A 55,869-nucleotide genomic window follows, 5' to 3' on the forward strand; every position below is an offset into this window, starting at 1 on the left:
GGGCAGGATAGGGCGGGTGATGAGGGGCGGGGATAAGTTTCGAATACAGCCGCGCCGATTGTTTCCCGTAAAGATTGACGAAAGCGCATGGCGCAAGTGAAGGGTACGCAGTTCGGGCTCTACTTCCTGCGCTACCCTGCTCTCATCTGGTGACACAATCGGTGTGGACTGCCAGCGAAGCGATTGCAAAGGCTATGGAAACGAGCCTGGGCTTGGCTATAGATAGGATATGAGCAATCAACGCCGGATCGTAAAAGTCTTTTTGGCTTCGCCTGGAGATCTTCAGGTTGAAAGAAAATTGGCAAAAGATGTAGTTGATGAATTCAACAACCTTTGGGCCGATAATCTCGGTTATCAAGTTGATCTGATTGGTTGGGAGGAGACGGTTGCGAGTTATGGTCGTCCGCAATCCACGATAAATCTCGATTTGGCTCAGTGCGAGCTTGTAATTGGGATGATGTGGAAGAAGTGGGGGACACAGCCAGATATGGGCGGCGTCTACACATCGGGATTTGAAGAAGAATTTCGGACCTCTGTGGAGAGTCGAGAAAGATCCGGGAAGCCGGAAATTAGCTTGTATTTTAAAGTCGTAGGCACAGAATTCTTAGCGGATCCTGGAGAAGACTTAAAAAAGGTTATATCTTTCAAAGAGGAAATTATACGCGGTAAAACAATTTATTTTGAGAATTTTGAAGGAGAGTCCGAATTTCAGAGTAAGATCCTGCGGTGCATCACTAGGTATGTGCAGAAGCTGCGCGAGAGTGAGGCGTCTGCATTTAGGGCGCTCTCTGAGGTAGTGGTCGAGCCTAAGGCGGATTTGCCTGCACTCACAGCGCTTGGGGATTCTAGCCGTTTTCTTCCTGAGGAGACCGAATTCCTTCAGGCAATTTCCGATCCGGCGTTATCTGCGGTTACATTATCAACGCTGGAGGTCGCTCGCTTCCGCCTGATCGCGATTTCCCAGCATCGACAAGGCAATGATGAGCTAAATCTAGGTGTTCACGATGCGAATATAATATTCGCAAATAAAGATCTACTGAAATTAGGTCGAAATGAAATTTTCGCTCTAATGCAGTGCGGGTTGTCAAACTTAAAATTAGAGAATGTGCCGTTATGGCATTGGGTAAGTAAAAGTTTTCGTATTGAGACACTTCCGCTATGGTCTCGTTCGGGGCCAAAGTCGGAGCGCGCGAACGCAATTTATGCTATGTGCGCTGTTTCCTTTTCGATTCCAGATGACGAGCGAGAGAAGACTGTTTCTAGCTGGCTTTCTGATAAATCATCGGACGATGTTAAGGTGGAGGCGCTTAGATATCTGGCGCGATGCGGCGTAAAAAGCGACTTAGTTCGGGTTGAAGCCGAGGTGTCTAGATCTAGCTATAAAACACGATCTGAGGCGATCCGATGTTATATTTCTATTAGTGTGAGATATGGCTTTGATTACGCACTAAAAGCGATTTTGCGTATAAAAAATGAAGATATCAGCTATACTTTCCTTGGAGAGTTCTTAGAAAAATCTGATATCCTATCAGATGCGGGCTTGCTGGAAGGGCTTTCGCATTCTAGTTCAGGTGTTCGGCGTATTTCGTCAATTATTCTACGAAGACGTGGGTTGTTGCCTGCTGAGGCCGCAGAGCGCCTATTGTCAGACGATGATGCAGAGACGCGCTACGAGGCGATAATGGCTCTTCGGAGCCACGGAATTGCCTTTTCGGAAAGTGATGCTCGGAAGGCCCTGATTAAACCGCGAATCCCGTTCGGTGCTATCTTCACCCGCCGGCAACGTCAGGACGAGGAAGGGGAAAGGGTTTTTGAGCGCTTTCGGAATGACCTCCTCCATGAGATGAGCGCTGCTCAGCTCATGGAAGAGGTTAGTTCGCCTCGACAAAAGGAGTGCGCCGCTTATCTCAACTGGGTGCAACGCAGTTGGTCTGAGCGCAGTGATACTTTAAAGCTTAACATCGGCAATCGTTTCTATGACTTTGTAAATGACCTCATTGAGCGGGCTGTTAAAATAAATGGTGCCGGCTCAATAGGCGCTGCTGCCGTATCCGATTCTCGAATGGAGATGCAGCGGCGCTTCACGCGTCAGGCGCTCGATACTCTCTCAAGACGAAAAATTCGATCCGATATCGCATTTATAAGAGCCGAAATGGATAAAAATGACATCGAATTCAGTGAAGTTGATGTAGAATATTTCGATAAATGGGGCGAGTGGGAAGATATAGAGCGCATAATCGCCTCGATTAGCAGAGATGGAAGCGATCGATCGCTGTCGCTACTTTCGATGGGGCGAGTGCGCATTGACTACGATAAAATTGGGAAAGCGATATATCGCATCGGAGCGGGTCGACTTAAGGAGCTATTATTAAAAGAGCTTCATGCTGACATCCGCTCGAGTATTATCGATTCGTCTTCAAAGACCCAATTCTCATCTTTACGTGATGAAGATATTGAGTCTCTTCTAAACGATGAATCTATACGCGTGCGCAAACATGCGTGCATTAAAGCAATAAGGTCGCTTTCTAAAGGAAGATTGAGCAATTTGATTGAAAAATACCTGAAGAAGGAATCTTATCGGTATTATAACGTCGTTTACTGGCTTGATCTGGGGATTTCTTTAAATAGGAGCTGGCTTACGTTGGCGTGCGACAACGCTCTTCAAGATGAAAAATTGAATGGCTGGCAGGCGTGACCATATAGCCGGTCTTCATTTCTACTCCGCCGCCTGCCTCGCGACCGTCTTCCCCTTCTTGATCGGCCGCCGCTCCAGCACTTCCTTGAGGAAGCGCGCGGTGTGGCCCTTGCCGATGCGGACGATGTCCTCCGGCGTGCCTTCGGCCACCACCTGGCCGCCGCCGTCGCCGCCTTCGGGGCCCATGTCGATCACCCAGTCGGCGGTCTTCACCACCTCGAGATTGTGCTCGATCACCACGACCGAATTGCCCTGGTCGACCAGCTCGTGCAGCACCTCCATGAGCTTGGCGACGTCGTGGAAATGCAGGCCGGTCGTCGGCTCGTCGAGGATGTAGAGCGTGCGGCCGGTGGCGCGCTTCGACAGTTCCTTGGAGAGCTTGACGCGCTGCGCCTCGCCGCCCGAAAGCGTCGTCGCCTGCTGGCCGACCTTGACATAGTCCAGCCCGACGCGCGCCAGCGTCTCCATCTTGTCGCGGATCGAGGGCACCGCCTTGAACAGGCCCTTCGCCTCCTCGACCGACATGTCGAGCACGTCGGCGATCGACTTGTCGCGGTATTTCACCTCGAGGGTTTCGCGGTCGTAGCGCTTGCCCTTGCAGACGTCGCAGGTGACGTAGACATCCGGCAGGAAGTGCATCTCGATCTTGATGACGCCGTCGCCCTGGCAGGCTTCGCAGCGGCCGCCCTTGACGTTGAAGGAGAAGCGCCCGGCCTGATAGCCGCGCGCCTTCGCCTCCGGCAGGCCGGCGAACCATTCGCGGATCGGCGTGAAGGCGCCGGTATAGGTCGCCGGGTTCGAGCGCGGCGTGCGGCCGATCGGCGACTGGTCGATGTCGATCACCTTGTCGAGATGCTCGATGCCCTCGATCCGGTCATGCGGGGCCGGGTGGTCGATCGCGCCGTTCAGCTTGCGCGCCACCGCCTTGTAGAGCGTGTCGATCACCAGCGTCGACTTGCCGCCGCCGGAGACGCCGGTGATGCAGGTGAACATCCCCAGCGGGATCTCGACATCGACATTGCGCAGGTTGTTGCCGCGCGCGCCGACGATCTTGAGGCTGCGGCCCTTCGTGGCCTTGCGGCGCTTGGCCGGCACCGCGACCGACATCTCGCCGGTGAGGTATTTGCCGGTGAGCGAATTGGGGTCGTCGAGAATGTCCTGCGGCGTGCCCTTGGCAACGATCTCGCCGCCATGGATGCCGGCGCCGGGGCCGACATCGACGACGTAATCGGCCGTCAGGATCGCGTCCTCGTCATGCTCGACCACGATCACGGTGTTGCCGAGGTCGCGCAGCCTGCGAAGGGTTCCGAGCAGGCGCTCGTTGTCGCGCTGGTGCAGGCCGATCGAGGGCTCGTCCAGCACATAGAGCACGCCGGTGAGGCCCGAGCCGATCTGTGACGCCAGCCGAATGCGCTGGCTCTCGCCGCCCGAGAGCGTGCCGGAGGCGCGGGCGAGCGTCAGATATTCCAGCCCGACATCGAGCAGGAAGGTCAGCCGGTCGCGGATTTCCTTGAGGATGCGCGGGGCGATCTCGTTCTGCTTCTTCGAGAGCCGGGCGGGCAGGGCGGTGACCCAGTCCAGCGCGTCCTTGACCGAGAGCTTCGAGACCTCGCCGATATGGCGGCCGTCGATCTTCACCGCCAGCGCCTCGGGCTTCAGGCGATAGCCGTTGCAGGCGGCGCAGGGCGTCTCGGACATGAAGCGGCCGATTTCCTCGCGCGCCCAGTCCGACTCCGTCTCCTTCCAGCGCCGCTCCATATTGGTGATGACGCCCTCGAAGGGCTTCTTCACCTCGTAGCTGCGCAGGCCGTCATTATAGGCCATGCGGACGGGCTCGGTGCCCGTGCCGAACAGGATCGCCTTCCGCGCGCTCTCCGGCAATTCGGACCAGGGCTTGGTCATCGAGAAGCCGAAATGCTTCGCCAGCGATTCCAGCGTCTGGCCGTAATAGGGCGAGGTCGACTTGGCCCAGGGCGCGATCGCGCCCTTCTTCAGGGTGAGCGAATGGTCGGGGACGATCATGTCCGGGTCGATCCGCATCTCGTGGCCGAGGCCGTCGCAGACCGGGCAGGCGCCGAACGGGTTGTTGAACGAGAACAGCCGCGGCTCGATCTCGGGAATGGTGAAGCCGGAGACCGGGCAGGCGAATTTCGAGGAGAAGGTGACGCGCTTCGCCTCGCCGTTCTCCTCCTTCTCGTCGGCATATTCGAAGACCGCGATGCCATCGGTCAGCTCCAGCGCCTGCTCCAGCGAATCCGCGAGGCGCGCGCCCAGATCGGGCCGGATCACGATCCGGTCCACGACGACGTCGATGTCGTGCTTGAACTTCTTGTCCAGCGCCGGCGCGTCCGGGATCTCGTAGAACTCGCCATTGACCTTGACGCGCTGGAAGCCACGCTTCAGCCAGTCGGCCATCTCCTTCTTGAACTCGCCCTTGCGGCCGCGCACCACCGGCGCGAGCAGATAGCCGCGCGTCTTTTCCGGCAATTCGGTCATGCGGTCGACCATCTGCTGGACGGTCTGGCTCTCGATCGGCAGGCCGGTCGCGGGCGAATAGGGGATGCCGGCGCGCGCCCAGAGCAGGCGCATGTAGTCGTGGATTTCAGTGACGGTGCCGACGGTCGAGCGCGGATTCTTCGAGGTCGTCTTCTGCTCGATCGAGATCGCGGGCGAGAGCCCGTCGATCTGGTCGACATCGGGCTTCTGCATCATCTCGAGGAACTGGCGGGCATAGGCCGAGAGCGACTCGACATAGCGGCGCTGGCCCTCCGCATAGATCGTGTCGAAGGCGAGCGAGGACTTGCCCGAGCCGGAGAGGCCGGTGAAGACCACGAGCTTGTCGCGCGGGATGGCGAGATCGACATTCTTCAGATTGTGCTCGCGCGCCCCGCGCACGGTGATGGCGCGGCTGTTCGGATCGGCCGCGCGGTTGCGGTCGAACATGTCTTCCAGCGCAGCAGCCTGGGCGGCGGCGGTTTCGGTCTTGCGGGCCATCGGGGCGTCCGTCTCGGAGAAGGCCTAGAGATAGGGCAATTGTCGCGCCATACCAGCCCGGTCCTCCGGGCAGCGGGAATGTTTAGCATGCGGGACGGCCCGGACGGGAGGCAGCCAAGAGCGATGCTGACAGGGGATGGCAGGAACGCAGCTCTTCGGCCACGACCTTCACAAGCCCTCATCCCTGAATGCCTGGCCGGAAATGTGAGCCCTCATCCTGAGGAGCCGCGTCAGCGGCGTCTCGAAGGATGCTCCAGTTATCTCAGGCGCCTCCTGGAACATCCTTTGAGACGGCCTTTCAGGCCTCCTCAGGATGAGGGCTGAGGGTAAAGCGCGGCCAGCAGCACCTCAGTGCCGCAGGCCCGGCGCCTCCTGTCCGGTCCGCGCGACATATTCGGTGTAGCCGCCGCCATAGGCGTGGACGCCCTCCGGCGTCAGTTCCAGCACGCGGTTCGACAGGGCCGCGAGGAAATGCCGGTCGTGGCTGACGAACAGCATCGTGCCCTCGAAGGCCGCGAGCGCCTCGATCAGCATCTCCTTGGTGGCGATATCGAGATGGTTGGTGGGCTCGTCCAGCACGAGGAAATTCGGCGGGTCGTAGAGCATCAGCGCCATGACGAGGCGCGCCTTCTCGCCGCCGGAGAGCACGCGGCAGCGCTTCTCGACATCGTCGCCCGAGAAGCCGAAGCAGCCGGCCAGCGCCCGCAGCGAGCCCTGATTGGCCTGCGGGAAGGCATCCTCCAGCGTCTCGAACACGGTGCGCTCGCCGTCGAGCAGCTCCATCGAATGCTGGGCGAAATAGCCGAGCTTGACCCCGGCGCCGAGGGTGACGATCCCGCTATCAGGCTCGGAGGTGCCGGTGACGAGCTTCAGCAGCGTCGACTTGCCGGCGCCGTTGACACCCATGACGCACCAGCGCTCGCGCCGGCGGATCTGGAAGTCGAAGCCGTCATAGATGACCTTCTCGCCATAGCGCTTGGCGACGCCCTTCAGGCCCGCGACATCGTCGCCGGAGCGCGGCGCCGGCTGGAACTCGAATTTCACGGTCTGGCGGCGCTTCGGCGGCTCGACGCGCTCGATCTTGTCGAGCTTCTTCACCCGGCTCTGCACCTGCGCGGCATGGGAGGCGCGGGCCTTGAAGCGCTCGATGAAGGCGATCTCCTTGGCCAGCATCGCCTGCTGGCGCTCGAATTGCGCCTGCTGCTGCTTCTCCGAGAGCGCGCGCTGCTGCTGATAGAATTCGTAATCGCCGGAATAGGTGGTGAGCGAACCGCCGTCGATCTCGACGATCTTGCCGACGATGCGGTTCATGAAGGAGCGGTCATGCGAGGTCATGAGGAGCGCGCCCTCATAGCCCTTGAGGAACTCCTCCAGCCAGATCAGGCTCTCGATGTCGAGATGGTTCGACGGCTCGTCGAGCAGCATGGCGTCCGGGGCCATCAGCAGGATGCGGGCGAGCGCGACGCGCATCTTCCAGCCGCCGGAGAGCGCGCCGACATCGCCCTCGACCATCGCCGGGCTGAAGCCGAGGCCGTCGAGGACCTCGCGGGCGCGGCCATCGAGCGCATAGCCGTCGAGCTCCTCGAAGCGGCCCTGCACCTCGCCATAACGCAGGACGATTTCCTCCATCTCGTCGGCGCGGTCGGGATCGGCCATGGCGGCTTCCAGCGCGGCGAGCTCGGCTGCGACGCTCGAAACCGGGCCGGCGCCGTCCATCACGGCCGAGACGACGCTCATGCCGGCCATCTCGCCGACATCCTGGCTGAAATAGCCGATGGTGATGCCGCGATCGATCGAGACCTGGCCCTCATCGGGCGCTTCCTCGCCGGTGATCAGGCGGAACAGCGTGGTCTTGCCGGCGCCGTTGGGGCCGACGAGGCCGATCTTCTCGCCCTTCTGCAAGGCCGCGGAGGCCTCGATGAAGACGATCTGCTTGCCGTTCTGCTTGCTGATGTTTTCGAGCCGGATCATGGGGTACTGCGAGCTGCTGCAATTGTTCGACCGGGATGAATTTGCCGGTCATTTCGGGACAGGCTCCAAGCTCGAACCTGAGGCCTATGAATGGAAGGCTTGCCGCGTCATGGTCGGGCTTGTCCCGACCATCCACATCTTCTCTGGTCGAGTGTCGCGTTCAAGACGTGGATGCTCGCCACAAGGGCGAGCATGACGGCTGTGGAAGGGCGTGGGAGCGTTCGGCGGGCGTCGGTCGCCTCAGGCCGCTTCCGCGAGGCTGGCCACCGCCGCCGCGACACCGCCGGTGCCGTGCGGGATGTCCTTGGCCTGCAAGGCCATCTCGACGGCGCCGAGCGTGCCCAGCAGGCTGGCTGCGTTGAAATGGCCCATATGGGCGATGCGGAAGGCCTTGCCGCTATAGTCGCCGATGCCGAGCCCGAGCGAGACGCCGCAGATGTCGCGGGTGAAATCGGTGATCTCGGCGACGTCGAAGCCGGGCGTCAGGATCGTCGTCACCGAGGGCGCGCGCTCCTGCGGCTCGGCAACGCCGAAGCCCAGCGCCTGGCCGCTGGCCCAGGTTTCGACCGCCGCATGCGTCGCCTTCGCCAGCGCGGCATGGCGACGCCAGATCGCCTCCAGCCCTTCCTCGAAGATCATGTCGAGCGCGGCGCGCTGGCCGAAGAGCAGATGCTCCGGCGCGGTGCCGCAATGTTTCATATAGGCCAGCGTGTTCATGCGGCCGCTCCAGTCCCAGTAGCCGCTGCGCATGTCGGCGCGGGCATGGGCCGCCAGCGCCTTTTCATTGGCCGCGACGAAGGCCAGGCCGGGCGAGGACATCAGCCCCTTCTGCGAGGCGGAGACGGCGACGTCGATCCGCCAGGCGTCCATCTCGAATTCCATGCAGCCGACCGAGGCGACGCCATCGACCATGAAGAGGGCAGGGTGCCCGGCGGCATCGATCGCCCGGCGGATCGCCGGGATGTCGTTGACGACGCCGGCGGCGGTGTCGATCTGCACCACCATCACCGCCTTGATCGCGTGGGCCGTATCGGCGCGCAGCCGGGCCTCGACGGTGGTGGGATCGACCGCGCGACGCCAGCTTCCCGCCAGCATCTCGACATCGGCGCCCATGAACCGCGCCATCTCGCCCCAGCCGGTCGCGAAGCGCCCGCTCTCCAGCACCAGCACCTTGTCGCCGCGCGACAGCACATTGGTGAAGGCTGCCTCCCAGCCGCCATGGCCGTTGGCGGCATAGACGAAGGTCTCGCCGCCGGTGCGGAAGATGCGCTTGAGATCGGCCAGCACCGAATCCGTCAGCCTGACGATGCTGGCCGAGCTCAGTTCCTCGGCCGGGCGCATCATCGCCTGCAGCACGCGGTCGGGGATATTGGTCGGGCCGGGCATAGCGAGCAGCGGCCGGCCATTGGCCAGGGTCATCGGAGATCCTCGGGCTGGGAAAAGCGGACTTCCGCAGCCAATCCGATATATCGGCGTCGCGCGCAAGCGGCTGCGCGGCATTGCGCGCCCTCCCGCGGCGCATGATGCGGGGCGCACGGCTTTCGCGGTCGGGCCTTGCATCCGGCGCGGGAAAGCGCTCACAAGGCGGCACCGGAGTCGCGGCGACGCGGCGCCGATCATGCTTACGGAGCAACCATGACCGATCTCGTTCTCGCTCGCCCGTTCAGCCCGCTGCGCCTGGAAAGCCGCTCGCTCGCCTGGCGGACGGCCGCTGTGCTCGTCGGCACGCTGCTGCTGGCGCTCTCCTCGCAGATCAAGGTGCCGATGGTGCCGGTGCCGATGACGATGCAGACCTTCGCCGTCACGCTGATCGGCGCGCTCTATGGCTGGCGCCTCGGCGCCGTCACGGTGATCGCCTGGCTGCTCGAAGGCGTGGCGGGCCTGCCGGTCTTCGCGGGCGCGCTCGGCGGTGCCGCCTATGTCGCCGGTCCGACCGGCGGCTATCTGCTGGCCTTCCCCTTCGCCGCGGCTTTGACGGGCTTCCTCGCCCAGCGCGGCTGGAACGGCCGCCGGATCGGCCTCGCGACGCTCTCCATGCTCGCCGGCAACGCGCTCTGCCTCGTGCTGGGCACAGCCTGGCTCGCGACCTTCATCGGCCTGGAAAAGGCCATCGCGGTCGGCGCGACGCCCTTCCTGCTCGGCGCGATCCTGAAATCCGCCCTGGCGGCCGCGACGCTGAAGGCCTTCGCGCCGCGCGGCTGAGCGAGCGCTTCGTTCAACAAGAACTGCGCCGTCATTCCGGGCCTGCCCCGGAATGACGGCCTCCTCCGGTCCTGACAGACGCTGACAGGACCGGAACTGGCTTCGCCCGCCATCCTGCGCGATGCTGACGGCGCGGAGCCGGGTCCCCGTTCGCCCTGTGGTGGAACTTTTTGCGGACTTCCGCGCTTCGTGGACATGACCGATCGTCAGGTGCACGATCGGGGTCACAGCCAGCGGGGGAATGCGATGATGAAAGCCCTATTGCGAGGCGCAGCCCTGATGCTCGGCCTCGGCCTGGCCGCTCCCGTCCTCGCCTGCGAGCTCGACCGGCCGCTGAAGATCGCCGGGCTCGACTACGACTCCGCTGCCTTCCACACCGCCGTCGCCAGCGCCATCGCGGAGAAGGGCTTCGGCTGCAAGGTCGAGCGCGTGCCGGGCGCCATCGCGCCGCTGGTCAACGGCATGGGGCGCGGCGATGTCGATATCGTCATGGAGATCTGGCTGGCGAACCCGGTCGAGGCCTGGGTGAAGGAGGCCGCGGCCGGCAAGGTCGAGCCGCTGGGCACGACCTTCCCCGATGCGAGCGAGGGCTGGTTCGTGCCGCGCTATCTGGTCTCCGGTCCGGATGCGAAGGCCCCCGAGCTGAAATCGGTCCAGGATCTCAAGCGCTACAAGGATCTCTTCGCCGACCCCGACGAGCCCGGCAAGGGCCGCTTCTACAACTGCGTCGCCGGCTGGGTCTGCGAGGGTATCAACACCAAGAAGCTCGCGGCCTACGGGCTGGCGCAGGATTTCACCAATACGCGCGGCGGTTCGGGCGAGGCGCTGGTCGCCGCGATCGAGGCCTCGCTGAAGCGCAAGCGGCCGGTCGTGTTCTATTACTGGGGGCCGAGCTGGCTGCTCGGCGCCTATGACCTCGTCAAGCTTCAGGAGCCGCCCTTCGATCCCAAGATCTGGGAGGAGCTCAAGACGAGCGACGCGCCGAAGCAGGCGACGGCCTATCCGACGAGCCGGGTCGTCATCGGCGCCAATATCGATCTGGCGAAGAAGGCGCCGCAGCTCGCGAGCTTCCTGAAGAACTACACCACCACCAGCGACCTGACCTCGAAGATGCTGGCCGAGGCGCGCGAGAAGGGCGTGACGCCGGAGCAGCAGGCGCTCGTCTTCCTCAAGACGAAAGCCGATGTCTGGAAGGCGTGGCTGCCGGCCGATATCGCCGCCAAGGTCGCATCCGGCCTGTGATTCCGGACTGGCTGCCGGAATTCGGCAAGGCGCTGCAAAGGCTGGTCAACCGCGCGGTCGATGCCGTCGTCACCGGCTATGGCGACGATCTCGACGGTTTCAGCGCGCTGCTGACGGCCCCGGTGCGCGGTGTCGAGACGGCTCTCCTTCATGTCCCGGTGCCGGTCTTCGTCTTGGCCATCGCGGCCGGCGCCTGGCTCGCGGGCCGCAAGCTCGGCTTCGCGCTGGCGATGGCGCTTCTGCCGCTGGTCCTCGCCGGTCTGGGCGTCTGGAACGAGGCGATGCAGTCGCTCGCGCTCGTCGTCGTTGCGGTGCTGCTGGTCGCCATTCTCGGCCTGCCGCTCGGCATCGCCGCCGCGCGGCTGCCGCGGCTGGGGCGGGCGCTCGCGCCCTTCTACGACCTGATGCAGACCATCCCGAGCTTCGTCTACCTGATCCCGGTGGCGATGGTGCTCGGTCTCGGACGGGCGCCGGCGCTGGTGGCGACGCTGATTTACGCCTTGCCGCCCTTCGCGCGACTGACCGAGCTTGGCCTGCGCGGCATCGACGCCGGGCTGGTGCAGGCGGCCCGCGCGCTCGGCCTCGGCCCGCGCCAGACGCTCTGGCTCGTCGAATTGCCATTGGCGCGGCCGACCATCCTGCAGGGGCTCAACCAGGCGATCATGATGGCGCTCGCCATGGTCGTGGTCGCCTCGATGATCGGCGCGAAGGGGCTGGGCGAGATCGTCCTTCTCGGCCTGCAGCGCGCCGATCCCGGCCTCGGCTTCGTCGGCGGCATGGCGATCGTCGTGCTCGCCATCCTGCTCGACCGGATGGCGCAGGCGGTTCTGGGCGCGCGGCGTCCGCTTGCGTGACCGAGCCTGGCCGGCCGCTGCGGAACTTCGGCGGAGCGACGAATCAGCCGGGGAAAACCTCGCTTGAGACCCTTGAACAAAACGGGAACATCATTGATATTGGGTGAACAGGCCGATAGGGTTCGGCTCCGGTCGATCGGCCGGATGTGATTGGAGCTCCCGACGAGACCCGGAAGGCCTCGACGGGCGCTTGGTGCGCAGGAAATGGAGCCTGTCATGGCTGGTAGCGTCAACAAGGTCATTCTGGTCGGCAATCTCGGGCGCGACCCGGAGGTGCGTCGCCTCGGCAGCGGCGAGCCTGTCGTCAATCTGCGGATCGCCACCTCGGAAACCTGGCGCGACAAGCAGTCCGGCGAGCGCAAGGAGCGCACCGAGTGGCACTCGGTGGTGATCTTCAACGAGAATCTGGCGAAGATCGCCGAGCAGTACCTGAAGAAGGGCTCGAAGATTTACATCGAGGGCCAGCTCCAGACCCGCAAATGGCAGGACCAGTCCGGCGTCGAGAAATACACCACCGAGATCGTGCTGCAGCGTTTCCGCGGCGAGCTCACCATCCTCGACAGCCGCCAGGGCGGCTCGGAGGAGTATAGCGAAGGCGGCGGCGGTGGCGGCTATGGGGAAGAGCGCTCCGGTGGCGGCGGCTCCTTCGGTCGCTCCAGCGCGATGGGCGGCAGCGGCGGCGGCTCGCGCCAGCCGGCCATGTCGAGCGGCGGCGGTGGCGGCGGACGCTCCTCGTCGAGCCATCTCGACGACGATATCCCGTTCTAAACTGCGGTACTTGCAGGCTTGCAAGCTGTCCTCGTAACGAATTGGTCCGATTGATGAAATCGGGCCAATTTGTTGAGGGGAATGCAACCGGCCCCTTGTTGCGCTATGCGGGTCTTTGGTTTCGTCAACCAAGGGCTCCTAAGGGGCTGATGTATAAATAAGGACGTTGCACTTTACCGGATCATGCGGAGCCGGCTTCCGTCCGGCGAGCGCGTCCCGCGCATCGTCGATGGCGCCGGCATCGTCGCGTTCGATCCGACGATCGACGCGGTTCATGTCCTGCGTGTCTTAAGAGGCTCTGCCGGCACCATGGAAGCCCATTTCCGCACGATTTGGTCCTGACCCCGGCAACGGCTTCCGGCATCGCGTTCGGGTGGCTTGAGGATCCCTTGGCTCCCCCCGCAATGTGCGGGGTCGTGACCATAATGTGCAGTTTCCGGGGCATTTTTGCAGCGTGCGGAACCGCCGGCGATCCGGGAGGTTTGCGATCTCAACTGGGGGCAACCAGGAGATCGATCGATGAGAAAGATCATTCTTGCTGCTGCGGTCACGCTGGCTCCTTTGACGGCGCTCGCGCAGAACCCTGAAGGGGCTCGCGGTGGTGCCGCGGCCGGCGCCGCGGCTGGTGCGGTCGGCGGGGCTGTTGTTGGCGGTCCGGTCGGTGCCGTGGTCGGTGGAGTCGGCGGCGCCGTGGTCGGTGGCATCACGGGCGACGCCACCCCCCGCTTCAAGACCTACGTGACCCAGCACGAAGTGCCTTCATACACCTACCGCGAGGATGTGCGGGTCGGGGCTGTTCTGCCCGAGCGTGGCGTGACCTATCGGGAAGTTCCGCCCGAATATGGGGCCGCCAAAGGCTATCGATACACGATCGTGAATGACCGTACCGTCATCGTTGAGCCGAGAACGCGGAAAATTATCCAAGTGATCGAATAGCGAGCGATGGCGATGGCCCGGTCTCATCCTTGAGACCGGGCTTTATTGTTTCAGGCGACATCGTGGCAGTGACGAGCCTGTTCCTCGACATACCGCCGCCTCGTCTCGGCCGTGTTGGGAAGACCTTCCCTCTCGAGCCAAGCGACGAACTCGTGCGGTCGAATGGTGACGATTTCGAGCGCTCGCCCACGGGCCAGCCACGCATTCATCACAGCGACGGCCTGGCGATGCCACGTCTCATAATCGGTCGGCATCTCGTCCCGATCTTGAGCGAGCTTCAACAGCGCGGCGAAGTCCTCCGGCTCGTACCAGGGGAGGGCGACCGTATAGGCATCTACCGTAGGTTTCATGGCGACACCGGCCTCCCTGAATCAGGGGGAAGGTAAGAAGGAGACACCACAACCAGAGTGTCCCGATGACGTTGGGAGATGTCAACCGCATCCGACTGCCGAGCGCGGCCTTCGTGCCTCTGCGCATGCATCACCCGGTCCGTGATGTTCGTGGGCGTCACAACGAGACATGAGAACCGCAGGTCGGGCTGCGATATCGCACGCAGATGTCAGGGTGCCTTCATCAGGCCGCGAGCTGGCCCAAGGCCCGCTCGATGCGAGAGCAACGCGCCGAGGCGCGCACCTTTGCGTAGCTGCTCTGCAGGCGGCCGCTCGCATAGGCGTCAATGACGATGGCGTGGACATAGCTTTTCCGCACGACGGCTGGCGTGTTGACGAGCCGCTCCGAAATTATGCGCATGATGTCGGCGATCTGCCGCTTGCGGCCCATCTCGCTGATGGCCTCTTCACCGGCAAGGAGCAGCTCGGCAGCAGCCGCATTGGCCGCGAGCATCCTCAGATCCTTGCTGCTGATCCGCTGCCCGCTAGCCCTCCTGAGATATGCGTTGATCTCGTCGGCGCTGATCGGCGCGACGCTGCCGTCCTCGCGCAGATATTGCAGCAGGCGCGCGCCTGGGAGGGCGGATATCCGCCCGATGGCACGCGCGAGAGCTGGAGCCTCGACGGTGCAGGCGATATCCTTGCTGCTCTTGCCGCGGAAGTGCAGCGCAATTCGCGGGCCGGTGATGTCGACATGTCGCTTCAGCAAGGTCGACGCGCCACGGCTTCCATTGGCCTTGGCATAGGCCTCGTTGCCCACACGGATATGGCAGCGGTCCATGATGGCGGCGGCGCAGGCCAACGCCTTGTCATGGCCAAGCTGTCGTGAGCGCAAATCCTTGGCGATCCGGGTTCGCAGCTTCGGGAGCGCCGCGATCAGGCACGCCAGCCGCTTGAGCTTGCGACGCTCTCGCACCTTCTCCCAGTCCGGATGATAGCGATGCTGGATGCGCCCCGCCTCGTCACGCCCGATCGCCTGAAGATGCGCTGCCGGATCGTCCGCGATGCGGACATCCTCGTAAGCGGGGGGAATGGCGAGAGAACGGATGCGAGCCAGGATCTCTTCATCCGTGATCCTGTTGTCGTTCGCATCTCGATAGCTGAAGAAGCGGCCGCGCCGTACGCGGCGGATGACAAGTTCGTCCGAGGAGACCCGCCGCAGGCGTTTCACGGCGGGGCGTTGCTTGGCATGTCGGGAAGCGGCCATGGGCGCGGACTCACGGATTGTCGCGAGACAATGCCCGGGGGCTGGAGATGGTTCCGAATGGGAGCCGTCTCGCTCTGCGCCGGAAAGATCCACCGTCCCTTCAGGCGGGCCTCGCCCTGCCAATTCGCCGGCAGCCATTCCGAAAGCCGTCTTCCACTTTGCGAGCCGATGTGATCGCGTCGCGCGATAGCATCGGCTCGCCTCACGCCGGGCGCGACATCACCAGCCGCAGCGAGCCGTCGAAGCTTGGCTGGCCGCGCAGGGCGCCGTAGCGGGCATCCCAGGCGCCGGTTTCGAGGTCGCGACGCAGCCGCTCCACCGAGGCCGCGTTTTCCGCTGGATCGACAAAGCTCCAGGCCGAGCAGGCCGAGCGTGCGCCCTCGTCGAGAAAGCATTCCGGCCGGCCGTAATAGGCTTCGTTGAAGCCGTCGCGGCAGGCGAGGGGGATCGCGACCGGCACGATTTCGACCTGGCCGCCGAGCACCGCGCCGATATGGTCGAGGGCGGGATAGCGCCTCGCCTCGGTCGCCAGTACCTTCGGCGCGTAGTCGGCGAGCCAGAAGGCTTCGACCAGCGCGGGGTCGCAGGACAGGATGACGACCGGCCCGCGCGTCACCCGGCGCACTTCGCGCAGGCCCGCATCGAGATCCTGCCATTGATGCACCGTGAAGGTCGCCATGGCCGCGTCGAAGGACCGGTCGGGGAAGGGCAAGGCCTCCGCCGTCGCGTCGATGGCAACGGCGATCTCGGCCGGGCGCTGCGCCCGCATCGAGGCGGAGGGCTCGACGGCGGTGACGTCGCGGCCGCGCGGTTCATAGGAGCCCGCGCCGGCGCCGACATTGAGGATGGTTCCGGCCGGGCCGAGCGCAGCCTCGATCTGCGCCGCGATGGCGGGCTCGGGCTGGCGATAGGAGGCGTAGCCGCGTCCGATTCGGCCGTAATCGGCATCGCCGGCACTGCCATCGGCATGGCGCGCCGCAGCGGTCGCGTTCATATCCATCTCGTCACCTCAATCACCGGAGCCGGAACACCAGAGCGGCAGCACATGGTCGCGCGTCAATGGCGCCAATGTGACAGTCGCCGCGACGCCCGGCATCAGCCAGGCGATCTCGGCGATTTCCGCCGCCGGCCGCGGTGTCTCGTCGGAAACGAGCCGGAAGATCTCGGCCTCCACCGTGAAGCCAGGCTCATTGGCCGCAGGCGCCGCGAAGCTGCCGAGAAAGCTCAGCGCTTCGCGGCGCTCCGTCAGCCCCAATTCCTCCTGCAATTCGCGCAGCAGCGCCGCACCCGGCTCCTCCCGCGGCTCGATCTTGCCTCCGGGCTGCATGAAGCTTTCCGTGCCGCGCTTGCGGACCAGCAGGAGGCGATTGCGGCTGTCGGTCAGCAATGCGGCGGCGATGCGGATGGGGCGGCTGGGGTGGGGCATCGCGAGCGGTGAACTCTCGGTTGCGGCCGGGCGGGGCGAGGGCGGTTCGCTTGCCGCGCATGGCGAAGCCCGGCCGATGGTGCTATAGCATCGCCCGAAAAGTGGACGCCACTTTTCGGGACAATCCGATGCGATAACAAATGCATAGATCGCCGCTGCCGCATCCGCGGGACGCGTGGCGATCTGGGAATCGCGAAAATTCCGGAGGCGCAGGGTCATGTTCGAGGCGCGCGACATCGAGACCGAAGACAAGACCGTGTTCTACCGCGAACTGGCCCAGCAGCTCGAAGCCCTGCTGCATGGCGAACCCGATCCGATCGCCAATGCCGCCAACACCGCCGCCCTGCTGTTCCAGACGATGCCTGGCCTCAACTGGGCTGGCTTCTATCTGATGCGCGGCGGCGAGCTGGTGCTCGGCCCCTTCCAGGGCAAGCCGGCCTGCGTGCGCATCGCCGTCGGCGCGGGCGTTTGCGGCGCAGCCGTGGCGCGGCGCAGCTCGGTCCTGGTCGAGGATGTGCATGCCTTTCCGGGACATATCGCCTGCGACGCGGCGTCGCGCTCCGAATTGGTCGTCCCGCTGATTGGGCCCGACGGCGTCATCGGGGTGATCGATCTCGACAGCCCCTCCGTGGCCCGGTTCGACGCCGCCGATCAGGCCGGCATCGAGCGCGTCGCGGCGATTTATCTGGCGGCTTGCGCTCAGGTCGCGACTCCCGCGCTGGCCGCGGCCTCCTAGGGCCGGGCCGTGCCTTCGCTCAGCCTGCGCATCCAGCTTGACCCCGAAGGCCGCATCGGCCCGGGCAAGATCGAATTGCTGGAGAAGATCGCGGCGCTGGGCTCGATCTCGGCCGCGGGGCGCGACATGGCGATGTCCTATCGGCGCGCCTGGGAGCTGGTCGAGGAATTGAACACGCTTTTCGGCCAGCCGGTGGTGGAGCGCCAGGTCGGCGGCAAGAATGGCGGCGGCGCCAGCCTGACCAGCCTCGGCCAGGTGCTGGTGAGCCGGTTTCGCGCGGTGGAGCAGGCCGCGACCGCAGCCGCAGCCGAGCATCTGGCGGCCATCCAGGCGGAAATCGACCCGTCCGCCACGGGCTGAAGCGAGCCGCATCGACGGGGCGGGTCGCGGCCGCCCGACACCCATTCGAAAAAGGCAGCCCGGCCATCTGGCGGCCCGTTCAAGCCTTGACAGGAGGGTGTGATTCAAACACTCGTTCTGCTCGCAACTCGCTGATAAAGCGTGCTTTTTTTATTTATTCCAATGTGAGGTTCGCCGCTTTCGCTTGGCTTGGCCGGTACGCGCCGGGGTCGTTCGAGAGCAATCCTCGCTCCCCGATGGCGGGGAGAGCGGGGCCGGGTGGCGATCACGCGGCGGATGTAGGACTGGTCATGACGAGACTGCTTCGTTCGGCTTTTCTGGCGCTGAGCCTGTTGCTGCCCGCTTCTGCCGCGCTGGCCCAGATTCAGGGCGCTCCGCAGGTTCCGGCGCAGCCGGCCTCTCCGCCGGCCATGCAGCCGGCTCCCCCGCCCGCAGCGCCGGCGAATCCCTTGCCACCGGCGGCCTCGCAGATGGGGATCGCTCCGCCGAGCGCCGCGCATCCGCCGCTGCAACCGGGCGATACGCCCGCCAGCCTCCCCGTCGCTCCGGCGCCTCAGGCTGCCGCGACGCTGCCGCACGACCTGTCGCCTTGGGGCATGTTCATGGCGGCCGACATCGTCGTGAAGGCGGTGATGATCGGCCTCGCCTTCGCCTCGCTGGTGACCTGGACGATCTGGCTCGCCAAGGTGATGGAACTCGCCGCCGCCAAGACCGGCGCGCTGCGTTCGCTCCGCCGGATCGAGGCCGCCGACAGCCTCGGCGATGCGGCCGAAACCATCTCGGGCAAGGACGGCAAGCTGCGCGGCGCGGTCGGGGCGCTGCTGTCCGCTGCGCTGGAGGAGACCCGCCGCTCGGTCGATCTCGGCGAGGACGGCATCAAGGAGCGGGCGGCCATCGCACTGTCGCGGATCGAGGCTCGCGCTGGCCGGAACATGGCGCGCGGCACCGGGCTCCTGGCGACGATCGGCTCCACGGCGCCCTTTGTCGGCCTGTTCGGCACGGTCTGGGGCATCATGAATTCCTTCATCGGCATCAGCCAGGCGAAGACGACCAATCTCGCCGTGGTCGCGCCGGGCATCGCCGAGGCGCTGCTGGCGACCGCGATCGGCCTGGTCGCGGCGATCCCGGCCGTCATCATCTACAACGTCTTCGCCCGCGCCATCACCGGCTATCGCGCGACGCTGTCGGACGCCTCGGGCGAGATCCTGCGCCATCTCTCGCGCGATCTCGAGCGGCGCCAGCGCCTGGTTGCGAGCGTGCCGGCGCGCTCGGTCCTGCAGGCGGTGCCGCCGGCCGCCGCCGCGATGCCGCGTGTCCGGGCGGAGTGAGCCATGGCCGTCTCGCTCAAGGACCCGCAGGACGGCGATCTCGGCGAAGTCGCGGACATCAACGTCACGCCCTTCATCGATGTCATTCTGGTGCTGCTGATCATCTTCATGGTGGCGGCGCCGCTTTCGACGGTCGATGTCGCGGTCGACCTGCCGGTCTCGAACGCGCAGCCGCAGCCCCGGCCGGACACGCCGGTCTTCCTGACGGTGAAGGGCGATCTGTCGCTCGCGCTCGGCAACGACGCCCTGCCGCGCGAGGCGCTGCAGGCGACGCTCGACCAGCGCACCGGGAATGACCGCGAGCAGCGCGTCTTCCTGCGCGCCGACGGTGCCGTCGCCTATCGCGAGCTGATGGAGGTGATGAACCTCCTGCGCAAGGCGGGCTATCTGAAGATCGCGCTCGTCGGCCTCGAGGATACCGGGCAGGGCGCGGCGGCGGCCAAGCCATGAGCATCGGGCGCTCGCCGCAGACACGTTTCTGGCCCGCCGCGCTGCGCTGGGGCGTCGCGGCGCTGGTCATCGCCGGCGCCCATGGCACGGCCGGCTGGATGATCGCGACCTGGCAGCCAGCCGAGGCCGCGGCCGGCGCTCAGCCCGCCGCCGTGATGATCGAGCTCGCGCCGCTCGCGGTTGCGCCGGAAACGCCGCAGCAGGATATCGCGCCCGGACCCGAGATGGTCGAATCCGAGCCCGAACCGCCGCCGCCCGAGCCTGTGGTCGAGCGACCCAGGGAACCCGAGCCGCCGCCGGAGCCGGCGCCCGTCGCGGCGCCTGAACCGGACATCAAGATCCCCGAGCTTCCGCCCTTGCCGGACGCCGCCGCCGTGCTATCGCCGCCGCCGAAGCAGGAGCCGCCGCCTCCGCCGAAGGAGGTGAAGAAGCAGCCGCCGCCGAAGCCCAAGGTCGTGCAGCGACGCAAGCCGGTAAACCCGGACAAGCCGCGCTCCGAGCAAAGCTCGGCCCCGACCGCGCAGGCGCAGATTGCCCAGCGCACTGCCGCCCCCGCATCAGGCGCGTCCTCCGCCTCGCCGGCGGCGACGGCAAGCTGGCGTGGCACGCTGATCGCCCATCTCAACCGCTTCAAGCGCTTTCCGAACGGGGCGAATCCCGGCACCGCGCAGGTCGCCTTCAGCATCGACCGCGGCGGGCGGGTGCTGTCGGCGCGGCTCGTGCGCGGCTCCGGCGATTCCGCGCTCGACGAGGAGGCCGTGGCGATGATCCGGCGGGCGAGCCCTGTCCCGGCACCGCCGGACGGGCTCGGCGGCGGCTCGGTTTCCCTGTCCGTGCCGATCAGGTTTTCGCGATAGATCGTTGCAGCGATTGAACTGCCGGAGATTCCGGCGGTTAATCGGTCGTCGCGGGCGCGGACAGGAGATGGGTCATGATCGCACCGAAACTCGCAGCCGGGCTTCTGCTGGCGCTGGCCTGCAGCGGCTGCGTCACGCTCGAGGAGCGGCGGGCGGCCGACGAGGCGCGTTGCCGTTCCTACGGCTTCAAACCCGGCAGCGAAGGCTTCTCGAACTGCCTGCTGCAGATCGATCTGGATCGCTCGGCGGAGCGTCGCTACCAGTTCGACCGCTTCGATTCAGGCTTCGGCGGCCCGCCCTATTATTGGCGGCGCTGGTAGCCCTTGCCGGTTTCGGCAGTTCCGGCGTGAGGATCGGCCGCAAGAAAAAAGGGCCGCGCGTGAGCGCAGCCCAAGTCTAGGGAGGAAACGCCCAAGGAGGGCGACGCAACATCTCTGCTGCGCTGCACCTTAGATAGGACGGCAATCGTTTGCCTGCAAGGGTAAAAGGGAAGCAAAGCTGACTTAAATTGCGCCTGAGAAATATCACCGCGAAATCAGGGTATTGAGCGGGTTTCTCGAATGCATTGCCCGTTTCGTGGGCAATTTTGCCGGCACCGGCTCAGGAGCCTCTCGATGCGGCATCTGCGAGGCGAAACGCCCAGGCGAAGCGCAAGCCCGATCGAGCAGCCCGGCCGCGGCATCGCGCCATGGCCGGGCCTATCGAGGCGGAAGGGTCAGCCCAGCGACATCGTCAGCGGCGGCTTGACCTCGGGCGGCAGCGGCGAGGTGTAGCCTTCCTTGCCGAGCCGGGCCTTGTGGTCGGCCTTGGCCGCTTCCATCAGGGCCGGGTCGCTCAGCACGGCAGCGCCGGTCGCCGCCATCGCCTTGGCGACATGCACCATGGCCTTGTGCGCCGCCGGCGCCTTGCCCTGCGCCACGACCTGCCAGGTGTGGAAGGGCGTGCCCATCGCGACGGTCGGCGCATGCGCCTGCACGGTCGGCACGGCCCAGCTCACATCGCCGATATCGGTCGAGCCGATCGCCGGATTGCGCTTGGCGCCGCGCGGCACGAGGAAGTCGGCCAGCGGGGCGCCGCTGTCCTGCATCCCGACCGTGCGCCAGATCGCGGCAATGTCCTGCGGCGAGAGCGTCTTGCGGATCTCCTCGGCGAAGGCCTTGTCGGCATCGTCGAAATGCGGCGGGCCGAGATCCTCCATCACCTTGTGCATGGCTTCTTCGAGCGGCGTGTTGGCGACGAGGTCGGAGACGGCGCTGACGATGCGCATCTCCATCTTGGTTTCCGTCATCAGCGCGGCGCCTTCGGCGATCTTCTTCACGCGCTGGACGAGCTCCAGCATGCCGCGCAGATCGCGGGCGCGGATCGAGTAGCGCACGCGGGCATGGGCCTGCACCACGTTCGGCGCGATGCCGCCAGTGTCGAGCAGGGCGTAATGCACGCGCGCGTCGCTCGGCATGTGCTCGCGCATGTAGTTCACGCCGACATTCATGAGTTCCACGGCATCGAGCGCCGAACGGCCGAGATGGGGCGCGGCGGCGGCATGCGAGGCGCGGCCGGTGAAGACGAAATCGGCGCGGGTGTTGGCGAGCGCGAGCGCCGGAGCGACCTCCCAGAAGCTCGACGGGTGCCAGCTGATCGCGACATCGGCGTCGTCGAAGGCGCCGGCGCGGACCATGAAGGCCTTGGCCGCGCCGCCTTCCTCGGCCGGGCAGCCATAATAGCGGACGCGGCCGGGAATCTTGTTCTCGGCCAGCCAATCCTTCATGGCCACGGCGGCGAGCATCGCGGCGGAGCCGAGCAGGTTGTGGCCGCAGCCATGGCCGTGGCCACCGGTCTCAATCTCCTTGTGTTCGGCGACGCCAGCCTCCTGCGACAGGCCGGGCAGGGCGTCGTACTCGCCGAGGAAGGCGATGACCGGGCCGCCTTCGCCCGCCTCGCCGATCACGGCGGTCGGGATGTCGGCGACGTTCTCGGTGATGCGGAAGCCTTGATGCTTCAGCTCGGCGACATGCTCGGCGACGGAGCGCTTCTCGGTGTAGCACACCTCCGGCATGCCCCAGACCCGGTCGGAGAGAGCGATCAATCGCTCCTTGTTCGCATCGACGTGACGCCAGAGATCGTTTCGATTGTCCATGATCTATTGCCTTGTCGGATCGCGGCGCGCCGCAGCGGCGCACCATGGCGATCTATCCCCTTGGGAGGCATCGATCCGTCGGAGACCGGCTGTGATCGCCGACCCGATGCCTCGCGGCCGCATATGAGCAAGCCTCTCGGCCCGCGTCCAGAAGCGCGGCGCATGGCGGAGCGGCGTCTCAGGCCTTTTCGGTGAGAAGAGGCTGCGCGGCGAAATCGCTGAGGATCGGGCAATCGGGCCGGTGGTCGCCATGGCAATGCGCCGCCAGATGCCGGAGCGTGTCGGCCATGGCCTGGAGTTCGGCCGCCTTGGCCTCGAGGTCGCGGATATGGGCCATGGCGAGCTTCTTCACATCGGCGCTGGCGCGGCTGCGGTCATGCCAGAGCGCCAGCAATTCGCGCGTTTCCTCCAGCGAGAAGCCGAGATCGCGCGCCCGCCGGACGAAGCGCAGCGTATGCACGTCGTCATCGGCATAGACTCGGTACTGCGCCGCCGTCCGCGAGGGCGCCTCGATCAGCCCGATGCTCTCGTAATAGCGGATCATCTTGGCGCTGACGCCGGACCGGGCCGAGGCTTCGCCGATATTCATCCTATGCCTCCACCTTGAAGCGCCGCAGTCGCAATGCGTTGGCCAGCACGCTCACGCTCGACAGCGCCATGGCAAGCCCCGCGAAGACCGGCGAGAGCAGGACGCCCCAGAGCGGATAGAGCAGGCCGGCCGCCACCGGAATCAGGATGGCGTTGTAGCCGAAGGCCCAGGCAAGATTCTGGCGGATATTCGTGATCGTCGCCTTCGACAGCGCGATGGCGCGCGGCACGCCCATGACGTCGCCCGACATCAGCACGACATCGGCGCTTTCGATGGCGATGTCTGTCCCGGTGCCGATGGCGATGCCGACATCGGCCTGGGCGAGGGCAGGCGCATCGTTGATGCCGTCCCCGACGAAGGCGACCTTGCGGCCATCCTTCTGCAAGGCCTTCACCACCTCGGCCTTGTCGGTCGGCAGCACCTCGGCGCGGATTTCATCGATGCCGAGCTGCCGGGCCACGGCGGCGGCGGTGCGGCTGTCGTCGCCGGTCACCATCGCGACCTTGAGGCCGAGCTGGTGCAGCGCTGCGATCGCGGCCGGCGTGGTCTCCTTGATCGCATCGGCGACGGCGATGACGGCGGCGAGCTTGCCATCGACGGCCGCATAGAGCGGGGTCTTGCCGGCTTCCGCCAGTGCCTGGGCCCGGCCCGCGAAGGCCGAAACGTCGATGCCGATCTGCGCCAGCAGCCTGTGGCCACCGATGGCGACGCGCCGGCCCTCGACGGTCGCCGTGACGCCACAGCCGGCATCACTGACGAAGTTGGCCGGCTCGGCCAGCGCAAGGCCACGCGCCTTCGCCGCCGCGACGATGGCCAGCGCCAGCGGGTGTTCGGAGCGGTTCTCGGCCGAGGCGATCAGACGCAGGATCTCGTTCGCCTCGAAGGTCTCATTCGGCTCGATATCGGTCAGCTCGGGCTTGCCCTTGGTCAGCGTTCCCGTCTTGTCGAGGGCGACGACCTGCACGTCGCGGAGAGCCTGCAAGGCATCGCCCTGGCGGAACAGGATGCCGAGCTCGGCGCCGCGCCCGGTGCCGACCATGATCGAGGTCGGCGTCGCCAGTCCCATCGCGCAAGGGCAGGCGATGATGAGCACCGCGACCGCGTTGACCAGCGCATAGGACAGGGCCGGGCTCGGGCCGAAGGCGAGCCAGACCAGGAAGGTCGCGAGCGCCACCGCCATCACCGCCGGCACGAACCAGAGCGTAATGCGGTCGACCGCGGCCTGGATCGGCAGCTTGGCACCCTGCGCCGCCTGCACCGTGCGCACGATCTGGGCGAGCAGCGTGTCGGAGCCGACCTTGCGGGCGGTGAAGCTCAGCGCGCCCGAACCATTGACCGTGCCGCCGGTGACGAGGCTGCCGGCTTCCTTGCGGACCGGGGCAGGCTCGCCGGTGATCATCGATTCGTCGACGAAGGAGGTGCCGTCCCGCACCTCGCCATCGACCGGTACACGCTCGCCCGGCCGCAGGATCACGGTGTCACCCGGCTTGACCTCGTCGACCGGGATATCGGTCTCGCTGCCCTGGCGCAGGATGCGCGCGGTCTTCGGCTGGAGTGCGATCAGGCTGCGGATCGCCGCGCCGGTCCGGCCCTTGGCGCGGGCCTCGAACCAGCGGCCAAGCAGGATCAGCGTCACGATGACGGCGCCCGATTCGAAATAGGTCAGCGCCGTTCCCGCCGGCAGCAGGCCGGGCAGGAAGGTCGCGACGCTCGAATAGAGCCAGGCAGCACCGGCCCCGAGCATGACCAGCGTGTTCATGTCGGGAGCGGCCCGCAGCAGGGCTGGGAAGCCCTTGCGCAGGAAGACCAACCCCGGCCCGAACAGCACGATCGTGGCGAGCACGAAGGAGAAGATGCGCAGATTACCCTCGCCGAAATTGCCGGCAAGCCAGTGGTGCAGGGCAGGAACCATATGGCTGCCCATCTCGATCGCCAGCAGCGGGATCGTCAGCACGCCGGCGAGGATGACCGAGCGCAGCAACCGCGCCTGTTCTTCCTCCTTCAGCATCTGCATATGGTCGTGCTGGCCGGCCGCATGCCCATCATCGGGCGTCACCGGGCTCGCCTCGTAGCCGGCCTTCTCGACCGCCTTGATCAGCTCGGGGCCAAGATCGCCGCCGGCCACGGCCTTCACGCTGGCGCGTTCGGTGGCGAGGTTCACGGTGGCCCCGACGACGCCGGGCACAGCCCGTAACGCCTTCTCGACATGGCCGACGCAGGACGCGCAGGTCATGCCGCTCACGGAAAGGTCAATCGTCTGCTCGGTCGGCTGGTAGCCTGCTTGGCGCACTGCCTCCTCGACCTGCCTCAACACGTCGCCGCCTTTGGCGAAGGTCACATGGGCGCGCTCGGTCGCGAGATTGACCGCGACCGACTCGACGCCCGGCACCGCCGCGATGGCGCGCTCGACCCGGCCGACGCAGCTCGCGCAGGACATGCCCTCCACGGCCATGTCGAGCGTCGCCAGCCCATCCTTCGTCCTGTCGATGACCGTCATCGCCGTCTCCTTCATCGTGATGACGGTTCATATGGGGCTTCCCATCATGGGAAGGTCAAGGGCGCGGCTGTGCCTTTTTTGCAGATGACCTCAGGGCGTCTCGACAGAGACGCTCTTGATGATGGCGTAGACCGGCTTGCCGATGGCCAGCGCAAGACTCGCCACCGATTTCGCCGTCAACCGCACGATCAGATTCGCAGCGCCGCAATCGAGCCGCAGATGCACGGTGCTGCCGCCTTCGCCCGTCCGCTCGCCGATCTCCGCGACCGTGCCGGGCAGGGCGTTGAGCGCGCTGGTTCCTTCAGGCGGTGCAAGGCTGAGCATGACGTCGCTCGCCATGATCCGCACGCGCAGCTGCTGCCCCAGCCTGAGCGCGCCGCGGGCAATGGCGAGTTCGCCCGCCGGCGTCGCCAGCCGGGCGAGGCCGAAGGCCTCGTCGAAGCCCGTCACCGCAGCGGAGAGCACCGCACTCGCCTCCGGCGCACCGGGCCGCGAGGCGAGGTCGACGCGCGCGAGGATCTCGGCCGTCGGCCCGCAGGCGGCGATCCGCCCGGCATCGACGATGGCGACGGTGGTCGCCAGCCGCGCCACCTCGGCGAGCGAATGCGAGACATAGACGATGGGGATGCCGACCTCGTCGCGCAGCCGCTCGATATGCGGCAGGATCTCGGCCTTGCGGGCCTCGTCGAGCGCGGCGAGCGGCTCGTCCATCAAGAGCAGGCGCGGCTGCGCCAGCAGGGCACGTCCAATGGCGACGCGCTGCTTCTCGCCGCCGGAGAGCGCGCCCGGCCGCCGCTTCAGCAGATGGCCGATGCCGAGCAGCTCCAGCACCTTGTCGAGCTCGGCCGGCTTTCGGACGGCATGCGGCACGAACCAATGCCCGAAGAGCAGGTTCTGCCGCACGGTGAGATGCGGAAACAGCCGTGCCTCCTGGAAGACGTAACCGATCCGCCGGCGATGCTTGGGCAGGAAGACGCCGCGCGCTGTATCGAGCAACGCCTCGCCCTCGACCCGCACATGGCCCGCCTGCGGGCGGATCAACCCGCCGATCACGTTCACCAGCGAGGTCTTGCCCGAGCCCGACGTGCCGAACAGCGCCGTCAATCGCCCTTGCGACTGGAAGGCCGCATCAAGCTGGAAGTCGCCCAGCCGGTGCCGGACGGCGATGTCGAGGACGGGCGTGGTCATTCGACGGCGATCCGCCGGCCGACCAGACGCGCCATCCATTCGGAGAGGAAGAGGGCGGCGACCGAGATCGCGATGGAGATGATCGTCAATCGCATCGCGCCCGTCTCGCCGCCGGGAACCTGGGTGAAGGTATAGATGGCGGAGGGCAGGGTCTGTGTCTCGCCCGGGATGTTCGAGACGAAGGTGATGGTCGCGCCGAATTCGCCCATCGCCTTGGCGAAGCACAGGATCATGCCGGCGAGGATGCCGGGCACGCAGAGCGGCAGCGTCACGACGAGGAAGACCCAGAGCGGATTGGCGCCGAGCGTGCCGGCGGCCGCCTCCAGCTTGCGGTCGACGGCCTCGATCGAGAGCCGGATCGCCCGCACCATCAAGGGAAAGCCCATCACGCCGCAGGCCAGCGCCGCACCGGTCCAGCGGAAGGAGAGAACGATCCCGAACCAGTCATAGAGGAACTGGCCGATCGGCCCGCGCCGGCCGAAGCCGATCAGCAGCAGATAGCCGGTGACGACGGGCGGCATGATCAGCGGCAGATGCACCGCCGCATCGAGCAGCGACTTGCCCCAGAAGCGTCCGCGCGCCAGCAGGAGCGCGACCACGAGCCCGAGCGGCAGGCTCGCGAGTGTGGCGGTCGTGGCGACGATCAGGCTCAACCTGACCGCCGTCCATTCCTCGGGAGTCAGCCAGTGGCTCAAGCCGGCAGGCTCACGACGACGAGGCGGGCTTGTTGAGGACGGTGAAGCCCTGCTTCTCGAAGACCGGCTTGGCCGCGGGCCCACGCAGATAGGTCAGGAAAGCCTGGGCGTCGGGATTGGCCGAATCCTTGGTCACGGCGACCGGATAGACGATCGGCGGGTGCGAGCCCTCGGGGAAGGTCGCGACGACCTTGACCTGCGGGTCGGCGGCGGCGTCGGTGGCGTAGACGATACCGAGCGGCGCCTCGCCGCGCGAAACAAGGAGCAGGGCGGCGCGAACATTGTCGGCCTGCGCGATCTTGTCCTTCACCTTGTCCCAGCCGCCGAGCTTCTCGAGCGCGGCCTTGCCGTATTTGCCGGCCGGCACGGAATCGACATTGCCCATGGCGAGGCGGCTCGAACCCAGCGCGCCGCTCAGATCGACGCCCGGCGCCAGCTCGACCTTGAGGGTCGTATCCTTGGCGCCGACCAGGACGATCTTGTTGCCGAGCAGGCTGACGCGGGTATCCGGCTTGATCAGGTTCTTGCTCGCCGCATAGTCCATCCAGTCGAGATCGGCCGAGACGAAGAGGTCGGCCGGCGCACCGCTCTCGATCTGCTTGGCGAGCACGTTGCTCGCGGCATAGGAGATCTTCGGCGCGGGCTTGCCGGTTTCCTTGACCCAGTTGGCGGCGGCCTCGTCGAGCGCGTTCTTCATGCTCGCCGCAGCGAAGATCACGAGATCCTTCGTCTGCGCCTGGGCGGCGTTGAAGCTCGGGGCGAGGCCCATCGCAAGAGCCAGGCCCATCCCGAGCATCGTCCGGCGGTTGATCATGCTGTCCCTCGCTGCGCTTATCGTTGTATATCGTTGGATATAGCGATGGTTGCCGTGCGCCCTCGGCCAAGTCAAGGACGGCCGGCTGCGACCGCGTGACCGACACATCACCAAAGAGAGAGCGACGATGAAGATCAGCGCGCGCAACCAGCTCAAGGGCCGAATCGTCGAGATCACCAAGGGCGCCACCACCGCCCATATCCGCATCGACATCGGCGGCGCGGTCGTCACCGCCTCGATCACCAATGCGGCCGTCGACGATCTCGGCCTCACCGTTGGCAAGGAAGCCTATGCCGTGGTGAAAGCGTCCGACGTGATGATCGCGATCGACTGATTTCGATGGTCCGCGAGAACGAGATCCGCGACAAAGAGGTCGCCGTCGCGCCGCCGCAGGCGACCGATGCCGGCCTCGCTTTCATCGGAACGATCCGCACGCCATGGACCTCGCGATTGGCCTGCCCACGTCAGGGCAGGGCGGATGGACCGATCTGCCGCATCGAACTCTTCGCGCCCTGGGATCAGGCGCTCGACGGCATCGAGCGCTTCGAGCGGCTGGAGGTGCTGTACTGGCTGCACCAGTCGCGCCGCGATCTCGTCCGCCAGAGTCCGGCCAACAACGGCGAGACCCGCGGCACCTTCGCCTTGCGCACGCCGGTCAGGCCCAATCCGATCGGCACCTCGATCGCGACGCTGGTCGCGCGCGAAGGCCCGGTCCTGCTGGTGCGCGGGCTCGACTGCCTCGACGAGACGCCGCTGCTCGACATCAAGCCGGATCGCACCCTGTTCAAGCCGATCGCCCCGCCGCAGCCGGGCGATTTCGAGACGGGGTGAAAATTCGCAATCGAACCAAGCCGTCATTCCGGGCTTGACCCGGAATCCATCCCAGAGCGTTGGCGCCCTTCGATGGATTCCGGATCGGCGCGGCTTCGCCGCTTGTCCGGAATGACGGCGCGGTTCGATGGGAACCCTCCCGCTCACCCGTGCGGGTGCTTGTGGATCGGGTCGACCCAATAGACCTCTTCCGGCTTCTCGACCGGGTCGACATCGGTGATGTTGACCACCACCGCCTCGTTGTCCGAGCGCACCAGCACGCATTGCAGCGGGTTGTCGGGATCGGCGTTGATCTCCTGGTGCGGCACGAAGGGCGGGACATAGATGAAATCGCCCGGCCCGGCCTCGGCGACGAATTCCAGCCGGTCCCCCCAGCGCATCCGGGCCTTGCCGCTCACCACATAGATCACGCTTTCGAGCGCGCCGTGATGATGCACGCCGGTCTTGGCGTTGGGCTCGATCGCGACCGTGCCGGCCCAGATCTTCTGCGCGCCGACACGGGCATGGTTGATCGCCGCCTGCCGGAACATGCCCGGCGTCTGGGCGGTGTTGGGATCGAGCTTGTCGCCGGTGATGACGCGCACGCCGTCATGCTTCCAGCGTGGCTCGTCATGGGCGTGATCGTGCGGATGGTCGTGGTCGTGCGAATGATCGCTCATGGCACCCTCCTGTTGTCCGTCCGAATTCAGGCCGTCTTCGCCGGCCCGGTCGCCAGAGGCCGGTCGCTCGCACCCCATTCGGCCCAGGACCCGTCATAGAGCGCGCGTCCCGGCTTGCCGATGCTTTCCAGCGCCGTCGACAGGATCGCGGCGGTGACGCCCGAGCCGCAGCTCGTGATCAGCGGCTTGTCGAGATCGATGCCCGCCTCGGTAAAGGCGGCCGCGATCGCGGCCGGGTCCTTCAGGCTGCCATTGGCGATCAGCGCGGTCGCCGGCACGTTGCGCGCACCCGGCATATGGCCGGAGCGGACACCCGCGCGCGGCTCCGGCGCCTCGCCGCGGAAGCGGTCGGCCGGGCGGGCATCGACGACCTGCGTGCCATTGGCGAGAGCCTTGGCGACATCCTCGGCGCTGGCGACGGCGGAATGGTCGAGCCTCGCGGTGAAGCTGCGGTTGGAGCGGGCGCGCGGCGGGCCGTGCTCGATCGGCCGGCCTTCGCTTTCCCATTTCGGGAAGCCGCCTTCGAGGATCACCACGTCCTTCGCGCCGAAGGTGCGGAAGGTCCAGCGCACGCGCGGCGCCGAGAACAGGCCGAGCCCGTCATAGACGACGATGCGCATGCCGTCGCCGATGCCCATGGCGCCGACCGCCGCCGCGAAAGCCTCCGGCCGGGGCAGCATATGCGGCAGGTCGGAGCCGGTATCCTTGACCGCGTCGATGTCGAAATGCACCGCGCCGGGAATGCGCCGCTCGGCAAATTCGGCATGCGGATCGCGGCCATGGGCCGGCAGATACCAGGAACCGTCGACCACGATGACGTCTGGCGCGTTCAGGCGCTCGGCGAGCCAATCGGTCGATACGAAAACGTCTTCGCGGGCCATGTGATGTCCTTGGGGATATTCGAGGTTTGTTGGTTATTGGAACCGCGCCGTCATTCCGGGCTTGACCCGGAATCCATCGTAGAGAGCATCGCCCGACAATGGATTCCGGATCGGCGCGGCTTCGCCGCTGGTCCGGAATGACGGTGTGCTTCCGTCGAAAACCGCTTCTCAGGCCAGCGCGATGCGGACGCGCCGGTTCTGCTTGCCCTTCTTCTCGATGTCGGTGACGGCGACAAGGCCGATCTCGGCGGTGTTGCGCACATGCGTGCCGCCACAGGGCTGGAGGTCGATATCGCCGATCGCGACCAGCCTGACCCGGCCGGAGCCGCGCGGCGGCTTCACCGACATCGTCTTGACCAGCCCCGGATTGGCGTCGAGCTCCGCGTCGGTGATCCAGCGCTCGGTCACGTCGGCATTGCGGGCGACGAGCGCATTGAGCTTCTCCGCCAGCTCGGCCTTGTCGAGCCCGCCCTCGGGAATGTCGAAATCGAGCCGGCCGTCGCCGTCGCCGATCGAGCCGCCGGTGACGGGGTAGGGCAGCACGACGCTCAGCAGATGGAGCGCGGTGTGGATGCGCATGCGCTTGAGGCGTCTCTCCCAATCGAGAATCGCGGTCACAGCTTCGCCGGGCGCGGGCGCCGGCTGCCCTTCGAGGGGAACATGCAGGACGCGGCTCTTGTCCTCGGGGTCGTAGATCGTCGTGCCGATCGCGATCAGGTTGCCGTCGGCCCGGCGCAGATGCCCGGCATCGCCGGGCTGGCCGCCGCCGGTCGCGTAGAAGATCGTCCGATCGAGGACGATGCCGCCGCGCTCGTTGACGGCTTCCACGGTCGCCGGCGTCTCCTTCAGATAGGCATCCTGGCGGAACAGCAGTTCGGTCGGCATGATCTCGTCGTCTCGCTCGCGGTGCTCGCGGCACCTTCGGCCCGCAGACTGCACCGATTGCCGGGCGTGTGCCACCTCATTGGCGGGATAACGGGGATGATGCAGCCTGCGAGGCTTACCGCCCCCCGATTCAATGCCTAGATGGCGGTATCGACCAATCCGGAGCCGCCATGGCCTTGCCCCGCATGAAACCGACGGACGGCGTCGCCTGGATCACCGGCGCCAGCTCCGGCATCGGCGCTGCCGTCGCGCTGGAACTCGCGCGGCGCGGCTGGACGGTCGCGGTCACCGCCCGCCGGACCGACGCGCTCGAGGCCGTCGCACGCGAGGCCGAAAGCCTGCCCGGCCGGATCGTCGCCCATGCCGGCGACGTCACCGATGAACAGGCGATGCGGGACATCGTCGAAGCCGTCGAGACCGTGCACGGGCCGATCGCGCTCGCTTTCCTCAACGCCGGCGTCGCCCCCGGCCCTACGGGCGGCCCGTTCGAGCCCGCAAACGTCGAAGCGGCGATGGCGGTGAATCTGTTCGGTGTCGCCAAGGGCCTGTCGGCGGCGCTGGGCCCCATGACGCAGCGCGGTCGCGGGCAGATCGCCGTCAACGCCTCACTCGTCGGTTATCGCGGCCTCATCGGCGCAGCCGCTTACGGCGCCTCCAAGGCAGCGGCGATCCATCTCTGCGAGGCCCTGTATCTGGACTGCCGCCGCGCGGGGATTCGGCTTCAGCTCGTCAATCCGGGCTTCGTCGACACGCCGATGACCCGGCGCAACCGCTTCGCCATGCCCTTTCTGATGAGCGTCGAGGAGAGCGCGCGGCGAATCGTCGACGGCTTCGAGCGCGGCGGCTTCGAGATCACCTTTCCGCGCCGTCTCGCCTGGATACTGAAGGCGGCCCGGCTGTTGCCCTATCCGGCCTATTTCGCGCTGCTCTCCAGAGTCGTCGACCGGCAGCGTTGAACCGACGTCAACGGCCGCGGATCGTGGCGAAAGCGTCGAGCGCGCGCTGGCGCCCGAGGGCGAGGTCGATGAGCGGGGCAGGGTAGGTCTCGCCGATCCGGATGCCCGCTGCACGCAGGGTCTCCTCCGAGGCTTTCCACGGCGCGTGGATCTCTGTGTCGGGAAGCCCGGCCAGCTCGGGCACCCAGCGCCGGACATAGGCGCCTTTCGGATCATGGGCCTGCCCCTGCGTGACGGGGTTGAATATCCGGAAATAGGGCGCGGCATCGGCCCCGGACCCCGCCACCCATTGCCAGCTCGCGGCATTGTTGGCCGGATCGGCATCGACCAGCGTGTCCCAGAACCAGGCTTCGCCCTCCCGCCAGTCCTGCAGGAGATGCTTGATGAGGAACGAGGCTACGACCATCCGCACGCGGTTGTGCATCCAGCCCGTGGCCCAGAGCTCGCGCATCCCGGCATCGACGAGCGGAATGCCTGTCCGGCCACGCTGCCAGCGGCGCAAGGCCTGCTGGTCCGCCTTCCACGGAAAGGCATCGAAGCGCGCATCGTAATTCCGCGTCGCCAGTTCGGGATTGTGGAAAAGCAGGTGATAGGAGAATTCGCGCCAGCCGAGCTCGGACAGGAATTTCTCGGCATCCGCCGCCGAGCCAACCGCCTCGCCATTGTCACGCGCCGTTCCGAGCGCATGCCAGATCTGGCGGGGGCCGATCTCGCCAAAGCGCAGATGCGGCGAGAGCCGCGATGTCGAGTCGCGGTCGGGGCGGTCGCGTCCTTCCGCATAGCCAGCAAGCGAATCGCCCAGGCAATCCTCCAACCGCTCCCGCGCGCCGTCCTCGCCCGGTGTCCAGGCGTCGCGCAGGCCACCGGCCCAGTCCGGCCGCGTCGGTTCGAGAGCGAGCTCTTCCAGGGCAAGCGCGCGTTTCCCGAACGAATCAGGCAGCGGGAAGGAACGGATTCGGGAGGGCGCGGGCAAAGGCGCTGCCGGCTCGCCGCGCTCGCGCGCCGCGCGCCAATAGGGCGTGAAAACCTTCATCGGCTGGCCGGTGCGCGTCGTCACCTGCCACGGCTCGTTCAGCAGGCTGGCGTTGAAGCTGCGGACCTCGATTCCCGCGCTGGAAAGCCTTTCCTTGAGTCGCGTATCGAGCGCGATCGATCCCGCCTCATAGCGGCGGTTCCAGGTAACGCGCTCGATTCCCGCCGCCTCGGTGAGGGCCGGCAGCAGCGTCGTCGGGGCGCCGCGCAGGATGTCCAGCCGGCCGCCCTTGCGGGTCAATGCGGCGGAAAGCGCCGCGAGCGAGCGCGACAGCCACCAGCGCGCCGCGCCGCCGAGAGGGCGCCGCTCGCCGTCTTCATCGAGAATATAGAGGCACAGGACAGCGTCCGATTCCGCTGCGCAGGTGAGGGCGGGGTTATCGGCGAGCCGCAGATCGTCCCGGAACCAGTGCAGGCTGCGCTGCGTCATCGGACCTCGCCAGAGCTTCTCGGGGGACGGACGGTGGCCTGCCGAACGGCGCGGCAGCCATCGCAATCGCCCCGGACGCTATACGCGGGAGCCAGACGATCGGTTTTCAAGAAGATTATTTGGAGGCCTCGCCCGGAATCGAACCGGGGTGCAAGGATTTGCAGTCCTCTGCGTAACCACTCCGCCACGAGGCCTTCCGGCGAAAACGGCCCAGCCGCATCCGCGAGAGCGGCTATAACCACAAGCCGGGACGCACCGCAACCCGGCATCGCATCTTTCACCTGTCCGACATGAAGATGTGTTTTGCGGTCGCAAAGGGGGTTGCGCTGTCGGGATCACGCCGCTATTACCCCGGCCACCGTTCCCGGATAGCTCAGCGGTAGAGCAATCGACTGTTAATCGATTGGTCGCAGGTTCGAATCCTGCTCCGGGAGCCAGCGAATTCAAGGGCTTGAGCGAAAGATCGCTCAGGCCCTTTTTCGTTCCCGGGCAGGGCAGGTCGTGCCGGGCCTGCCCCCCGGCCCGCACAGGCTCAAAGCTTACGAGACGATGGCCGCCTTCTTCGGGAAATTCCGCCGCCGGTCGCTCGATCCGGCAGGCGCATGCGACGCTCGCGGGATGCGAGCGCGCTTGCCTTTTGCGCCGCACTCGAACAGAAAGCTGCCATGAGCGGCGGTGCCGCGCCGGCTTCGGGCAAGAGGTCTGAGGCTACGGCCGGACCGCGTCGCGGACGGAGAGTTCAGGGCATGGAAGGTTTCACCGGGCTTCGCCGCAACATGGTCGATTGCCAGTTGCGGACCTATGACGTCACGGACCGGGCCGTGCTGGCCGCTGCGGACGAGGTCCCCCGGGAGGCTTTCGTCCCCGAGAGCCTGGCTCATCTCGCCTATCTCGACCAGGCCATCGGGCTGCCGGGCACGGGCCGGGCCCTGATGACGCCGATGGTGATCGCACGCATGATCCAGACGCTGGATATCGAGCCGGGCGAGGATGTCCTCGAATATGGCGGCGGCACGGGCTATGGCGCCGCGCTGATCGACCGGATGGGGGCGAAGGCGACGTTGTGGGAGCCCGATGGCGAAGCCCGCGCCCTGGCCGCCACCGCACTCGCGGCCGCCGGCAGCGGCGCCTCCGTCGCCGACAAGGAGCCCGCGGCGGGATCGTTCGACGCCATTCTCGTCAGCGGCTCCTGCGAGCTCGAACCGCGGAATCTGTTTTCGCTCCTGCGTCCCGAAGGTCGCTTGATCGTGGTGGAGGGGCAGGGGCGCGCCGCCCGCGTGAAACTCTACCAGAAATCGGCAGATGTTGTTGCCGGGCGTACCGTTTTCGACGCGGCAGCGCCGGAACTGGCGGAGTTCCGGCGTCCGCCGGCCTTCGTTTTTTGATTTTAAGGTGTCGCATTTTTACGGCACCTGTTCACGGAAACCAGTCCGGCGCGGCCATTGCATTGGCTCGAAGCGCCGGTAAGGGTATGAAATGACAACTTATGCCGAGGCTGGGGCGATGCCTGGGCGCGACTTTAGTGCGCACGAGAGGCGTCCAGTGGAACGACGAAGCGATAAGAAGAGTTTCGGATTCGGCGTCAGCGCCGTTCTGGCTTTGGTGCTTGCAGGCGGCTGGAGTGCCGCCGCGCAAGCCCAAACCATGGACGCGGCCTTGGCCCGCGCCTATGCGGGCAATCCGACCTTGAACTCCCAGCGCGCCTCGGTGCGCGCGACAGACGAGAACGTCCCGCAGGCGCGCGCCGGCTATCGGCCCCGAATCACGGCCTCCGCCGATATCGGCGCCAGCGTCCTCGATTCGTCGGTTCCCGCCGGGGCGGCCTCGTCCGCCTTCCATAACAACCTCACGACCCGGCTCAATCCACGCGGCGCCGGCGTGCAGATCACCCAGAACATCTTCGACTCGGGCAAGACCCGCAATTCGATCAGCCAGTCCGAATCGCAGGTCCTCGGTGCGCGCGAAACCCTGCGCAACACCGAGCAGAATGTGCTGCTCGATGCCGCGACCTCCTATATGAACGTGCTGCGCGACACGGCGATCCTCAATCTCAACCGCAACAACGTCGAGGTTCTGGAGGAGCAGCTGCGCCAGACGCGCGACCGATTTCAGGTCGGCGAAGTGACCCGCACCGACGTGGCGCAGGCGGAAGCCCGCCTGTCCTCGGCGCAGTCCCAGGCGATTCTCGCTGAATCGAACCTGAAGACCTCGGTGGCGCGCTACCGGCAGAATGTCGGCACCGAGCCGCGCTCGCTCGCCCCCGGCCGCCCGGTCGAGAACCTTCTGCCGAAATCGCTGCCCGTGGCGGTGAACCAGGCGCTCGCGGGCCATCCGGCGATCATCGCGGCGCTCCATGGCGTCGACGCGGCCGAGCTCCAGGTCAAGGTGACGCAGGCCGATCTCGGGCCGACCATCGGCCTGACCGGCTCGGTCCAGCAGCGTTACGACAACCAGTATTTCGGCGATAACCGCACCTCGGCCAGCATCGTCGGCTCCCTCACGATCCCGATCTACGAGGGCGGCCTGGTCTATTCCCGCACCCGCCAGGCCAAGGAGACGGCCGGGCAGCGTCGCATCGACGTCGACACGCAGCGCGACACGGTGCGCGCCGCGGTCATCTCCGCCTGGGGCGGGCTCGAAGCCGCCAAGGCGCAGATCATCGCGGCTCAGGCCCAGGTCGAGGCTTCCTCGACGGCGCTCGCCGGCGTGCGTGAGGAGGCCAAGGTCGGCCAGCGCACCACGCTCGATGTCCTCAACGCGCAGCAGGAACTGGTCAGCGCCCGGTCGAACCTGGTGTCGGCCCAGCGCGACCGTGTCGTCGCCTCCTATTCCGTGCTCTCGGCGGTCGGCAAGCTTTCGGCCCAGACCCTGAAGCTGAAGACGGCCAACTACGACTCGCGGCAGCATTACGACCAGGTCAAGGACCTCTGGTGGGGCACCCAGACCCCGGACGGGCGCTGAGCTCCGGCACAGTTCCGCGCAAGGCCGCCCCGGGCAGGGGCGGCACATTCGGGCAACAGCGCTGTTTTCTCCTGTGGGATAAGGCTTTGCCGCCTTGTCTGCCCGGAGTCTCATGGAATACTCCGCTTTGGAGCGGCGTTGATTCCATCGGCGCGCGCGCTGTCCAACGGTCCAGACTGTCATGAACGCGCAAGCCAAGCCCAATGAACCGTCGATGGAGGAGATTCTCGCCTCCATCCGCCGGATCATTTCCGACGACGAAGCCAAGCCCGCCGAAGCCGAGGTTGAGGCTCCGGCCCCCGAGCCGGTGCCGGCTTCGATCGACGACGACGTGCTGGATCTCGGCACGGAGGCCGCGTTCGTCGTGCCTCCCGCCGTCGAGCCGCCACCTGCGCCCACCGCCCCGGCCGAAGCCGAGGCTGATGTCGATTTTCGCGAGACCGAGGAGTCCGAGCCGCCGACTCCGGTCGCGACCATGGCCCCCGTCGAACCGACGCCGGCCCCTGTTGCCGCACCCCAGCCGGAACCGGCGCCGCGGCCCGTCGACATGGCGAGCCTCCTGTCGGATCAGGCGAGTTCCGCCGTCACCAGCGCGTTCGGGCAGCTTGCCAACACCGTGCTCAGCAGCAATGCGCGGACGCTCGAGGATCTCGTCAAGGACATGCTCAAGCCCATGCTGAAGACCTGGCTCGACGACAACCTGCCGTTGATGGTCGAGCGTCTGGTCCGGGCCGAGATCGAGCGTGTCGCGCGCGGCGGGCGCAGTTAGTCAGCTTTATTCGGTGCTGCGAGCGCGTCTCGCGGCCGGACGTGATGCCCGCAAGCCGTCGAAGGCCCCTGCCTCGTCGAGGCGCTTGAGCGCGAAACCTGCCATCGCGAGCGCGGCTGTCGGTGCGCCGAGCCGCGAAACCAGCATCGTCAGGCCGATCGCGAACGGGCGTGGGTAGCGGCCGGATGCGGCTTCCACGGTGATCCAGGCGCCCAGGGCGTGAACCAGTAATCTCATCTGCCTGTCCTCACAATCTGACCTTGCGGTTGCGCGGTGCCGCTGAGCGGGCGACAGCAATGCCCGGCGCGGCGGGCGGGCTCTTCCCGTGCTGATCTTGTGGGTGCAACCGCCCGCCGCGACGGAGGTTCCGTGCCATCGCGGCGATGCGGGGCGGGAACAACCGATCGTCTGAGGCGTAGGAGGGGCGCGAGCCGCGCAACTCGCGCAGGCCCCGCTTCCTTCCTCAGGGGATCTCACCCATGGCCAAGTCCGGCAAAAATCCCGCAACCAAGACAGCCCCTGCCGCCAGGGCGGTGGCGAAGACATCGGCTCCCGCGAAAATCGTCAAGTCGAGCAGAATCGAGCTGGCATCGAACACCAAGGCGAAGGTCGTGGGGCTGCTCAATGAGCGCCTTGCCGACGGCATCGATCTGGCGCTGGTGACCAAGCAGGCGCATTGGAATCTGAAGGGGCCGGGCTTCATCGGCGTCCATCTGATGCTCGACGGCTTCCGTGCCGATCTCGACGAGCATGTCGACACCGTGGCCGAGCGCATCGCCCAGCTCGGCGGCATTGCGCTCGGAACCGTGCAGACGACGGCCGATGCGACGTCGCTCAAGCCCTATCCGACGGATATCGTCCCGGTTCAGGACCATCTCAAAGCGCTGATCCAGCGTTACGCGGATGCCGGCAACAAGGTGCGCGAGGCGATCGATGCCTGCGACGAGGCCGGCGATGCCGATTCCGCCGACATCCTCACCGCCTATTCCCGCATGCTCGACAAGTCGCTCTGGTTCCTGCAGTCGAACCTCGCCTGAGGTCCATGCTGGCCTTGCAGGGTGCGGCGCATCATCGAAAACGTTGACGCGCGGCCCGTGCATGGGCTCTTAAGGGCCGAGACCTTTTGGCCCGTGATTTTTCCGGCCGGGGCAGGTTCCCCGGCCTTTCTGCGTTCGAGCGATGCGATGATGGACAAGACTTTCGAGCCGGCAGCCGTCGAGGCCCGGATCAGCAAGGCCTGGGACGAGGCCGGAGCCTTCAAGGCGGGCAGGGGAGCTCAGCCTGGCGCGGAGCCCTATTGCATCGTGATCCCGCCGCCGAACGTGACTGGCTCGCTGCATATGGGCCACGCGCTCAACAACACGCTGCAGGACGTGCTCTGCCGCTTCGAGCGCTTGCGCGGCAAGGACGTGCTCTGGCAGCCCGGCACCGACCATGCCGGCATCGCGACCCAGATGGTCGTCGAGCGCAAGCTCGCCGCCGAGAACAAGACCGACCGCCGCACGATGGGCCGCGAGGCCTTCCTCGCCGAGGTCTGGAAGTGGAAGGAGGAGTCGGGCGGCACGATCGTCAACCAGCTTCGCCGCCTCGGTGCCTCCTGCGACTGGTCGCGCGAGCGCTTCACCATGGATGAGGGTCTGTCGGCCGCCGTCCTCAAGGTCTTCGTCAGCCTGCACAAGCAGGGGCTGATCTACCGCGCCAAGCGGCTCGTGAACTGGGACCCCAAGTTCCAGACCGCGATCTCCGACATCGAGGTGCTGCAGATCGAGAAGAACGGCTCGTTCAAATGGGAGCGCGGCAGCGAGGAGGCCTTCGACCCGGCCAAGCTCGACAAGGTGCTGAATCGCGACCCGAACGGCCATCTCTACTATTTCAACTACCCGCTCGAAGGTGCGACCTACGACGCGGACGACGCCTCGACCTTCATCACCGTCGCGACGACGCGCCCGGAGACGATGCTGGGCGACACCGGCATCGCCGTGCATCCGGACAACGAGACGATCGGCCATCTGATCGGCCGCAAGGCGGTGCTGCCGCTGGTCGGCCGCATCATCCCGATCGTGCCCGACGATTACGCCGACCCGGAGAAGGGCACCGGCGCGGTCAAGATCACACCGGCGCATGACTTCAACGATTTCGAGGTCGGCAAGCGCCACCAGCTCGACGTCGTCAACATCCTCGACGGCGAGGCGCGCATCCTGCTCGCCGGCAACGAGGATTTCCTGGCCGGCGCCAAGCCGGACGGCGAGACGCTGGCGCTCGACGGGCTCGACCGCTTCGTGGCCCGCCGCCGCGTCGTCGCGATGATGGCCGAGCGCGGCTTCCTGGCGAAGGTCGAGCCGCACGGCCATACGGTTCCCCATGGCGACCGCTCGGATGTCGTGATCGAGCCCTGGCTCACCGACCAGTGGTATGTCGACGTCAAGCCGCTGGCGGAGCGCTCGATCAAGGCGGTCCAGGATGGCCGCACCAAATTCACGCCCGAGAACTGGACCAAGGTCTTCTACGACTGGCTGGAGAACATCGAGCCCTGGTGCGTCTCGCGCCAGCTCTGGTGGGGCCACCAGATCCCGGCCTGGTACGGGCCGGATGGCGAGGTCTTCGTCGCCGAGTCGGAGGCCGAGGCGCAGACGCTCGCCATGGCGCATTACGGCGACACCGTTGCGCTGACGCGCGACGAGGACGTGCTCGACACCTGGTTCTCTTCGGCGCTCTGGCCGTTCTCGACGCTGGGCTGGCCCGAGCAGACGGCCGAGCTGAAGCACTATTACCCGACGGCGACGCTCGTCACCGCCTTCGACATCATCTTCTTCTGGGTCGCCCGGATGATGATGATGGGCCTCAACGTCATGGACGAGGTGCCGTTCAAGGACGTCTACATCCACGCCATCGTTCGCGACGAGAAGGGCGCGAAGATGTCGAAGTCGAAGGGCAACGTCATCGATCCGCTGGTGCTCGTCGACCAGTACGGCGCCGATGCGCTGCGCTTCACCCTGGCGGCGATGGCGGCGCAGGGGCGCGACATCAAGCTCAGCACCCAGCGCGTCGAGGGCTATCGCAACTTCGCGACCAAGATCTGGAACGCCGCGCGCTTCGCCGAGATCAATGGCTGCGCGCGGGCGGAAGGCTTCGATCCGGCCAATGTCAGGCAGCCGCTCAACCGCTGGATCCTCAGCGAGGCGGCGCAAGCGGCCGAGGACATTGCCGCCGGCATCCCGAGCTTCCGCTTCAACGAGGCGGCGGGCGCGGCCTATCGCTTCGTCTGGAACCAGTTCTGCGACTGGTATCTCGAACTTGCCAAGCCAGTGCTGCAGGGCGAGGGCGTCGACGCCGCCGAGAAGGCTGAGACGCAGGCGACGGTGGCTTACATCATCGACCTGATCTGCCAGCTCCTGCATCCCTTCATGCCCTTCCTGACGGAAGAGCTCTGGGCCCAGAAGGCCGGGGCCGGCGCGCCGCGCAAGCTCGCCGCCAGCGATGACGCGCTGGTCTGCCTCACGCGCTGGCCGGATCTCTCCGGTCTCAAGGACGCGGCGGCAGAAGCCGAGATCGGCTTCGTCGTCGACCTGATCTCGGATATCCGCTCGGTCCGCTCCGAGGTGAACGTGCCGGCCGGCACGCAGGCGCCGCTCGTCCTCGTCAACGCCTCGGCCGCGACGCGCGCGACCATCGAGAGCTGGCGGCCGATGATCGAACGGCTCGCCCGCGTCTCCGACATCGCTTTCGAAACGGCGGCTCCGGCGCAGTCGGCCCAGATCATCGTGCGCGGCGAGGTCGCGGCGCTGCCGCTGGCCGGCCTGATCGATCTCGAAGCCGAGCGCTCCCGCCTGACCAAGGAACTGGCCAAGCTCGACCAGGACATCGCGGTGGTCGAGAAGAAGCTCGGCAACCCCGATTTCATGGCCCGCGCGCCCGACGAGATCGTCGAGGAGAATCGCGAGCGCAAGGCCGCGGCGGAAGCGCGCAAGACGAAGATCGCGGAGGCGCTGGCGCGGCTGGCCTGACCCGCCACCGCATTCCGGCCACCGCTGCGTCTTCAAATTGACGTTACCGTAAGAGAGGACTCGCCTTCTCCTTGGACATCGCTTAGATGCGCATGGCGCAACTCCGCCATGCGCGATATGGCGGCAATTCGGATCGGCTGATCAGGACCCATGCTGAAGCGGGCTTATGACTGGTGTGTTTCCTACGCCTCGCACCCGGCCGCTCCCTGGCTGCTCTTCGCGCTGACCTTCGTCGAGAGTTCGGTCAGCCCGCTGCCGCCCCTGCCATTGCTCCTGCCGATGTGCATCGCCAGGCCGGATCGTGCCTGGTTCTACGCCGGAATCTGCTCGCTCGGCGCCGTGCTCGGCGGCTATCTCGGCTACGCCATCGGCGCGCTGCTCTATGAATCGGTCGGGGCCTGGCTGATCGGGATCTACGGGCTGCAGGACAAGGCCGCGCATCTCATCGCCACCTCGCAGGATTACTGGTTCTGGGTGCTCGTCACCAAGGGCCTGACGCCGATCCCCTTCAAGATCGTCACGATCATGTCGGGCTTCCTGCATTTCGACCTGTGGAAGTTCACGGTCGGCATGGTCGTCTCCCGCGTCACCTTCTTCCTGATGATCGCGGTGGCCCTGCGCTTCTATGGCGACGACATCCGCATCTTCATCGAGAAGCACCTGCCGCTGGCGGCACTGACCCTACTGGTGGTTGTGGTCGGCGGCTTCTTCGTCCTGCCGATGGTGCTCTGAAGCGCGTCGCTCCACCGCCGCATCGGCCTTTTCGTGTCATCGCTGCAACACTGTGGCGGGAACGCTCCCGGCGCCATGTCCATGCCCGGGCTCGCCGCGAAGCCGCCACAAAGAGCGCCCAGCACAAGGGCACGTTAAGTCTTTGAGATATAGACAAATTGAAACTTCGTGGGGCCGTGGATCGCAATATCCCGGCCGAAATCGGGGTTTCGAGGCCGGCGTTGCGATCGGCCTGATCGGCGTGGCATTTTCCGGCCGGGCTGGTCTGGGAGGACAGGGCGAGTGGCGATGGACGGGCGTGTGTATGACAAGTCGAGGCTGCCGAGCCGCCATGTGAGCGTCGGCCCGGCCAAGGCCCCGCACCGCTCCTATTATTACGCGATGGGCATGACCGCGAAGCAGATCGCGCAGCCCTTCGTCGGCGTCGCCTCCTGCTGGAACGAAGCCGCCCCCTGCAACATTTCGCTGATGCGCCAGGCCCAGGCCGTGAAGAAGGGCGTCGCCTCCGCCGCCGGCACGCCGCGCGAGTTCTGCACCATCACCGTCACCGACGGCATAGCCATGGGCCACCAGGGCATGAAGTCGTCGCTGGCCTCGCGCGAGGTCATCGCCGATTCGGTCGAGCTCACCATGCGCGGCCATTGCTATGATGCGCTGGTCGGCCTCGCCGGCTGCGACAAGTCGCTGCCCGGCATGATGATGGCGATGGTGCGCCTCAACGTGCCTTCGATCTTCATCTATGGCGGCTCGATCCTGCCGGGCACCTTCAAGGGCCGCCCCGTGACCGTCCAGGACGTGTTCGAGGCCGTCGGCAAGCATTCGGTCGGTGCGATGTCCGACGAGGACCTGCAGGAGCTCGAGGAGGCGGCATGCCCCTCGGCCGGCTCCTGCGGCGCCCAGTTCACCGCCAACACCATGGCGACGGTCGCCGAGGCGATCGGCCTGGCGCTGCCCTATAGCTGCGGCGCTCCGGCCCCCTACGATGTCCGCGACACCTTCTGCTACACCGCCGGCGAGATGGTGATGGAGCTGATCGCGCGGAACATCCGCCCGCGCGACATCGTCACCCGCAAGGCGCTGGAGAACGCCGCAATGGTCGTCGCCGCGACTGGCGGCTCGACCAATGGCGCGCTGCACCTGCCGGCGATCGCGCATGAATGCGGCATCGATTTTGACCTGTTCGAGGTCGCCGAGATATTCAAGAAGACGCCCTATATCGCCGATTTGAAGCCGGGCGGAAAATACGTCGCCAAGGACATGTTCGAGGTCGGCGGCATTCCGCTGGTGATGAAGAGCCTGCTCGATGCCGGCTATCTTCACGGCGACTGCTTGACCGTGACCGGCCGCACCATCGCCGAGAACATGGCCTCGGTGAAGTGGAACGACCAGCAGGACGTCGTCTACCGCGCCGACAAGCCGATCACGGTGACCGGCGGCGTCGTCGGCCTGCGGGGCAATCTCGCGCCCGAGGGCGCCATCGTGAAGATCGCCGGCATGCCGGAGGACCAGCTCGTCTTCACCGGCCCGGCGCGCTGCTTCGACCGCGAGGAGGATGCCTTCGAGGCGGTCAGGAACCGGACCTATAATGTCGGCGACGTCCTCGTCATCCGCTACGAGGGCCCCAAGGGCGGCCCCGGCATGCGCGAGATGCTGTCGACCACCGCGGCCCTCTACGGCCAGGGCATGGGCGACAAGGTAGCCCTCATCACCGACGGCCGTTTCTCGGGCGCGACTCGCGGTTTCTGCGTCGGCCATGTCGGGCCTGAAGCCGCCGTCGGCGGCCCGATCGGCCTGATCCGCGACGGCGACATCATCGAACTCGACGCCATCACAGGAAAGCTCGCAGTCCGCCTTTCTGATGCCGAACTTGAGGAGCGTCGTAAGGACTGGAAACCGCGGAAGACCGACTACAATTCCGGCGCGCTGTGGAAATACGCGCAGACGGTCGGCTCCGCCAAAGGCGGCGCCGTCACCCACCCAGGAGGGGCGGCCGAAACCCATTGCTATGCGGATATCTGACGTCACCATAGCTTGCATGTTGCTGATGCTTGGCGGCCCCCAGGTCGCCCGGGCACAGGACTATGCCAATGGGCAGCCCATGCTGCCGCCGAGGCCGATTCCCGGAATCGCTCTCCCGGAACCCGATTCCTCGCGCCCGACCTCGCCCGACACGGCCACGATCGCGCCGGCTCCGAACACGCCGATGGCGCATTCAGCCCTGCCGCTCGTCCCCTTCAACAGCGCGCGGGACGCGCTGCGCGCCTGGATGCGCGACTCCTCCGCCGGGGATCAGGTCGGTGCCGTCCGCGCACTCGAATACGCCGCCTCGCAGGGGCATCTCACCGCGCAGTACAAGCTCGGCCGGATGTATGCCGGCGGCGAAGGCGTCCCGACCAACGATCTCAAGGCCTTCGAATATTTCTCGAAGATCGCGGATGAAAATGCCGACGCCATTCCCGGCACGGCGGACGGCCGCATGGTCGGCAGCGCCTTCGTGGCGCTCGGCAGCTATTTCATCGACGGAATCAAGGGCAGCTATGTGAAGCCCAATCCCGACCGCGCCTTCGACATGTTCAACTACGCGGCTTCCTATTTCGGCGACCCGGACGGCCAGTACAATCTGGCGCGGCTCTATATGAAGGGGCAGGGTACCGCCCGCGATCCGCGTCAGGCGGCGCGCTGGATGAAGCTCGCTGCCGAGAAGGGCCATGCGCCGGCCCGCGCCGCCTTCGGCGAGATGCTGCTGCGTGGCGGCGAGGGCGTGCCGCGCCAGCCTGTGCTCGGCCTGATGTGGCTCGCGCTGGCCCGCGAGAGCGCCGATCCGGCGCGCGAGGCCTGGATCCTCGAGCGCAACGATGCCGCCTTCGCGTCGGCGTCGCCGGCAGACCGTACGGCCGCCCTTGCCCTGGTGGAGCGCCAGCAGGTCGCAACCGGCGCCAGCCCGAGCCGCGGCGCCGGCCGGCCTTAGAGCCTCTTAATTCAACTCGATCATCACCGGCACATGGTCCGACGGCTTCTCCCAGCCGCGGACATGCTTGGCGATCTTCACCCCGGCGAGCCTGTCGGCCGCCTGCGGCGACAGCAGCAGATGGTCGATGCGGATGCCGTTGTTCCGCTGCCAGGCGCCGGCCTGATAATCCCAGAAGGTGTAAAGTCCGCCGGCTTCGGTGGTGCTGCGCAAGGCTTCGGTCAGGCCCAGATTGAGAAGCTCCCGGAAGGCGGCGCGTGTCGGGGGCAGGAACAGCGCATCGCTGACCCAGGCCGCGGGGTCGCGTGCGTCACGGGGCTCGGGGATGACGTTGTAATCGCCGGCCAGCACCAGCGGCTCCTCGTGCTCCAGCAGCATTTCGGCATGCGCCGTGAGCCGCTTCATCCAGCCGAGCTTGTAGGGATATTTCTCGGTGTTCGGCGGGTTGCCGTTGGGCAGGTAGATCGAGGCCAGCCGCACCACGCCGTTGCCCAGCGGCAGCACGCCTTCGAGATAGCGCGCCTGCTCGTCGCCCTCGTCGCCGGGCAGGCCGCGGCGCACATCTTCGAGCTTGCTGCGGCTGAGGATCGCGACGCCATTGAAGGTCTTCTGGCCATGCGTCTCGACCTGCCAGCCGGCCGCCTCGATCTCGGCCCGCGGGAAATCGGCATCGAGGCATTTGATCTCCTGCAGGCAGAGCGCGTCCGGCTCGGCCTCCTTCAGGAAATCGAGCAGATGGCCGAGCCGCTGGCGGACCGAGTTCACGTTCCAGGTGGCGATGCGCACGAGATGCTCCGGTATCAGGCAGGCCGCAGATAAGCGGAATCGCAATCGCGATGGCAAGCCGCTTTCCACCGCAAACAAAAACTCCCCGCATCGCTGCGGGGAGCCATTGATTCCCGGTCGGGTTGTCGGGCCCTGTCAGGGGCAGGCGCGGACGACACCGCCCGAGGCGATATAGGTTCCGGTCTCGGGATTGTAGGACCGGAAGCGGCGCGAGCAGTAGGCGACCGCGTCGGTGTCCTCGACGCTGTAGCCATAGGCACGCGGAACGGGCGGAGCATAGACCACCGGCGGCGCGACATAGACCGGGGCCGGCTCGTAATAGACCGGCGGGGGCGGGGCAGCCAGCGCACCGGCCGCCAGAGCACCGCCAATGACACCGGCGGCGATGCCGGCGCCGATGGCCGGTCCGCGGCGGTAGCCACCGTAATAGCGGGGGCCGTAATAGCCATAGCGGCGCCATTGCACGGTCTGGAGCAGGCCGGCATCCGCCTTGGCCGAGGCGACCGCGGCAGAGGCCGGCGCCAGCGGCGCCGCGGTGGCGGGAGCAGCGAGAGCGGCGCAGCCGGCGAGGGCGGCGGCGACGGCAAACGTCCTGATCATGGCGAAACTCCTTTACTGTCCCGTGCGAGTGGAACTTCGCATGTCCCCCCGATTGGGCGTGATTGTAGCGATTTATCGAGCCGGCGGAAAGACTAGTCCGCAATCCCGGCGTAAATGCGCCGTCACAACATTGTGGCTGTTGAGGCTCGGAGCCTCATCCGGCGTCTTGCGTCGACGGGTTTTCCTCGCCATCTAGCGCTTCGCCTCACAGAAACCTCCTCATGCATTCGAAGGATCAGGACCCTACCATGGCCCAGACCGGCAGCTCGCCCTCCCGTTCCGCCCCGCCTGGCGCGATGAAGCCCCTGCCGGCGCTGATCTTCAGCTCCCGCTGGCTGCAGCTGCCGCTCTATATCGGCCTCATCGTGGCCCAGTGCGTCTACGTCTTCCTGTTCCTCAAGGAGCTCTGGCACCTCGTCACCCACGCCTTCGACTTCAGCGAGCAGCAGATCATGCTGGTCGTGCTGGGACTGATCGACGTGGTGATGATCTCGAACCTGCTGATCATGGTGATCGTCGGCGGCTACGAGACCTTCGTCTCACGGCTGCGGCTGGAAGGCCACCCGGACCAGCCGGAATGGCTGAGCCACGTCAACGCCAGTATCCTCAAGATCAAGCTCGCCATGGCGATCATCGGCATCTCGTCGATCCACCTGCTCAGGACCTTCATCGAGGCCGGCAATATCGGCGGGCTCGGCCGGACGACGAACTACACCGAATCCGGCGTCCTGCTGCAGACGCTGATCCACGTCGTCTTCATCCTGTCCGCCATCGGCATCGCCTGGGTCGACCGGATGACGGCCCATCCCAGCAAGGGGCACTGAAGCGGCACGCAAGACCGCAAAAGAAAACCGCCCGGCTGCTTCCAGCCGGGCGGTTCGCATGCGGCAGTCTTACTGCCCGCGCCCGCTGCGCGCGGCGAAGCGGATCGCTTCCTCGGCCGCCCGGAACAGGGCCTTGGCCTTGTTGATGCACTCCTCCTGCTCGGAGGCCGGGTTCGAATCGTAGACGATGCCGGCGCCGGCCTGGACATGCATCCTGCCGTCCTTCACCACGGCGGTCCGCAGCACGATGCAGGTGTCCATTTCGCCATTCGCGCCGAAATAGCCGATGCAGCCGGCATAGGCGCCGCGTGCATCGCGCTCCAGCTCGTCGATGATCTCCATCGCCCGCACCTTCGGCGCGCCCGAGACGGTGCCCGCCGGGAAGCCGGCGATCAGGGCAGCCAGCGAATCGTGCTTCGGGTCGATCTTGCCCTCGACGTTCGAGACGATGTGCATCACCTGGCTGTAGCGCTCGATGAAGAAGGAATCGGTGACCTTGACCGTTCCGATCTCCGCGACGCGCCCGACATCGTTGCGGCCGAGATCGAGCAGCATCAGGTGCTCGGCGCGCTCCTTCGGATCGGCGAGCAGCTCCGCGGCGAGGGCGTCGTCCTCGGCAGGCGTCGCGCCGCGCCGGCGCGTGCCGGCGATGGGGCGGATCGTGACCGTGTCGTCGCGCCGCCGGACCAGAATCTCGGGGCTCGAGCAGACGATCTGGAAGCCGCCGAAATCGAGGTAGCAGAGGAACGGCGCCGGGTTGACGCGGCGCAGCGCCCGGTAGAGCGCGAAAGGCGGCAGCGCGAAGGGGGCCTCGAAGCGCTGCGACAGCACGACCTGGAAGATGTCGCCGGCGCGGATGTACTCCTTCGCCTTCGCCACCATGTCGAGATACTCGGCCTCGCTGGTGTTCGAGGTCGTGACCGGCTCGGGCAGATTGGCGATGTCGATGTCAGCCTCGGCGGGCAGGGCGCCTTCAAGGACACGGACGACGCCGTCGAGCCGCTCCTGGGCGCTCTCATAGGCGTGCCGCGCCGCGATGCCGGGCTGGTGACGCACCGGCGTGACGATGTGGATCTCGTCGCGCACGGCGTCGAACACGACCATCAGCGTCGGCCGGCTCAGGATCGCGTCGGGAACGCCGGTGCCGGTCTCCTTCGGCTCGGGCAGGCGCTCCATCAACCGCACCATGTCGTAGCCGAGATAGCCGAAGACGCCGGCCGCCATCGGCGGCAGCCCTTCCGCCTCGGGGATCGCGCTTTCGACCAGCAGCGAACGCAGGCTCTCGAAGGCCGGGCGCGGATCGTCGAGGAAGGCGTCGCCGAGCGCAGGCCGGCACATCGCGGCCTGCCCCTGATGGCAGCGCCAGATCAGGTCCGGCTCCAGCCCGATCATCGAGTACCGACCGCGAACGGCGCCGCCCTCCACCGATTCCAGCAGGAAGGCCGGCCCGGAGGTGGCGTGCCGCAGCTTCAGGAAGGCGGCGACCGGCGTCTCGCAATCGCCGACCAGGACTTGCCGCAGGAGCTGCGGTGCGCCCGTTTCGTAGATCTGCGCGAAGCGCTCGAATTCGTCGAGGTGCTGCATCGTCAATTCTGCACCCCGCCAGTGGCGTTGCGGAACGCCGCGTCATTGATGCTCACGCCGAGCTTGGCCTGGCGCTCGGCGACATATTGCAGCAGGAGCCCCTCGCTCAGATTGGCGGAGAGCAGGCGGACGAAGTTGTCCGCCTCCTGCGTCGTGCGGATGTAAGGCGGCACCGTCGCCGAATCGACCTTGAACAGGATGCGGCCGCCATCGGCGCCGGCCGCCGAATTGGCCTTGCCGGCGACCGTGCCGAACACCTGGGTGACGACGTTGGCCGGCAGATCGGTGCGCTGTTCCTGTCGCCCGATGCCGGCGGCCGTCTCCATCGTCAATCCGCTCGACGCCGCGACCGTCGCGAAGGCCTCGCCCTTGTCGAGCCTCTGGACGAGCTCGCGCGCCTTGGCCGAGAGCTTGTTCGCGGTCTCGTCGGCGCGCCACTGCGTCGCGACCTCGCCCTTGACCTCGTCAAAGGAACGGTCGCGGGACGGGTCGATCTTGGCGATGTCGAACCAGACATAGCCGGCGTTCTGGGGCAGGCGGATCGCCTCGTTGTCGACGCCGATATCGGAAGCGAAGATCGCGCGCAGCGTCGCATCGCCGCCGGGCAGGGCGGCTTCCTGGGCGCCGTCGGGCTTGGTCATGCCCTGGCTCATCGGGCCGACGACACGCAGCTCGAGGTTGAACTGCTTGGCGATCTCCGCCAGCGGCTTCGCCGAGGCGCGCTCATCCTCGATCTTGTCATGCAGCTCGGTGATCCGGCTCGAGGCACGGCCCGCCGCGATCTCCTTCTTCACCTCTTCGGCGACCTCCTCATAGGGGCGCACATGCTGGCTATCGACCTTGGTGACGCGCAGCAGCACGGTCCCGAAGGCGCTCTGCACGGGGGCGCTGACGGCGCCTTCCTCCAGCGCGAAGGCGGCCTCGCGCACGGCGGGGTCGAAGATCTGCTCGCGGGTGAAGGTGCCGAGCGTGAGGTCCTTGAAGGCGACGTTCCGCTCGGTCGCGATCTCGTCGAAGGTCTCGCCACCGTCGATCTTGGCTTTGGCGGCCTGTGCCTCCTCGGCATTCGGGAAGGGGATCTGCTCGACGGTGCGCGTCTCCGCCGTGGTGAAGCGCTGCGCTTTCAGCGCCTCGTAGCGTGCCTTCGCCTCGTCATCGGTGACCTTGGCCGGGTCGGCGACGGCATCGGACGTGATCGCGAGCACGGAGGCGGTCCGGTATTCCGGGGCGCGGAAAGCAATCTTGCGCTCGTTGTAGAAGGCCTTGAGCTGGTCCTCGGTCGGAGCGGCGATCTCGCCGGCAGCGCTCGCCGGCATGCGGGCGAAGGCGACGGCGCGCTTCTCGTTGCGCAGACGGTTGCCGATCTCCTGCAGGGCGACCGGGACGGTGAAGCCGCCGCTGATCATCTCGGCGATCTGCTGGCGCAGGATGGTAGCGCGCTGGAGCGCGACATAGCTCTGCTCGCTATAGCCGTTCGAACGCAGCAATTCGTTGAAGCGCGCCGCCGAGAACTGGCCGGACGCGTCGCGGAAGACCGGGTCGTCGAAGATCAGGTTGCGGATCGTGTCGTCGGAGACGGCCAGGTGCAGGTTCTTGGCCGTCTGGTCGAGCGTCGCCTCGCTGACGAGCCGCGAGAGCACCTGCCGGTCGAGGCCGAGCGCGCGCGCCGTCTCCGGCGAGATCTGCCGGCGCTGCTGGCGGATCAGGTTCTGGAGGTCGTTCTGATAGGCGGTGCGCATCTGCTCGATGCTGATCTCGGTCTTGCCGACCCGCGCGACCTCGTTGCGGCCATAGCCACGGAAGATGTCGCCCACGCCCCAGATCGCGAAGGCGAGGATCAGGACGCCGAACAGGACGCTGATGACGAGCTTGCCGAGCAAACCCTGACTCGCCTTGCGGATGCCCTGCATCATCATGGAAGCTGTCTTTCCCTGAACCCGTTCGTGGCGCGGAGACGGGCCCGCGCGCGTTTTTGTCGGCGCTGCTTATAGGAACCGGCGGCGAAAGCCGCAATCGCCGCGGCGGCTTCGTGTTTCCGGTTCACATGAGATTGCGGCGCCAGCCGGGCATTGATAGAGCCCGGACAGCACAATTTCCGGAGGAACGACGTGACGCGCAGCATCAGGCCGCTGGTAGCCGGCAACTGGAAGATGAACGGGCTGAAGGCCGATCTCGCCATCGCGACGGAGGTCGCCCGCGGCTATGACGCCTCGCTCAAGGCCGCCGTCGACCTCGCGATCTGCCCACCCTCGACACTGCTGTTCACCGCCACTGCCGCGCTGATCGGCTCGCGCATCGCGACAGGCGGGCAGGATTGCAGCGTTCAGCCCGCCGGCGCCTTCACCGGCGAGGTCTCGGCCGCGATGCTGGCCGATGCGGGGGCGAGCTTCTGCATCGTCGGCCATTCCGAGCGGCGCACGCTCCATGGCGAGGACAACGCCACCATCCGCGCCAAGGCCGAGGCCGCGCGCAAGGCATTGCTCGTGCCGATCATCTGCGTCGGCGAGACGCAGGGCGAGCGCGAGGCCGGCAAGGCGCTGGCCGTGGTGCGCCGGCAGCTCAAGGGCTCGGTGCCGGAAGGCCTCGACGCCGCAAGCCTGGTCATCGCCTATGAGCCGGTCTGGGCGATTGGCACGGGCCTGACCCCGACGGCAGCCGATGTCGCCGAGATGCACGCCGCGATTCGCAGCGACCTGGCGCGGATCGTCGGCAAGAACGCCGCAGCCGGCGTCCGGCTGCTCTATGGCGGCTCGGTGAAGCCCTCGAACGCGGCCGAGCTGATGAATGTCGCCAATGTCGACGGCGCGCTCGTCGGCGGCGCCAGCCTGAAGGCCGAGGAATTCCTGGCGATCGCGCGCGCCTGCGCCTGAACCCGAGAGGAGGCGATGCGGGCCTTCTCCGGCGTCAGCGCGAGAAGAGAAGCGACGAAGCAATCCAGGGGGATCGTGTTGAAGCGTTTGACCCAGTCTTCTGGATTGCTTCGCTCCGCTCGCAATGACGTGGGCAGGCCCGGACAGAAAACTCTCAATTCTGAGGCGACAAAGGCATGGTCAGAAGGCCAACAAATACGAGAGCGAACAATCCAGCGGCGATGATGTAGGTCGTCTTCCAATCCGGGAGGAGAAGAAATCTAAACGGAAATAGAAATCTGTGCAGCAATAGCGATCCAGATATGGCGGACGCGAAAACTAGAGATAAAACCACTCTCTGCGCGTCGATGACCGTTCCATCTGGCGGAAATAACAATGCAGACGCAATCACCGCGAAAAATAAGAACAGAATTATGTGCTGGACGCTGGGCATCGTCATACCAGGCTGATGAAATCCGGCTTCAGCATACTGACGGTGCGTAAATTTTTGCCGCGCAAAGGAGGCTGCATCACAGGATGCAGGCGGGTTCTTTCGCATCAGTCTCGGGCGCTCCGTTCATGAATTTTGATTTTGCGGGTGGTGCCGGCGGAAGCCCCGTGCTATCTGCGCCGCCGAATTCGCCTCGACCTTTCGAGGAGGAGCGGGTAGCCCTTGCGGCGGCCCGCGCCATCCCCATTTCGTGAGATCATGCAGAACGTTCTCATCGTCATTCATCTGATCATCGTCGTCGCGCTCGTCGGCGTCGTGCTGCTGCAGCGCTCCGAAGGCGGCGGGCTCGGCATGGGTTCCGGCGGCGGTGGCGTCGGCGGCTTCATGACCGGGCGCGGCCAGGCGAACGCGCTGACCCGGGCGACGGCGATTCTCGCCGGCCTGTTCTTCCTGACCTCGATCGTGCTCGCGATCATGGCCACTCAGGGCCGCGTGCAGCGTTCGATCATCGACGGCGCCCCGGCGACGACGGCTCCGGTCACTCCGGGCCAGCCCGCCGCGCCGAACGCCCCGAGCGCGCCCAATGCCGGCGGCGTGCTCGATCAGCTCCGTCAGCTCCAGAACCAGACGCAAGGCGGCGCGCAGCCGCCGACCCCGGCGCCGCCAGCGGCACCGCAGCAGTAACCAGGGCAGGGCCGGGAAACCGGCCCTTCTCTTTTGTGTGGAGACGGGCCGGGCGACCGGCCCTCTCTTTTGTGGACAAGCGCGCAGAGCAAGGCGGGACTGCACTGCATGCGCTTAGCGAATCGAACCCGTGGCGATAGAGGTGAACTCCCATGACGCGGTATGTTTTCATCACCGGCGGCGTGGTGTCCTCGCTTGGCAAAGGCCTGGCGGCGGCGGCTCTCGCAGCCCTTCTGCAGGCACGTGGCTACAAGGTCCGCCTGCGCAAGCTCGACCCCTATCTCAATGTCGATCCGGGCACGATGAGCCCGTATCAGCACGGCGAGGTCTTCGTCACCGATGACGGCGCCGAGACCGACCTCGACCTCGGCCATTACGAGCGCTTCACCGGCCGGCCCTGCAACAAGGGCGACAACATCACCACCGGCCGCATCTACATGGACATCCTGACCAAGGAGCGTCGCGGCGAATATCTCGGCGCCACGATCCAGGTCGTCCCGCACGTCACCAATGCCATCAAGGAGTTCATCCTTTCCGGCAATGAGGGCTACGACTTCACGCTGGTCGAGATCGGCGGCACGGTCGGCGACATCGAGAGCCTGCCCTTCCTCGAGGCGATCCGCCAGGTGAACCAGCAACTGCCGCGCGGGCAGTGCATCTTCATCCACCTGACGCTGCTGCCCTATATCCCGACCGCCGGTGAGTTGAAGACCAAGCCGACCCAGCATTCGGTCGCCGAATTGCGCTCCATCGGCATCCAGCCCGACATCCTGCTCTGCCGCACGGACCGCGAGATCCCGCGCGAGGAGCGCCGCAAGCTCGCGCTGTTCTGCAATGTCCGCGAGACCGCCGTGATCGAGGCCCGCGACGTCGCCTCGATCTACGACGTGCCGCTCTCCTACCATGCAGAAGGGCTCGACAACGAGGTGCTCGCCGCCTTCGGCCTCGACGCCTCGAGCGAGCCGGACGTCACGAACTGGAAGCATATCTCCGACCGGGTAAAGAACCCCGAGGGCGAGGTCACCATCGCCGTCGTCGGCAAATACACCGGCATGAAGGACGCCTATAAGTCCCTCATCGAGGCGCTGACCCATGGCGGCATCGCCAACAACGTCAAGGTCAATCTCGACTGGATCGAGTCCGAGGTCTTCGAGAAGGAGGACCCGGCGCCGTTCCTGGAGCATGTCCACGGCATCCTGGTGCCCGGAGGCTTCGGCCATCGCGGCGCCGAGGGCAAGATCAAGGCCGCGACCTTCGCCAGGCAGCGCAAGGTGCCCTATTTCGGCATCTGCTTCGGCATGCAGATGGCCGTGATCGAGGCGGCGCGCTCGCTCGCCGGGATCGAGGCGGCAAGCTCGACCGAGTTCGGCGAGACCAAGGAGCCCGTCGTCGGCCTGATGACGGAATGGCTGCGCGGCAACGAGCTGGAGCAGCGCGCGGCCGGCGGCGATCTCGGTGGCACCATGCGGCTTGGCGCCTACGCCTCCGTCCTCTCGCCGGACACCAAGATCGCGAAGATCTACGGCTCGACCGAGATCTCGGAACGCCACCGCCATCGCTACGAAGTCAACATGAACTACCGCAAGCGGCTGGAAGAGCAGGGCATGCGCTTCAGCGGTGTCTCGCCGGACGGGCTCTTGCCCGAGACGGTGGAATATCCGGACCATCCCTGGTTCATCGGCGTGCAGTACCACCCCGAGCTGAAGTCGCGCCCCTTCGAGCCGCATCCGCTCTTCGCGAGCTTCGTCGAAGCGGCCGTGGTGCAGAGCCGCCTGGTCTAATCGCTGTCGAGGGCAACCGCCGCCCAGGGATGGCGTTGCTCCTCGAAGACCACCTTTCGCGGGGCGGGAAATGCCGGATCGGCGAAGGCGCCGACCGCCACGGCGATCATCTCCGGCCTGCGAGCCGGCTCCCAGAAGACCGTGCTGCCGCAGGCCGGGCAGAAATGATGCAGGACGCGAAAGCCGCTATCGGCAGGGCGGTCATAGTCGGCATGATCCCCGGACACGGCGACGGCCTCCCGCGCGAAGAAAGCCGCCACGCCATAGGCGCTGCCCGTTCGCCTCTGGCATTCACGACAATGGCACAGGGCGACGATGGCCGGCTCGCCCCGGCAGGTGACTCGCAACTGGCCGCAGCTGCAACAGGCTTCCCGGATCTTCATGCGGCGCATCCTCGTTTTAGATGACGGCTGACGCAGCTTTTTCGGCTAGCTTCGCTGGTGCCCGACAATGCCTCACCTATGATGAGGCTGCGAGGCATCGGATGGACTGGGGGGCGGGGGCATGACGATCTCGATGGCGGGCTTGCCCGCGTTCCTTCTCTATTTCGTCGTCGGCGCGGCGCTGATCGCGGCCTTCGCCGTGATCTATCTGCGCATGACGGCCCATGACGAGATCGCCCTGATCCGCGGCGGCAATCTCTCGGCCGCGATCGCGCTGGGCGGCAACCTCATCGGCTTCACCGTGCCGCTCGAAAAGGCGATCTCGCAGGCCAGCAGCATCCCGGACTGCGTGCTCTGGGCCGTCGCGGCGATGCTGGTCCAGTTCGCGGCCTATGGTCTCGCGCGGATCGTCATCCCGGAGCTCTCGCGGAAGATCGCGGAAGACCGCCTGCCATCGGCCGCGATGCTGGCGGTGATCGCGGTGATT

Annotated in this window: 52 protein-coding genes and 2 tRNA genes (1 of these 54 only partly in view); 30 read left to right on the forward strand and 24 right to left on the reverse strand. The window is 66.3% G+C overall.

All coding sequences use genetic code 11. The features are described from left to right. Nucleotides 1-229 precede the first annotated feature (229 nt). On the forward strand, nucleotides 230-2,695 hold the full coding sequence (locus IED13_RS18795; protein ID WP_191125086.1) for a HEAT repeat domain-containing protein: 2,466 nt from the start codon (nucleotides 230-232) through the stop codon (nucleotides 2,693-2,695). 21 nt (nucleotides 2,696-2,716) lie between these two features. Here the strand turns inward: IED13_RS18795 and uvrA are convergent, their stop codons facing one another. From uvrA to IED13_RS18810, 3 genes are all read right to left on the reverse strand, one after another. Continuing rightward, nucleotides 2,717-5,638 carry an excinuclease ABC subunit UvrA gene (gene uvrA, locus IED13_RS18800; protein WP_248312672.1) on the reverse strand — a complete coding sequence of 974 codons (2,922 nt, stop codon included), beginning with the start codon at nucleotides 5,636-5,638 and terminating at the stop codon, nucleotides 2,717-2,719. Between the two features lie 399 nt (nucleotides 5,639-6,037). Then, on the reverse strand, nucleotides 6,038-7,660 hold the full coding sequence (locus IED13_RS18805) for an ABC-F family ATP-binding cassette domain-containing protein (protein WP_038367479.1): 1,623 nt from the start codon (nucleotides 7,658-7,660) through the stop codon (nucleotides 6,038-6,040). 240 nt (nucleotides 7,661-7,900) lie between these two features. Next, nucleotides 7,901-9,079, reverse strand: a complete 1,179-nt coding sequence (locus IED13_RS18810; protein ID WP_191125088.1) for a pyridoxal-phosphate-dependent aminotransferase family protein — start codon at nucleotides 9,077-9,079, stop codon at nucleotides 7,901-7,903. A 216-nt stretch (nucleotides 9,080-9,295) separates the two neighbouring features. On the opposite strand from IED13_RS18810, the gene IED13_RS18815 reads away from it, so the two are divergent. The 6 genes from IED13_RS18815 (at nucleotide 9,296) to IED13_RS18840 (ending at nucleotide 13,662) form a co-directional block, all read left to right on the forward strand. Next, entirely contained in the window at nucleotides 9,296-9,862 is a 567-nt protein-coding gene (locus IED13_RS18815; protein WP_191125089.1) for a biotin transporter BioY, read from the forward strand. Nucleotides 9,863-10,108: 246 nt separating this feature from the next. Beyond that, nucleotides 10,109-11,104, forward strand: a complete 996-nt coding sequence (locus IED13_RS18820) for an ABC transporter substrate-binding protein (RefSeq protein WP_210323676.1) — start codon at nucleotides 10,109-10,111, stop codon at nucleotides 11,102-11,104. Next, the gene (locus tag IED13_RS18825) at nucleotides 11,101-11,958 is read left to right on the forward strand and encodes an ABC transporter permease (RefSeq protein ID WP_260368336.1); all 858 of its coding nucleotides are present in this window, start codon (nucleotides 11,101-11,103) and stop codon (nucleotides 11,956-11,958) included. Before IED13_RS18820 ends, IED13_RS18825 begins: the two co-directional genes overlap by 4 nt. A 216-nt stretch (nucleotides 11,959-12,174) precedes the next feature. Then, entirely contained in the window at nucleotides 12,175-12,726 is a 552-nt protein-coding gene (gene ssb, locus IED13_RS18830) for a single-stranded DNA-binding protein (protein ID WP_113252390.1), read from the forward strand. 183 nt (nucleotides 12,727-12,909) lie between these two features. Continuing rightward, nucleotides 12,910-13,068, forward strand: a complete 159-nt coding sequence (locus IED13_RS18835; RefSeq protein WP_191125091.1) for a hypothetical protein — start codon at nucleotides 12,910-12,912, stop codon at nucleotides 13,066-13,068. 177 nt (nucleotides 13,069-13,245) lie between these two features. After that, nucleotides 13,246-13,662, forward strand: coding sequence for a DUF1236 domain-containing protein (locus tag IED13_RS18840; protein ID WP_191125092.1), 417 nt, complete (start codon nucleotides 13,246-13,248; stop codon nucleotides 13,660-13,662). Nucleotides 13,663-13,712: 50 nt separating this feature from the next. On the opposite strand, the gene IED13_RS18845 is transcribed toward IED13_RS18840, so the two are convergent. From IED13_RS18845 to IED13_RS18860, 4 genes are all read right to left on the reverse strand, one after another. Beyond that, nucleotides 13,713-14,012: a hypothetical protein gene (locus IED13_RS18845; protein ID WP_038367462.1), complete on the reverse strand. Its 300-nt coding sequence runs from the start codon at nucleotides 14,010-14,012 to the stop codon at nucleotides 13,713-13,715. Nucleotides 14,013-14,235: 223 nt separating this feature from the next. After that, a complete protein-coding gene (locus tag IED13_RS18850; protein ID WP_210323677.1) occupies nucleotides 14,236-15,396 on the reverse strand; it encodes a DNA topoisomerase IB in 1,161 nt (386 codons plus the stop codon). 64 nt (nucleotides 15,397-15,460) lie between these two features. Continuing rightward, nucleotides 15,461-16,252, reverse strand: a complete 792-nt coding sequence (locus IED13_RS18855) for a class I SAM-dependent methyltransferase (RefSeq protein ID WP_191125094.1) — start codon at nucleotides 16,250-16,252, stop codon at nucleotides 15,461-15,463. Nucleotides 16,253-16,267: 15 nt separating this feature from the next. Further along, a complete protein-coding gene (locus tag IED13_RS18860; protein WP_191125095.1) occupies nucleotides 16,268-16,684 on the reverse strand; it encodes an NUDIX hydrolase in 417 nt (138 codons plus the stop codon). A 217-nt stretch (nucleotides 16,685-16,901) separates the two neighbouring features. On the opposite strand from IED13_RS18860, the gene IED13_RS18865 reads away from it, so the two are divergent. The 6 genes from IED13_RS18865 (at nucleotide 16,902) to IED13_RS18890 (ending at nucleotide 20,735) form a co-directional block, all read left to right on the forward strand. Next, nucleotides 16,902-17,420, forward strand: a complete 519-nt coding sequence (locus IED13_RS18865) for a GAF domain-containing protein (protein WP_191125096.1) — start codon at nucleotides 16,902-16,904, stop codon at nucleotides 17,418-17,420. A gap of 9 nt (nucleotides 17,421-17,429) precedes the next feature. Beyond that, nucleotides 17,430-17,780: a winged helix-turn-helix domain-containing protein gene (locus tag IED13_RS18870; protein WP_038367455.1), complete on the forward strand. Its 351-nt coding sequence runs from the start codon at nucleotides 17,430-17,432 to the stop codon at nucleotides 17,778-17,780. Between the two features lie 290 nt (nucleotides 17,781-18,070). Then, nucleotides 18,071-19,108, forward strand: coding sequence for a tonB-system energizer ExbB (exbB, locus tag IED13_RS18875; RefSeq protein ID WP_191125097.1), 1,038 nt, complete (start codon nucleotides 18,071-18,073; stop codon nucleotides 19,106-19,108). Between the two features lie 3 nt (nucleotides 19,109-19,111). Further along, complete coding sequence (gene exbD, locus IED13_RS18880; protein WP_038367453.1) at nucleotides 19,112-19,558, forward strand: TonB system transport protein ExbD; 447 nt, start codon at nucleotides 19,112-19,114, stop codon at nucleotides 19,556-19,558. Continuing rightward, nucleotides 19,555-20,415, forward strand: a complete 861-nt coding sequence (locus tag IED13_RS18885; protein WP_191125098.1) for an energy transducer TonB family protein — start codon at nucleotides 19,555-19,557, stop codon at nucleotides 20,413-20,415. The genes exbD and IED13_RS18885 overlap by 4 nt, the downstream gene beginning before the upstream one ends. 74 nt (nucleotides 20,416-20,489) lie before the next feature. Continuing rightward, nucleotides 20,490-20,735 carry a hypothetical protein gene (locus IED13_RS18890; protein WP_038367450.1) on the forward strand — a complete coding sequence of 82 codons (246 nt, stop codon included), beginning with the start codon at nucleotides 20,490-20,492 and terminating at the stop codon, nucleotides 20,733-20,735. A 395-nt stretch (nucleotides 20,736-21,130) separates the two neighbouring features. Here IED13_RS18890 and IED13_RS18895 read toward each other — a convergent pair whose 3' ends face one another. The 6 genes from IED13_RS18895 to modA form a co-directional block, all read right to left on the reverse strand. Then, nucleotides 21,131-22,549 (reverse strand): M20 family metallopeptidase, encoded by a 1,419-nt coding sequence (locus IED13_RS18895; protein WP_133564217.1) that lies wholly within the window; start codon nucleotides 22,547-22,549, stop codon nucleotides 21,131-21,133. 178 nt (nucleotides 22,550-22,727) lie between these two features. Next, nucleotides 22,728-23,138, reverse strand: a complete 411-nt coding sequence (gene cueR / locus IED13_RS18900) for a Cu(I)-responsive transcriptional regulator (protein ID WP_112762187.1) — start codon at nucleotides 23,136-23,138, stop codon at nucleotides 22,728-22,730. Nucleotide 23,139: 1 nt separating this feature from the next. Next, nucleotides 23,140-25,635: a heavy metal translocating P-type ATPase gene (locus tag IED13_RS18905; RefSeq protein ID WP_248312666.1), complete on the reverse strand. Its 2,496-nt coding sequence runs from the start codon at nucleotides 25,633-25,635 to the stop codon at nucleotides 23,140-23,142. A 90-nt stretch (nucleotides 25,636-25,725) separates the two neighbouring features. Continuing rightward, entirely contained in the window at nucleotides 25,726-26,823 is a 1,098-nt protein-coding gene (gene modC / locus IED13_RS18910; RefSeq protein WP_191125099.1) for a molybdenum ABC transporter ATP-binding protein, read from the reverse strand. Continuing rightward, complete coding sequence (gene modB, locus IED13_RS18915) at nucleotides 26,820-27,518, reverse strand: molybdate ABC transporter permease subunit (protein ID WP_038367440.1); 699 nt, start codon at nucleotides 27,516-27,518, stop codon at nucleotides 26,820-26,822. Before modB ends, modC begins: the two co-directional genes overlap by 4 nt. A 10-nt stretch (nucleotides 27,519-27,528) precedes the next feature. Further along, nucleotides 27,529-28,332: a molybdate ABC transporter substrate-binding protein gene (gene modA / locus IED13_RS18920; protein WP_191125100.1), complete on the reverse strand. Its 804-nt coding sequence runs from the start codon at nucleotides 28,330-28,332 to the stop codon at nucleotides 27,529-27,531. Nucleotides 28,333-28,459: 127 nt separating this feature from the next. On the opposite strand from modA, the gene IED13_RS18925 reads away from it, so the two are divergent. Next, on the forward strand, nucleotides 28,460-28,666 hold the full coding sequence (locus IED13_RS18925; RefSeq protein ID WP_038367435.1) for a TOBE domain-containing protein: 207 nt from the start codon (nucleotides 28,460-28,462) through the stop codon (nucleotides 28,664-28,666). 5 nt (nucleotides 28,667-28,671) lie between these two features. Next, a complete protein-coding gene (gene tsaA / locus IED13_RS18930) occupies nucleotides 28,672-29,163 on the forward strand; it encodes a tRNA (N6-threonylcarbamoyladenosine(37)-N6)-methyltransferase TrmO (protein ID WP_191125101.1) in 492 nt (163 codons plus the stop codon). Nucleotides 29,164-29,306: 143 nt separating this feature from the next. On the opposite strand, the gene IED13_RS18935 is transcribed toward tsaA, so the two are convergent. The 3 genes from IED13_RS18935 to IED13_RS18945 all read right to left on the reverse strand — a co-directional run bounded on the left by IED13_RS18935 (nucleotide 29,307) and on the right by IED13_RS18945 (nucleotide 31,588). Then, nucleotides 29,307-29,822, reverse strand: a complete 516-nt coding sequence (locus IED13_RS18935; RefSeq protein WP_113252351.1) for a cupin domain-containing protein — start codon at nucleotides 29,820-29,822, stop codon at nucleotides 29,307-29,309. A gap of 26 nt (nucleotides 29,823-29,848) precedes the next feature. After that, the gene (gene sseA, locus IED13_RS18940; RefSeq protein WP_191125102.1) at nucleotides 29,849-30,703 is read right to left on the reverse strand and encodes a 3-mercaptopyruvate sulfurtransferase; all 855 of its coding nucleotides are present in this window, start codon (nucleotides 30,701-30,703) and stop codon (nucleotides 29,849-29,851) included. 168 nt (nucleotides 30,704-30,871) lie between these two features. Beyond that, nucleotides 30,872-31,588 carry an alanyl-tRNA editing protein gene (locus IED13_RS18945; RefSeq protein ID WP_191125103.1) on the reverse strand — a complete coding sequence of 239 codons (717 nt, stop codon included), beginning with the start codon at nucleotides 31,586-31,588 and terminating at the stop codon, nucleotides 30,872-30,874. 170 nt (nucleotides 31,589-31,758) lie between these two features. Between IED13_RS18945 and IED13_RS18950 the strand changes: the two genes are divergently transcribed. After that, on the forward strand, nucleotides 31,759-32,544 hold the full coding sequence (locus tag IED13_RS18950; RefSeq protein WP_191125104.1) for an SDR family NAD(P)-dependent oxidoreductase: 786 nt from the start codon (nucleotides 31,759-31,761) through the stop codon (nucleotides 32,542-32,544). A 7-nt stretch (nucleotides 32,545-32,551) separates the two neighbouring features. Here IED13_RS18950 and IED13_RS18955 read toward each other — a convergent pair whose 3' ends face one another. Then, a complete protein-coding gene (locus IED13_RS18955; protein WP_191125105.1) occupies nucleotides 32,552-34,006 on the reverse strand; it encodes a cryptochrome/photolyase family protein in 1,455 nt (484 codons plus the stop codon). 120 nt (nucleotides 34,007-34,126) lie between these two features. Beyond that, nucleotides 34,127-34,200, reverse strand: a tRNA-Cys gene (locus IED13_RS18960). Between the two features lie 168 nt (nucleotides 34,201-34,368). Between IED13_RS18960 and IED13_RS18965 the strand changes: the two genes are divergently transcribed. The 4 genes from IED13_RS18965 to IED13_RS18980 all read left to right on the forward strand — a co-directional run bounded on the left by IED13_RS18965 (nucleotide 34,369) and on the right by IED13_RS18980 (nucleotide 37,736). Further along, a tRNA-Asn gene (locus tag IED13_RS18965) sits at nucleotides 34,369-34,443 on the forward strand. A gap of 309 nt (nucleotides 34,444-34,752) precedes the next feature. Beyond that, nucleotides 34,753-35,391: a protein-L-isoaspartate O-methyltransferase family protein gene (locus IED13_RS18970; RefSeq protein ID WP_038367419.1), complete on the forward strand. Its 639-nt coding sequence runs from the start codon at nucleotides 34,753-34,755 to the stop codon at nucleotides 35,389-35,391. A gap of 259 nt (nucleotides 35,392-35,650) precedes the next feature. Further along, entirely contained in the window at nucleotides 35,651-36,967 is a 1,317-nt protein-coding gene (locus tag IED13_RS18975; RefSeq protein ID WP_248311264.1) for a TolC family outer membrane protein, read from the forward strand. A gap of 181 nt (nucleotides 36,968-37,148) precedes the next feature. After that, nucleotides 37,149-37,736, forward strand: a complete 588-nt coding sequence (locus tag IED13_RS18980; RefSeq protein WP_191125106.1) for a PopZ family protein — start codon at nucleotides 37,149-37,151, stop codon at nucleotides 37,734-37,736. A 6-nt stretch (nucleotides 37,737-37,742) separates the two neighbouring features. Here the strand turns inward: IED13_RS18980 and IED13_RS18985 are convergent, their stop codons facing one another. Further along, nucleotides 37,743-37,973: a hypothetical protein gene (locus IED13_RS18985; RefSeq protein ID WP_133564231.1), complete on the reverse strand. Its 231-nt coding sequence runs from the start codon at nucleotides 37,971-37,973 to the stop codon at nucleotides 37,743-37,745. A gap of 242 nt (nucleotides 37,974-38,215) precedes the next feature. Between IED13_RS18985 and dps the strand changes: the two genes are divergently transcribed. The 5 genes from dps (at nucleotide 38,216) to IED13_RS19010 (ending at nucleotide 45,440) form a co-directional block, all read left to right on the forward strand. Further along, nucleotides 38,216-38,773: a DNA starvation/stationary phase protection protein Dps gene (gene dps / locus IED13_RS18990; RefSeq protein WP_191125107.1), complete on the forward strand. Its 558-nt coding sequence runs from the start codon at nucleotides 38,216-38,218 to the stop codon at nucleotides 38,771-38,773. Between the two features lie 147 nt (nucleotides 38,774-38,920). After that, nucleotides 38,921-41,740, forward strand: a complete 2,820-nt coding sequence (locus IED13_RS18995; protein ID WP_191125108.1) for a valine--tRNA ligase — start codon at nucleotides 38,921-38,923, stop codon at nucleotides 41,738-41,740. Between the two features lie 150 nt (nucleotides 41,741-41,890). Beyond that, nucleotides 41,891-42,472, forward strand: coding sequence for a YqaA family protein (locus IED13_RS19000; protein WP_191125109.1), 582 nt, complete (start codon nucleotides 41,891-41,893; stop codon nucleotides 42,470-42,472). 288 nt (nucleotides 42,473-42,760) lie between these two features. After that, nucleotides 42,761-44,491, forward strand: a complete 1,731-nt coding sequence (gene ilvD, locus IED13_RS19005) for a dihydroxy-acid dehydratase (RefSeq protein WP_191125110.1) — start codon at nucleotides 42,761-42,763, stop codon at nucleotides 44,489-44,491. A gap of 16 nt (nucleotides 44,492-44,507) precedes the next feature. Beyond that, nucleotides 44,508-45,440: a tetratricopeptide repeat protein gene (locus tag IED13_RS19010; RefSeq protein WP_248312667.1), complete on the forward strand. Its 933-nt coding sequence runs from the start codon at nucleotides 44,508-44,510 to the stop codon at nucleotides 45,438-45,440. 6 nt (nucleotides 45,441-45,446) lie between these two features. Here the strand turns inward: IED13_RS19010 and xth are convergent, their stop codons facing one another. Both xth and IED13_RS19020 read right to left on the reverse strand, forming a co-directional pair. Next, entirely contained in the window at nucleotides 45,447-46,226 is a 780-nt protein-coding gene (gene xth / locus IED13_RS19015; RefSeq protein WP_038367409.1) for an exodeoxyribonuclease III, read from the reverse strand. 135 nt (nucleotides 46,227-46,361) lie between these two features. Further along, nucleotides 46,362-46,826, reverse strand: coding sequence for a BA14K family protein (locus tag IED13_RS19020; protein WP_038367408.1), 465 nt, complete (start codon nucleotides 46,824-46,826; stop codon nucleotides 46,362-46,364). Between the two features lie 248 nt (nucleotides 46,827-47,074). On the opposite strand from IED13_RS19020, the gene IED13_RS19025 reads away from it, so the two are divergent. Beyond that, complete coding sequence (locus tag IED13_RS19025) at nucleotides 47,075-47,650, forward strand: TIGR00645 family protein (RefSeq protein WP_191125111.1); 576 nt, start codon at nucleotides 47,075-47,077, stop codon at nucleotides 47,648-47,650. Between the two features lie 69 nt (nucleotides 47,651-47,719). On the opposite strand, the gene trpE is transcribed toward IED13_RS19025, so the two are convergent. After that, nucleotides 47,720-49,234 carry an anthranilate synthase component I gene (gene trpE, locus IED13_RS19030; RefSeq protein ID WP_191125112.1) on the reverse strand — a complete coding sequence of 505 codons (1,515 nt, stop codon included), beginning with the start codon at nucleotides 49,232-49,234 and terminating at the stop codon, nucleotides 47,720-47,722. 2 nt (nucleotides 49,235-49,236) lie between these two features. Then, the gene (locus IED13_RS19035; protein WP_248312668.1) at nucleotides 49,237-51,150 is read right to left on the reverse strand and encodes a peptidylprolyl isomerase; all 1,914 of its coding nucleotides are present in this window, start codon (nucleotides 51,148-51,150) and stop codon (nucleotides 49,237-49,239) included. A 192-nt stretch (nucleotides 51,151-51,342) separates the two neighbouring features. On the opposite strand from IED13_RS19035, the gene tpiA reads away from it, so the two are divergent. From tpiA to IED13_RS19055, 3 genes are all read left to right on the forward strand, one after another. After that, entirely contained in the window at nucleotides 51,343-52,104 is a 762-nt protein-coding gene (gene tpiA / locus IED13_RS19040; protein ID WP_191125113.1) for a triose-phosphate isomerase, read from the forward strand. Nucleotides 52,105-52,792: 688 nt separating this feature from the next. After that, entirely contained in the window at nucleotides 52,793-53,218 is a 426-nt protein-coding gene (gene secG, locus IED13_RS19050) for a preprotein translocase subunit SecG (protein WP_038367399.1), read from the forward strand. A gap of 152 nt (nucleotides 53,219-53,370) precedes the next feature. Beyond that, the gene (locus IED13_RS19055) at nucleotides 53,371-54,999 is read left to right on the forward strand and encodes a CTP synthase (RefSeq protein ID WP_112762204.1); all 1,629 of its coding nucleotides are present in this window, start codon (nucleotides 53,371-53,373) and stop codon (nucleotides 54,997-54,999) included. Here IED13_RS19055 and IED13_RS19060 read toward each other — a convergent pair. Then, nucleotides 54,996-55,382 (reverse strand): GFA family protein, encoded by a 387-nt coding sequence (locus tag IED13_RS19060; protein WP_191125115.1) that lies wholly within the window; start codon nucleotides 55,380-55,382, stop codon nucleotides 54,996-54,998. The two genes, IED13_RS19055 and IED13_RS19060, sit on opposite strands and share 4 nt — an antisense overlap. Nucleotides 55,383-55,503: 121 nt before the next feature. Between IED13_RS19060 and IED13_RS19065 the strand changes: the two genes are divergently transcribed. Beyond that, nucleotides 55,504-55,869, forward strand: partial view of a DUF350 domain-containing protein gene (locus IED13_RS19065; protein WP_133564245.1) — the 5' portion only. It continues 36 nt past the right edge of the window; the window shows 366 of its 402 coding nt (coding positions 1-366); the start codon lies at nucleotides 55,504-55,506; its stop codon lies off the right edge, out of view.

The sequence above is a fragment of the Allobosea spartocytisi genome, from assembly GCF_014764685.1.
Classification (GTDB): Bacteria; Pseudomonadota; Alphaproteobacteria; order Rhizobiales; family Beijerinckiaceae; genus Allobosea; species Allobosea spartocytisi.

Excerpts from the sequence above, each read along its gene's own strand:
- IED13_RS19020 (WP_038367408.1), bottom strand. The coding sequence starts at position 46,826 with ATGATCAGGACGTTTGCCGTCGCCGCCGCCCTCGCCGGCTGCGCCGCT.
- IED13_RS19055 (WP_112762204.1), top strand. The coding sequence starts at position 53,371 with ATGACGCGGTATGTTTTCATCACCGGCGGCGTGGTGTCCTCGCTTGGC.
- IED13_RS18935 (WP_113252351.1), bottom strand. The coding sequence starts at position 29,822 with ATGAGCGATCATTCGCACGACCACGACCATCCGCACGATCACGCCCAT.
- IED13_RS18925 (WP_038367435.1), top strand. The coding sequence starts at position 28,460 with ATGAAGATCAGCGCGCGCAACCAGCTCAAGGGCCGAATCGTCGAGATC.
- IED13_RS18970 (WP_038367419.1), top strand. The coding sequence starts at position 34,753 with ATGGAAGGTTTCACCGGGCTTCGCCGCAACATGGTCGATTGCCAGTTG.
- IED13_RS18795 (WP_191125086.1), top strand. The coding sequence starts at position 230 with ATGAGCAATCAACGCCGGATCGTAAAAGTCTTTTTGGCTTCGCCTGGA.
- IED13_RS19010 (WP_248312667.1), top strand. The coding sequence starts at position 44,508 with ATGTTGCTGATGCTTGGCGGCCCCCAGGTCGCCCGGGCACAGGACTAT.
- modA (WP_191125100.1), bottom strand. The coding sequence starts at position 28,332 with ATGATCAACCGCCGGACGATGCTCGGGATGGGCCTGGCTCTTGCGATG.
- IED13_RS18975 (WP_248311264.1), top strand. The coding sequence starts at position 35,651 with ATGGACGCGGCCTTGGCCCGCGCCTATGCGGGCAATCCGACCTTGAAC.
- IED13_RS18950 (WP_191125104.1), top strand. The coding sequence starts at position 31,759 with ATGGCCTTGCCCCGCATGAAACCGACGGACGGCGTCGCCTGGATCACC.
- exbB (WP_191125097.1), top strand. The coding sequence starts at position 18,071 with ATGACGAGACTGCTTCGTTCGGCTTTTCTGGCGCTGAGCCTGTTGCTG.
- IED13_RS18860 (WP_191125095.1), bottom strand. The coding sequence starts at position 16,684 with ATGCCCCACCCCAGCCGCCCCATCCGCATCGCCGCCGCATTGCTGACC.
- IED13_RS18855 (WP_191125094.1), bottom strand. The coding sequence starts at position 16,252 with ATGAACGCGACCGCTGCGGCGCGCCATGCCGATGGCAGTGCCGGCGAT.
- IED13_RS18815 (WP_191125089.1), top strand. The coding sequence starts at position 9,296 with ATGACCGATCTCGTTCTCGCTCGCCCGTTCAGCCCGCTGCGCCTGGAA.
- IED13_RS18845 (WP_038367462.1), bottom strand. The coding sequence starts at position 14,012 with ATGAAACCTACGGTAGATGCCTATACGGTCGCCCTCCCCTGGTACGAG.
- IED13_RS19035 (WP_248312668.1), bottom strand. The coding sequence starts at position 51,150 with ATGATGATGCAGGGCATCCGCAAGGCGAGTCAGGGTTTGCTCGGCAAG.
- IED13_RS18895 (WP_133564217.1), bottom strand. The coding sequence starts at position 22,549 with ATGGACAATCGAAACGATCTCTGGCGTCACGTCGATGCGAACAAGGAG.
- IED13_RS18890 (WP_038367450.1), top strand. The coding sequence starts at position 20,490 with ATGATCGCACCGAAACTCGCAGCCGGGCTTCTGCTGGCGCTGGCCTGC.
- IED13_RS18980 (WP_191125106.1), top strand. The coding sequence starts at position 37,149 with ATGAACGCGCAAGCCAAGCCCAATGAACCGTCGATGGAGGAGATTCTC.
- cueR (WP_112762187.1), bottom strand. The coding sequence starts at position 23,138 with ATGAATATCGGCGAAGCCTCGGCCCGGTCCGGCGTCAGCGCCAAGATG.
- IED13_RS18820 (WP_210323676.1), top strand. The coding sequence starts at position 10,109 with ATGATGAAAGCCCTATTGCGAGGCGCAGCCCTGATGCTCGGCCTCGGC.
- ilvD (WP_191125110.1), top strand. The coding sequence starts at position 42,761 with ATGGACGGGCGTGTGTATGACAAGTCGAGGCTGCCGAGCCGCCATGTG.
- IED13_RS19025 (WP_191125111.1), top strand. The coding sequence starts at position 47,075 with ATGGCCCAGACCGGCAGCTCGCCCTCCCGTTCCGCCCCGCCTGGCGCG.
- IED13_RS18945 (WP_191125103.1), bottom strand. The coding sequence starts at position 31,588 with ATGCCGACCGAACTGCTGTTCCGCCAGGATGCCTATCTGAAGGAGACG.
- IED13_RS18885 (WP_191125098.1), top strand. The coding sequence starts at position 19,555 with ATGAGCATCGGGCGCTCGCCGCAGACACGTTTCTGGCCCGCCGCGCTG.
- exbD (WP_038367453.1), top strand. The coding sequence starts at position 19,112 with ATGGCCGTCTCGCTCAAGGACCCGCAGGACGGCGATCTCGGCGAAGTC.
- IED13_RS18810 (WP_191125088.1), bottom strand. The coding sequence starts at position 9,079 with ATGACCCTGGCCAATGGCCGGCCGCTGCTCGCTATGCCCGGCCCGACC.
- IED13_RS18865 (WP_191125096.1), top strand. The coding sequence starts at position 16,902 with ATGTTCGAGGCGCGCGACATCGAGACCGAAGACAAGACCGTGTTCTAC.
- uvrA (WP_248312672.1), bottom strand. The coding sequence starts at position 5,638 with ATGTTCGACCGCAACCGCGCGGCCGATCCGAACAGCCGCGCCATCACC.
- dps (WP_191125107.1), top strand. The coding sequence starts at position 38,216 with ATGGCCAAGTCCGGCAAAAATCCCGCAACCAAGACAGCCCCTGCCGCC.
- IED13_RS18995 (WP_191125108.1), top strand. The coding sequence starts at position 38,921 with ATGATGGACAAGACTTTCGAGCCGGCAGCCGTCGAGGCCCGGATCAGC.
- secG (WP_038367399.1), top strand. The coding sequence starts at position 52,793 with ATGCAGAACGTTCTCATCGTCATTCATCTGATCATCGTCGTCGCGCTC.
- IED13_RS19000 (WP_191125109.1), top strand. The coding sequence starts at position 41,891 with ATGCTGAAGCGGGCTTATGACTGGTGTGTTTCCTACGCCTCGCACCCG.
- IED13_RS18955 (WP_191125105.1), bottom strand. The coding sequence starts at position 34,006 with ATGACGCAGCGCAGCCTGCACTGGTTCCGGGACGATCTGCGGCTCGCC.
- IED13_RS19060 (WP_191125115.1), bottom strand. The coding sequence starts at position 55,382 with ATGAAGATCCGGGAAGCCTGTTGCAGCTGCGGCCAGTTGCGAGTCACC.
- sseA (WP_191125102.1), bottom strand. The coding sequence starts at position 30,703 with ATGGCCCGCGAAGACGTTTTCGTATCGACCGATTGGCTCGCCGAGCGC.
- tsaA (WP_191125101.1), top strand. The coding sequence starts at position 28,672 with ATGGTCCGCGAGAACGAGATCCGCGACAAAGAGGTCGCCGTCGCGCCG.
- IED13_RS18840 (WP_191125092.1), top strand. The coding sequence starts at position 13,246 with ATGAGAAAGATCATTCTTGCTGCTGCGGTCACGCTGGCTCCTTTGACG.
- IED13_RS18850 (WP_210323677.1), bottom strand. The coding sequence starts at position 15,396 with ATGGCTGCCGGCGAATTGGCAGGGCGAGGCCCGCCTGAAGGGACGGTG.
- IED13_RS18905 (WP_248312666.1), bottom strand. The coding sequence starts at position 25,635 with ATGACGGTCATCGACAGGACGAAGGATGGGCTGGCGACGCTCGACATG.
- trpE (WP_191125112.1), bottom strand. The coding sequence starts at position 49,234 with ATGCAGCACCTCGACGAATTCGAGCGCTTCGCGCAGATCTACGAAACG.
- ssb (WP_113252390.1), top strand. The coding sequence starts at position 12,175 with ATGGCTGGTAGCGTCAACAAGGTCATTCTGGTCGGCAATCTCGGGCGC.
- IED13_RS18835 (WP_191125091.1), top strand. The coding sequence starts at position 12,910 with ATGCGGAGCCGGCTTCCGTCCGGCGAGCGCGTCCCGCGCATCGTCGAT.
- IED13_RS18805 (WP_038367479.1), bottom strand. The coding sequence starts at position 7,660 with ATGATCCGGCTCGAAAACATCAGCAAGCAGAACGGCAAGCAGATCGTC.
- IED13_RS18985 (WP_133564231.1), bottom strand. The coding sequence starts at position 37,973 with ATGAGATTACTGGTTCACGCCCTGGGCGCCTGGATCACCGTGGAAGCC.
- modC (WP_191125099.1), bottom strand. The coding sequence starts at position 26,823 with ATGACCACGCCCGTCCTCGACATCGCCGTCCGGCACCGGCTGGGCGAC.